This is a genomic window from Reichenbachiella agariperforans, from assembly GCF_900142205.1.
GTDB lineage: Bacteria > Bacteroidota > Bacteroidia > Cytophagales > Cyclobacteriaceae > Reichenbachiella > Reichenbachiella agariperforans.
This window is the reverse complement of the sequence record NZ_FRAA01000001.1, coordinates 1-50,233: the sequence shown is the minus strand read 5'-3', so window position 1 is coordinate 50,233 and position 50,233 is coordinate 1. Positions and strand designations below refer to the sequence as shown.

Sequence of the window (50,233 nt, the reverse complement as noted above, 5' to 3'; positions counted from 1 at the left end):
TATGTGGTGACGAGTGCTGTGTCGACAGTAGCAGTAGACGAAGTGGTCACCTTTACCGTGTCTTTGACTGGAGCGGCGGCTGGGACTTATGAAGAGACGGTGACCATTAGCAGTGATGATGCAGACGAAGGGACTTTTTCTTTCACGATCATAGCAGTAGTAGAAGAACTAGAATTGCCGAATTTAACTTTGGCTTTGACAGACAAAGTATACGGAGACCCTGTTTTCGAACTGGGAGCGAACAGTGATAGTGAGGGAGTCATCAACTATACTTCTTCTAATAGTGATATCCTATCGGTCATTGGAACTACTGCTACGATCAAAGCTTCAGGCTCTGTGACGATAACAGCAACGCAGGAGGCATTTCCTCCTTATACTGGAGCACAGGTTACAGCGGATTTGGTGATTGACAAAGCACCCTTGACGATCAGAGCAAATATTGTTGTAGTCAAAGTCAATTCAGAGATTCCTGAACTGACTATGTCATTGGAGGGATTGGTATATGATGACACAGCCTCGGACATAGAGTTGCCAACTATTAGTTCCACAGCGGTGGTCAGTGCCTCATCTGCAGTGTACCCGATTGTTTTGTCGGGAGGATCAGCGGACAATTATGAAATCACTCTGGTCAATAGTAGTGTGGTGATCAAATCAAATCTAGATGGTACAAATGTGTTGGGAGCAGAAGATTCGTTAAACGAGGAATTGGTGTTTTATCCTAATCCCACACATGATCAAATCAGTTTGCAGACAGAAAAGCCATTTACAGGTACAATACAGGTTATAGATATGTCAGGTAGATTATATGCCACCCATAGATGGGTTGAGACTACTGACGTCAACATATCCTTGCCCCACTCATCTAATTTCTATCTGCTTAAGGTAGAAGAGGATAACAATAGTGTGCGATTTTATAAGGTATTAAAGCAATAGTTTAAATGGTATCGATAAGGGCATGTTCTCTAGTTGTAAACACAACTAGAGAACATGCCCTTTTTGTTTAGATTAACGTGATTTATTGCTTTTCCCATCTAAGTTTCTACCCCAATCCAACGATTACTGCTATCAGTGAATCCATGACTTGTTTCTTATCTAGTGTCAGACTGTTGCCCATGATCGAATAACCTTCTACATAGGGCAGTAGCAATGCCGCTACTACTGCTGGTTGAGCGGAGTAGTTTGCTAAGGTACTGACCACCTGTTTGCAATACGCATTATAGTATTGATTGACAGCCGTATCTATTGCAGTACTGCGAGAGGAAAGAGCCCATATTTCTCTAAACATAATGCAACGGTCTGTCTTTCCGCCTACCACCAAATGATCCGTTAGGATGTTGCGAAGGAAAGTTTCAAAACGAGCATCTTGGCTGTTGGAGATGTTGTCTTGCACTTCCTGCGCGCACCATTCAAAGTAGTTAGCCACTACCGCAATCAGCAAGGCTTCTATGTCCTTGAAGTAGTACTGAAGGTTGCTCAAACTCACTGAAGATTCGTTGGCCACACGGCGCATAGATAGCTTTCCCAGTCCTTCGCTGGCCAATAATTTCATGGTCGTTTGTAGTATCGTATCGATGGTTTGTTCTCGCTTTCCCATTTATTTCTTATCGCTTTGTTGCTAAAATAGGTCGAATGACCTACAATTGCTATAGGTCATTCGACCTAAAACGTAAAAACGAATAGATAACATATAGATTATGATTAATAAAGTTTTGATTATCAATGGGAATACTGATGTGAATGGATTGAGCACTGCACTAGTAAATGCTTATGAAAACGGAGTGCAAAACGCAGAAGTAAGAACCATCCATCTACATGAGTTGGCTTTTGATGTGCAGCTAAGACAGGGATATAAAAAGGTGCAGGAGCTAGAGCCTGATCTCGAGGACGCAATAACGCAAATCAAATGGTGCGATCACATGGTTTGGATCCACCCGATATGGTGGTATGGATTCCCTGCGTTGATGAAGGGCTTCATTGATAGAACTTTCTTACCTGGTGTAACTTTTAAGTTTGAAGAAGGGAAAGTGTTTCCCAATCAATTGCTAAAAGGAAAAACAGCTCGAATTATCACAACAGGAGACTCTCCGGAATGGTACTATCGTTGGGTTATGAAACAGCCTGCTACACACCAACTCAAAAAAGGGACTTTAGAGTTCTGTGGGGTTAAACCTGTCAAGACTACTTTTTTCGGCTCAGTCAATAAATCGACTCCTGAGATAAGAGCCAAATGGCTAGACAAAGTAACGGCACTGGCTGCACGTGAAACCAAAGGTTAACAACAGATGAAAACATAAATAGAGCAACGGCTTCTTTTTGAATCGTCTCAACACTAAGTTTGTTTTTTAGCGAATAGCAAAAACGAACAATAATGTCAGAAGGAAAAGAGCAAAAAGTCATCAAGTGGGGAATCATAGGATGTGGAGATGTCACAGAGGTCAAAAGTGGTCCTGCCTATCAGCAGACTGATGGGTTCGAAATCGTAGCAGTCATGCGACGAGACCTAGACAAAGCCCGTGACTATGCCGAGCGTCATGGCGTGGCACGCTACTATGGTGATGCGGATGCGCTCATCGCCGACCCTGAAGTAGACGCGGTGTATATCGCGACTCCACCAGATGTGCATCTACACTACGCTAAAAAAGTAGCTGCTGCTGGCAAACCTTGTTGTATCGAAAAACCACTAGCACCTAGTTATGCTGAAAGCAAAGCCATCGTCGAAGCGTTCAAGGAGAAGGGCTTGCCCTTATTCGTGGCATACTACAGACGGTCACTACCGAGATTTACACAAGTGAAATCTTGGATAGATGCGGGGAAAGTAGGGACGGTTCGACACATCAGTTGGCACTACAGCAAAGGGCCAAGTGACCAAGACCAAAGCAAGGAGTACAACTGGCGTACTGATCCTGTCGTAGCACCTGGAGGGTACTTCGACGACTTGGCGAGTCATGGATTAGATTTGTTTGCCTATTTGCTAGGGGAGATGAAGGACGTTTCTGGCATTAGTCTCAACCAACAGGGACTGTATGGAGCCAAGGATGCGTTTGCCGCCTCGTGGCTACATACGAGTACAGTGACGGGTACAGGGAGCTGGAACTTTGGGACTTTCGGTTACGAGGATAGTGTGAAAATCTATGGTAGTCTAGGGACTATTTCCTTTTCGGTCTTTGATGAGCAGCCTGTGGTGTTAGAAACTGCTGAAGGCCGACAGGCTTTGGAGATTGCTCACCCTGGAGCAGTACAGCTACATCATGTCCAGGATATGAGAGATCATCTCGCAGGCCAAGGCACGCATCCTTCGTTAGGAGAGTCAGGTGCGCATACGAGTTGGGTGATGGATCGCATACTTGGCGTGCACTAAGTCCCGTTGGTTAGCCCATGTTGATTGTCACGTCTATGGCTCACCCTATAGATTATATGCCTAGCTTTGCCGAAACGCTAAAAAGCACATCTTATGAATAACTTTTCGTCCGAGAATATCCCTTCACCGATCATTAAAGCCTTACAAGAAAAGGGTATAGAAGTCCCTAGCGAGATACAGGCGCAGACGATACCTGTGTTGATGGCGCATGAGGGGGATTTTATTGGGCGATCAGCGACGGGGACAGGCAAGACTTTTGCCTATGGCATTCCTTTGCTTTCGCGTATCGATACGAGTATTGGCAAGGTTCAGGCAGTCGTATTGGTGCCTACTCGAGAGTTGTGTGAGCAGGTAGGCAAGGAGCTGACAGGACTAGCCAAGCATATAGAGGGACTCAAAATAGAATCCATATATGGAGGAGTATCCCTCAAAGCACAAATCCATGACCTCAGCAACGGTTCGCATGTGATCGTAGCTACCCCAGGGCGACTCATGGATCTGGTGCAGCGACAGGTGGTTCATCTGGAGACGATCAATCAGGTCGTGTTTGACGAAGCGGACGAAATGCTGTTGAAGGGATTCAAAACCGATATCGATAAGATCTTGGCGACTGCCAATCGACAGTATGCGACTTGGTTGTTCTCTGCGACCATGCCAGATGATATTCAGCATATCGTTAAGAAATACCTTCACAAAGAGCTCAAGAAAGTACTCGTAGGAGAGGCGGAGCGTACCAATACAGATATCAAACACCAGGCGATCATCGTGCCTGCTGAGGAGAAGATGAATGTCCTACTGCATTTCCTCAAAAAATACACGGGCAAAAAGGTCATTATCTTTTGTCGTACCAAATCAGGTGTACAAAAGCTCTATAAACAACTGTCTGCGCATAAGATGAGCAGTGGGGCGATACATGGGGATTTGCCTCAGGGATTGAGAAACAAAGTCATGGATCAGTATCGTGCAGGGTATATTGATTTCCTAATCGCGACGGATGTGGCAGCACGAGGAGTAGATGTAGATGATGTAGCGGTAGTACTACAATACCATCTGCCTGATACGAGCGAGTCCTACACGCACCGTAGTGGCCGTACATCCCGTGCGGGCAAGAAAGGCGTGAGTTTGACTTTTGTCTTCCCAGAGGAGATAGACAAAATGAAAGAGATAGAACGCACGCTCCAACTCCAACTCCACCAGCTTCCTATCCCGAGCGCCAAGGATCAATTGGTAGATAAGGCGATTATTTGGGGAGGGAAAATTGCTAAATCTAAACCCGTCGGAGACAAACTCGACGAAGCGACCAAACGAGAATTCAAAGATCAGTTGATGCACTTGTCTAAGGATGAACTACTTGAAAAGCTACTTGCTACCTACCTGCGCGAGCAACAAAATTAGTCATTGGAGACCCTTTGAATTTGCAAAGAGACGAGCGATCCCTTAGCTTTAAGTGATTCGCGTATCAAACGTACAATCGATGCGCTTTATATGCGAATCATTTTTGCTTTTGTAGGCATTCTTGTATGAGATAAACTAAATCTAACTTGGTTACTAAAGACTTTAATTCCCTTCTTGTCAAGCGACTATTGGACAAAGATCCCACGGCGCTAGACTATCTATACGATCACTATTCTAGTGCATTGTATGGAATCATATTCAAAACACTGAATCATCATGAAATGGCCGAAGAGACGTTGCATGATGTGTTTTTGAAGATTTGGAATCAAATCGAGAAATTCGATCGATCAAAAGGAACGTTATTTACCTGGATGTATCGAATAGCACGTAACCGTGCCATCGATGTGAGACGTTCTACTGATTTTAAAGTGCAGGATAAATCCGATGACATCACGGGGTTCGTAGATATGTTCGAAAGCGAAGGTAATCAAGAGGATTACATCGGCTTGTCGGGAGTTCTCAACGAGATAGGGGCGATGTGTAAAAAACTAATTCAACTCAATTTCTTTATGGGATACTCTCATGCGGAGATCAGCGAAAAGGAAGAAATGCCTTTGGGAACTGTTAAAACTCGATTGAGGAACTGTCTATTAAGTATCAAGGATAAACTGAAAAAGGACTTTGAATAAGCAAGAAATATTAAAAGAGGGCTATCTGGTGGCCTACATCACAGGTGAGTTGACATCAGAGCAGACGCGAGAGATAGAGAAGTTTATCTCCAGTGACGAGGAAGTAAAGCACGAGTACGAGGATTTAGAGAGAATCTTGGAGATGCTTTCATTTGATCGTGCAGTTACGCCTGCAGCTACTGTCAAGAAACTCATCATGGAACATAGAGATGTACAGAAGAAATCTACCGATCACAGTATGCTCCGATACATGGTCGCTGCGAGTGTGTTCATCGCAATTGTCTCTGCAGTGGCGAGTTTGTACTATCGTGGAGAGTGGCAGTCTGCCGAAAGAGAGCTGTCTGATCTCAACCTACAGCACCAAGAACTGGCAGAGGGCTTTCAGTTCGTCAAGAACGAGCTAGCCAGCAACCAAGTGCAGTTTGATGTGGTGAACAGCCCAGATTTTAGACGAATTATTCTGGATGGGACACCTAATGCAGCGTCAGCTAAGACAGTCCTGTTCTGGAATCCAGAGCAGGAGGAGATCTACTTGAACTCATCTACACTCGCCGCACTGCCAGAGGGAAAACAATATCAACTCTGGGCACTTAAAGATGGTCAACCCATCGACGCAGGGGTATTCGACGCAGATGCCGCTTCGTTTCAGGTTATGAAAAATATCGCACAGGCAGATGCCTTTGCCGTCACTGTAGAGCAAGTAGGAGGGGCTGCCAGCCCGACACTATCGACCATGCAGGTCTACGGAGAGGCTTAGCCAGTAGGCAATCGTAAAGCGAAAAGGCCTGATAGATAAACTGTCAGGCCTTTTTCATGTCCGTTTATAAGTCATTTTATAGATCAGACTCGACTACCTGCTCACAATCCTACTCGCCCGGTAGATCCACCGACCCGAAGAACTCGAGGAGAACAGCACGGAAGAGACAGGAGCCAGACTACTTGCCAGTGGACGCACCGACCAGCTTGTAGATGAGGCACTTCGCATCACAGGCAATCTCGAAGAGGCACAAGAAGAATACAACAACGGCATCCTTGTTTTGTAAGCTTCCCTATGAGGAGAATAAGGCCTAGTCACATGCCCCTCAAAACCTGCACAGACTTTGTCTCAAATCCGTGCAGACTTTGTCTCAAACCTGCGCAGACTTTGCTTCAGATCTGCGCAGACTTTGTCCCAAACCCGTGCAGACTTTCTCTCGAATCGCGCGGGTTTTCTCCTGAACCTAGGCAGACTTTGTCTCTAACCTAGGCAGACTTTCACACAAACAACAGCAGGTTTTCTCACAAACTACACTACGCTTTGGCGTAAACCTGTGCGGGTTTTTGGCGGTAAGTCAAATGGTCTTTGAAAGGGGGGTGGGGTGGTTTCATAGGATTTACTCTCTACTATCAAAATGAACCCCATGACAACTGTCACGGGGCTCTAATTAGGGGACTCTACTTTGTATATTGTTATTGTTGAGACTGTAAACTAAACTTATGCTAAGTTCTACAGTGGTTTAGCCTTGCCTATTATTGTTTATCAAATTCGATCTCGATGGTAGCAGAACCATCATCTCCTTCGTCCGTGTATGAGGCTCTCATGTAGTCAGCATTGATATCTTCTACTTTCCATGAAGTAGGAGATCCATTTTCTGGGTCAAGGGTAATCTTGTCTCCATCTACCGTGTAACTACCATTTCCTTCAATGATGGCATCACCATCTACCGTGTAGGAGTCATCATTAAAGGTGATAGACCAGTCTGGATCTTCGTCCGTCCCAGATACGCCATCTCCATCATCATCACTGACCCCACCTGTCACAGAGGTAGCATTCCAAGTGCCTTCTATAAATAGTTTGACTTCTAGCTCAGTTTCGTCATCACACGAAGACATAGACACTGCTACTAAAATTGCAATAAGACCTAGTACTGTATATTTAACTTTTGAATTCAATTTTTTCATCTTTATAGATTTTAGGTGTTCGAATTATTTATGATTTAGTAGGTGATAAAAGTGTGCCAACGGAAGCTGTATGACTCAAATAGCCGCATAGCGGCTTAATAAGGCCTGTTGATAGGGGAAGCTACAATCATGGCTACTGTGGGGTGGGTTCTACAAAATGTGGATTAGTGTAGTGTCAGTGCGATAGGTGTGAGGCAATGTTTGATATCAATGTTTAATAACATTGTTTGCGCAGTTCATGTGTATTAGTGCGTTTTAATTATTTTATATAACTAAAGCTGATATTTATAGTTATAAAAACGCATAAACATGCAAAAACACCTATATGTAAGCCATTTATTATTGATAATGATGCTGGTACTTGTAAAAAAGTGCAAAAGCGCATTGCATATTGGCAATTACTTCATAGTTTAGAATTACACTAGTTTAAACAATAAGCGTATGAAACACTTGTACTACCCTCAGCTTAATATTTACTACTTTCAGATACTTAGGGTATTATGATTATTTAAGATTGACTCATTTATTCTCTTAGGGAGATTCGGAAGTTAGTTTGAGTTTTGATTGACGTCTTTGTGGTTAGTAAACGTTGTATGTAATGAATAGATCGTACTAAACACCTAAGATACGTTCGATACTTACATGTTAGAACTACCAGTATCCCAAAAGAGCCATATGTACTCTATCCTCACACGATCTATAGGTCGTATGGTGTAGCGTCTATGGATGCTTTCTGAGCAGTTTAACTGTTGTTTACAACCTGGCTTTATTTAAGCGAGCCGGGATAGCTATGTACTAGCGATTACCATAACGTTATTCGCAAACAATAAATCCAACCCATCGAAAGAATCAAACTATCTCTCTATTTCAGTGAGATGCATTTTTTACATTTTTAACAAAAATCATTATGAACAAACAAATTAATCTAGGCATGATCGCAATCGTCATGTTACTATTGAGTCATGCCAAATTGTATGGGCAACACTTGAAAAACGTGAGGTCAGTTACCTCTAATGGAGAGTACCAAGCGCCGCTTTGGTCTCCTGATGGGCAGAAACTCTTATTTACAGGTCATCACAATGACGAGCTCTTTGTTCTTGACTTTAAGTCTAATCAAAAAGTCGAGCAAATTCGCTCTGGTGCAGGCATTGGATACATGGCAGATTGGTCTATGGATAGCAAACAAGTAATCTTCAGAGAGCAAATCAACCACAGCAATACTCAGCTTAGAGTCAAAAGTTTTGATCTCAAAACTAGAGAAGAAGTAGAACTAAAGAATGTAAATCCACTTAGTCTCAGACAGCGAAAAGTTAATCCTTATAAGTCAGAAGAATTGCTCGTCTACATCAATTTGAAAACACTTAAGCTAGAAGCTAAAAGAGGAGAAGACGGTGAGCCTTGGGTTATCACCAAAGAAGAGGGTGATTTTTATCAGCCAGTACTTTCTCCAGATCAAAAGTCGGTGATTGTCCACGAAGGAGCATACATGTATGAGTATGCAGTAGATGGACGCGGTGAAAGAAAGAATCTGGGTATGGGGCTAGCTACGAGCTGGATGCCTGACAATGCAGCTATCTTGACATTTGAAGACATCAGTCTAGACGGACACAGTATCTCAGCTTCGGATTTATATTTCATCAAGACAGATGATAAATCAAAGACACGGTTGACACAATCTGACGACCTAATAGAGACGTGGGGAGACATCTCTCCCGACGGAAAGAAAATCGCTTTTTCGGATGAAAAAACGGGTAAAATATTTATCGCTGACTTAGAACTATAAATCCATATCATGAAATCAATTTTTACTATAAAAACAACAGTACTAACACTAATCATCTTAGCGGTGATTCATATGGCGCAGGCACAAGTGGTAGTCATAGATCCGGGTCATGGATACAGTGCTACAGGAACCAACCCCGATGGTCGTAGTGCCACCGAACATGCTACAGCTCTAGCAGTAGGACTGAAATTAAAGGATCAAATCGAAAACAGCTGTTCCAACTGGACAGTGCACATGACAAGATCGACGGCCAATGGATGGATTAGTCTTTCGCAACGAAAAACCATGTCTAATAGCTGGGGAGCGGATCGTTTCATCAGTATTCATTGCAACGCCGGCGGTGGATCAGGTACCGAAACCTTCTGGTGCAATAGAAGTACTTCACTGGATGCAGACAACAGTGCCTTCTCTAGAGAAATACAAGACAGAATGGTAGACAAAGGATCATGGAGTGACCGTAGATCTGTAGAAGATGACTCTTACATTTTTCACCTTGCCGTACTCAATGGCAACAATGCGATCGGTGTACTCAACGAGATAGGCTTTGTGGATACCGCTGATGAAACTAAGTTGCTCAGTGATAGTTGGAGAGATTTGTTTGCTGAAGCGTACCTTCTGGGATTACAAAACAGCATAGGGGGGACTTGCACACCGTCTGGAGTGGATACGGTAGCACCTACGACCTCTATTTCGGCAACTGGAGGTACGACACAGTCTGGAGACTTTACCGCGAACTTCACGGATACGGACAATGTAGGCGTCACACGTCAATTTTACCAGACGCTAGAAAAATATGGTGCCATGTGGTATGCCAACCGAAACAATGGTTTCTTTAATGATCATTTTGAAGAAACCTATACTGGCTATACCTACGGGACGGGTACATGGACAGCTACTGGTGGTAAAATGATTCAATCAGATGTAGTAGCGGACAACACAAAGTTGAGTTCGTATCTGTCTCAGACGTCTGGGCTACCTTATCTATATGAGTTTTCGGCTAAAGTAGTATCGACTTCAGGACCGAGGAAGTTCGGTATTCACATCATGGCTGATGATGCTACTTTGAGTCAAAGAGGTAATTCATATCTCATTTGGTTCAGTGGCAATGACGACAAGGTTCGAATTTATGAAACAGTGAGCAATGCCCTCTACACGAGAGCTACGGTGGATCTTCCGCAGGACAACAATTGGGCTAACTATAAGATCACCTATAGTCCAGCCTATGGCGTGATCGAGGTATTCAAAGACAATGTATCTGTTGCGACTTGGACGGATTCTACACCGCTCAGTACGGGTAATAGCATATCCTTGAGGACAAACGCTACCGAAGTGGAGTTTGACGATCTAACGGTATATAAGTTCAGATCGGGTTCTAGTCAACTGATCACCGCTGGGACTGCATCGACCGATGATATCAGAACGGCATCTGCCAAGGTAAGGAGTCTGGTTCGTGATGATGCGGGCAACTGGTCCACGACGGGTAGTCTAGATATGACCTTGACTTTCCCTGGAGCAAGAACGATGTTGGAACCAGAAGTACCCTCACAGAATCCATCACTGAGTGCTATGATTTTGTATCCAAACCCTACAGATGGTCAGTCCCTGATGATGGAGTATCATGCATCATCAAAGGCTAAAACAAGTATTGAACTGGTTGACCAAGTGGGGAGAACACTAGGAACTATCTATGATTCTCCTACCGAGCTGGGAAATAGACGTGTAGATATATCTGAGGTAATGTCACAGAAAGTTTCAGGTATTTACTGGGTGCGCGTGACCCACGGATCGGAAAGTTACACCACCAAAATCATTATGAAATAATTACATTCAACGAATGCCAAGCTAAACGGTAGTCTTGGTGAACATAGCCTAGTTAATTAGCCCGAGCATCATCGCTCGGGCTTTTATTGAAAACAAGTCACTTGGGAATAACAAAACCGTTACCTTATATACCTAAATTTAGGGATTACATTTTATGGAGCGAAAGCTGAAATTACAGGTAGTATTAAACTAATACCATCTGAAAACTTCAACCAAACTATGTATGAACTTACCTAGAATTAATTTACCTCAACTGTCTAGGCGGCTACTGACCGTAGCTGCATGTGCAGGCGCTATGACGAGCTGCGTCAATAGCAGTACAACAACATCTCCACTCGAACAAGAGGTCGAGATTCCCTCAGGGATCACAGTCTCCTCAGCGTTGCCCGCTGACTTACCGAGTGGGGCAGCTAACGCCAGCTTGTCAGAAGCCGCTGAGTTCGCGTGGAACGAATTCATAGCGCTCAACTGGCCCGCAGTACCTCAGTCAGGACTCGCCAATACCCGAGATACACCTGATACGACTAAATTGTTCGGAGACCAAAGTGAGCCGCTTGTCTGGCATACTTACCGCTCCAAAGTAGAAATCTACCCATGGAACAGTCATTACCCCAACGGAAGCTTTATACAAGGAGACTCATTGGTGTTTGACTATGACGCATTACCAGCGTATTTCTACAAAGACTCTATACCTCCATGTGCGGAAGCGTCTAACCAGACAGCATTGGTCAATCTGGATGAGACCTCACAGATTTCACTCAACTTCATGTTTGCGGGTATCAACCCGGCAGAAGCTACAGCAACTAATTCCTCTCCTCAACTGATTCGTTTTTTAGCCAAAGGCAATCGGTCACACTTTGATTATGTGACGAGCAAAGGCTATTTCAATCACGGAGGGAGTTATTATGATGATGTACAACGATACTCCAATGCCATTGCCAATGACAAAGTAGTCCCAGAGGACAGCATCGTGAGTTTCCCTTCTGGAACCATCATGGTCAAGGCAGCATGGAGACTCTTGACTGCCAAGGATACCCTCAGTCAGTACCATACGACTAAGGTGCGCTACTATGAAAAAAAGGGAGAGGATGCATGCTACTATGAAGATACACAGTGGGGACTGGTAGCGTTACACATTATTCACAAAACACCTACAGCGCCGTATTTTACATTTGCTACATTCGAGCAAAAAGACAACCTACTGACTACAGATGGCAAACCCATCGAAGATGCAGAAGGAAAGGTAATCAATCCTTCTGGCTTTGATACACCTACCACGCCAGAGGTGAAACATACTGACTCGCCTAGTACGGGCACCACCACTACTGTTAACGGGCCTTTCTGTGATGACAATGATGATAGACTGTTCTATCTCAATACAGCCAATGGGCTGCCTTCGTCTGGCAACAGCCAACAAGGTATATGTGTCAACAGCCGCTATCATGATATCCCAGAGACAATCATAGCCGCCAACACAAGTGCCCATCAGGCCATCGCGTCGTATGATGCTGCCAATGGCATCTCTAATTCACCTTGGCGTCATTACAAGTTGGTCAATATTCAGTATCAGCCTTTTGATACGACTGCCATCGATACCGCAAATAAACCAGCAGCTACTTACTATCAGGCCAATATCGTCGTAGAGACCAACTATACCTTGCAGAAGTTTGGTGGACGCCAAATTGCCAATGGCAATGAGGCAGGGCAAACTTCCAACTATGGACCAGATGGGCAGCCGTTTTACAATGTACACTTGCCAGCGGGTACGCAGTACACGCAGTTCAATATGGGCGGATGTATGGGATGTCATGGCAATGCCCAAGTGGCAGGTGCTGACTTTAGTTTTATCCTCAGAGGCGGGCCTGTACTAGAACCAGATGTCCCAGAGATAGATGCAGAGAACCTAGCCGCTCTCAAAGCGAAATACCGTTTTTAATCAACCTAAACATCATCATTCATGTCTACAAAATATAAAATACACCCTGCGATTGGTATTGCCAGAGTAGGGGATAGCGAATCTTATTATATAGCACCATCTACTGCTGGAGCACTACCTACTGAATACTCTACACCGCCTCCAGCAGGCGTACACTTTAGAGATGCCAGTGACAAGCTACTCAGACAGGCCGCTAAATTTCAAGTCTATGCTTACGAGTCTGGAAACGCTGAAGGTACTGTGGTCACAGCGGGAACCAATGGCATCAAAGCCATCAAATGGACTGCTTGGATTGCCAATAAGAAATCAAGTTGGTTTCAGTTCATGCAGCAGACTGGGTCTGGTATGGGACCTTATGTCCCGGGTACAGAAGTTCCATCACCCGCTAGTGCGCCTTATGTCTACAAAAATGATTTGGGCTATCAGGCCAACAATGCCAACAACCCCTACGTGCCCAATGAACCAATAGCTATTACCAACCCCGGTCAACCACCGGCCATTCCTACAGATAACACGAAACCTACCAATCCTTTGCGGTTCAACCTGAGCTTGAACACCTCTAATGATCCTAATACCATGGCAGACGCTAGTCGTCAACCCTTGATTTTAGATCCTGGACCTATTACGCTGACTGGTCCGAGCCAGTCAGGCAACTTTGATTTGAGTCCCTTCACTTACCCGTTCTTATCACAGTTGCAGCCATTTCCTATCAGTACTTTAGGATCTGCACAGACCAACGCTACAGGAGACCTCATCGTGCTAGGAGGATTTGGCAACTCAGGCACGACCAATCCAGGAGGTCCCGTGATCTCAGCTTATGCCAACAACGAAGGATGGTTCGATGACATAGCAGATGGCCCTGTGACAGCAGTATTGGTTATGGACGATGGGAGTGAAGTCCCCGTTGATGCTTCGGCATGGGTCAGTGTAGGCCCACCAGCTTATGCACCCGAAATCCTCAATCAGGTCAACCTATACGATGATATGTATGACATCTTCGTCAGAGAGCTCAACTATGACCCAAGCCTGTTTGCCAATGGTGAATTCCAGACCTCTTATGTGCCGAACTACTTTTCGGAGATTCTGCCGATACTAGAGCGTCCAGAGTTCTATCAATACGTAGCGGCGATCCCTAGTCTCGGGACGACCAATCATAGAGCATTGTTAGAAGATGACCCACAGAAATTTGCCTCACTAGCGGTCAAATACCTCAGAGGGCGTGGCACACAAGGTAACCCAGAAGAGGGTCCTGCGGAGAACCAACCGCGACTCATGCCTTTGCTCGCTGGTGACAATCCGATCAGCAACTTCACGGCATCCAAGTTCCTAGGCTTGACTGCCACTCAGTTTTTCTTCCTAACTCAGTTTGCAGATGGCAAAGTGGACAAGACACCACCTACACCTTTGCCAGCAGGGGCTGCATTAGATCGTGCCAACCTAGACAACTGTGTAGGTGGTGCATTCTGTCCCGGAATAGAAATCACTTGGATTACAAGGAATACATCTATGTACAAGCCACTTCCTTTCGGCTATGATGCCTCTGATCTTTTTAGGATACAAACAAAAGATCTAGGACTGCTAGAGCAAGGCAAGCTATCGCTTACCAATGGAGCTGACAACAATTATTCTGCTGGACTAGAACCAGGAGACCTCAGCAAATACATGGCGCAACCTTGGCAGGCAGATTTTAACGAATGTTCTATCCAAAACATCAACCCTTCAGGGCCTAACAAACCTGTGATTAAAAATGCAGCGCTCTACTACTGGTGGTGGCCTGCACAGCGTCCCTATTCCGTCACACCGAAAGGCGCCAAAGAACAAGTGCAGTGGACGAGGGATTTTGTGGACGACTCCAACCAGACCGATGTACAAATGGTGACTTGCTGGAAGTACCTCGGCTTTGTGATGAAGGAAGGTTCATTTCCCGGGGCATTCGAAGTGGAACGTCTGACGAGTAAAATCAAGGCGTACGAGGTGCCGTCACTGTCTGTGGAGAAAGATGAAGTACTAAAGAAAAACCCAGACGAGTAGATGAAATTCCAGGTTATAATAATTGGTGGTGGCTGTGCAGGAGCAGCCACCGCTATTTCATTGCTACAGCAAGGTGTGGAGCATGTAGCGATATTGGAGCGAAGCAATTTTAGCCAAACTAGGGTAGGAGAAACAATCCAGCCACCTACTGCTCAGTTGATCATGGCACTAGAGGCTTGGGAGGATTTTACAGCAGTAGGGCATTTGGATGCGTTAGGTTCTGCATCAGTATGGGGTACGGATACGGTCTCTTACAAGGATTTTATGAACAGTACACACGGGCGCGGTTGGCATCTCGAAAGAAATGCCTTTGATAAAATGCTATTGGGTATCGCTGAACGCAAAGGAGTTACTGTATTTAGAACGACTGCCTTTCTTTCCTCTCAGAGAGAAAATAGCCAATGGCAGCTCTCCTGTCTGCGACATACTGGAGAGACGTTGACATTAGAGTCAGACTTTGTGGTAGATGCCACAGGTAGGGCGATCTCATTTGCCAAGCGGCAGGGGGCAGAGAAAGTCCTATTTGATGACCTGCACAGTGTGTACAGTTATTGGCAGCAGCCTGAGAATGACCGTGAGCGTTTTGATAGTACTTATACTTTGGTAGAAGCTGTCCCCGATGGTTGGTGGTATTCGGCACTATTACCCAATCATCAAATAGTAGTAGCCTTCATGACTGATAAAACGATCTTGAAGGACGAACAACTCAAAGACCGTGACAGTTTTATGACACAGTTACAGTTAGCAACACATACGGCCAAGCGCATGCAGCACTGTCAAATGTCCCATGCTCCCAAGGTGGCAGTGGCCAACTCCTATGTGCTGGATGAGATAACGGGAGACGGGTGGTTGGCAGTAGGTGACAGTGCCTCGGCCTATGACCCTTTGTCATCCTATGGGATACACAAGGCCTTGGACGCTGGGTTGAAAGCAGGTACAACGATTGCCAGTCATTTGAAAGGAGATACCGATAGTCTGACAGCGTATAGTCAGGAAGTGGTTAGCGAATTTGAAGACTTCATCCCGATGCGGTCGTCCTATTATCAGATGGAAAAACGGTGGGAAAATCTTCCATTCTGGAAGAGTAGACAGACCTGGGCAGGGATACATCCCATGGCCAAACTAAAAGCTACCGACGAGCCTACCGGTATGAGACGGATCAACAGAATCTTACCCGACCGCAAGTTGAAAGAATTGTGTGAACTCTGTACGACCACCCAAAAAGCGCATGAATTGGTACAGGCATTTCAAACACAAACCCAAGCACAATACCCTGACTGGCGCGTGATCAAAGCAGTGTCCTACCTCCAGCAGCACAATATGCTTCAGCAGATCTCTTAGATGTGATGAAGGGCAGTAAAGATTAATGTTCCACGGCTATAATATACTTTACGCAACAGAATATATAGTACTAAACAACAGTGAGTTATACAGCACCTTAAACCATCACTAGATGTTGGAAGTAGTGATGGCTCATAGAAGAAACCTATGAGAGTTAGTTTCGATTCTAAAAAGGCTCAATAGCAGTTTTTGTCCCTTTAGAATTTCATTCTCCACCAAACCCATGGTGCTTTCAGTTCATAGTGGTTTAGTTTTGAGGCAAGACAATTCCGCGTAGATGACAGAGCATATCCAGCAACAAATCCTAGAACATACCCAAAGCCAGTCCTTGGTTCACAGCGAACAGATCCAATCGCTATGGAGTGGTTATGGTCAGATCATTCGCTGTAGATTAGCAGGAGGGAAGTGCCCCAGTGTAGTGGTCAAGCACGTCCAACTGCCCGACCAAAACCATCATCCCAGAGGATGGAATACAGATATTTCGCATCAGCGAAAACTTAAATCCTACGAAGTAGAAATGAACTGGTACGCATCACGTGCGCAGCACTGCGACGCACACAGTCGAATCCCAGCGCATATCTACAGCTGGCAACAAGAAGGAGAGATGCTCATAATCCTAGAAGATCTAAACACTGCTGGATATCCTAGTCGTAGGTCAAATCTTGCCTTACCTGAAATCAAAACATGCCTCAGTTGGCTGGCACATTTTCATGCGCGACACATGGGAGAGCAGGCGCCCGAACTATGGCCTATAGGTACGTATTGGCATCTGGATACCAGACCTGACGAATGGTACGTCATGCAAAACCAAGCACTCAAATCTGCAGCGAAAGCCATCGATACACGACTCAACCAAGCGACGTACCAGACACTAGTACATGGAGATGCCAAGCTGGCCAATTTCTGTTTTTCTGAAGATGGGACGCAAGTCGCAGCGGTGGATTTTCAATACATCGGTCGGGGGTGTGGCATGAAAGACGTAGCATATTTCCTCAGCAGTTGCCTGACCGAATCAGCGTGCGAAGCGCTAGAGTCAGAACTATTGTCATACTACTTTGAGATCTTGAGTACTGCTTGTAACGAGTATAAGTTAAAGCTTAACACACAGCTGCTTATCAAGGAATGGACAGATCTCTATAGATATGCATGGGCAGATTTCTACAGGTTCTTAGACGGATGGAGTCCTGGCCATTACAAGATGAACCACTACAGTCAGCGCATCACCGAACAAGTCCTCAGTGAGTTGAAAGAACAAGCCTAAAATCTAACATCTAAACCCTAGTCTACATCTATGAAAGCCGCTGACCTTAAAACGCTCGCACAACTCGCTGAACAAGCTGCCGCTATCGCAGCAGACTTTATCCGCCAGTATAGCCACGGTGACATCACTGTAGAACTTAAATCGGGCATGAGTAGCAAAGCTTCAGAAGTCGTCACATGGGTCGATCTACAGTGCCAGACACTGATCTTAAACCATCTACAGGAGAGCATCGCACACTATGATTTAGGGTTGCTCACCGAGGAGTTGCCAGACGATGGATCACGCTTGACCAAGGATTATTTCTGGTGTATCGACCCCTTAGATGGTACACTAGCGTTTACCGAACGCAGACCTGGCTATGCGGTCAGTATCGCACTTGTGAGTCGTACAGGTGTACCCATGATCGGTGTAGTACACGAGCCAATCACCGACCAGCGTATCGTCGCAGTTCGGGGACAGGGCGTACAGTCATCTTTAGAACGTACCCTCGATAACCAAGCAACCCCTGATCAACTCATATGCTGTCTGGATCATGTCATGGCAGAGCATCCGCGCTACGCTGCACTGCGTACGATGCTAGACGAGCTCACACACTCTCAGGCACTGACTAGTACCAGATACATCTCCGGAGCTGGTGCAGTACTACAGGCATGCCAAGCGTCACTGCATGAGCATGCGGTATTCTTTAAGATTCCCAAAGTGACACAAGGCGGTGGCTGTATCTGGGACTATGCCGCTACAGCTTGTATTTTTGAAGAGCTAGGCTATCACGTGACAGATCTATATGGAGCACCACTACAACTCAATAATCCTAAGTCACTGTATATGAATCACTGTGGCGTACTGTACAGCAGCCGAAAAGAACTCGCACAGGACATCATAGATTGGTTTCAATCCATCGAGAGGTGAGTCCTTGGAATACTCTATTTAACATAATATTAATTATGTAACATGATTAGCATTTTACGACCAGACCGCCAGGCATGGTTAATATAAGATCAGTTATCGAATCTTTAGTTCGATAACTGATCTTATATTAAAGTAAAATGCGACCTCTATAACTGAATCTATCATGTTGGATATAATTCTATATTATGTTAACCAGCAAAGCTGGACTTTGACGTGCACGTTTATGATTTCAAATACGCCATTCTCAGGCGTTAAGAATTTTGCCTGCGATACACTTGCTTGTCAACGCTCTGTTTGGCTCACAGCACAGCCCTTGAATAAACCTCGTCATTGCGAGGAACCTTTGTGAAGCATTGGTGACGTGGCAATCTCCTTGCTACTGGCAGAATAGCTCACAGGTCTTCTGTCTTTCATCTGTGTTCGCGGTGACGCTTAAGCCGCTGAGCTTTTACTTTTTCATCAATGGAAAAAGTAAACAAAAAATCTAGACAGAAAAATGCTAAAATGCTTCCACCCACAGGGCTCACGCGCACCCCGCTATTCTGCCTTTCCTCCCCACCTGGTCGTAAGATCGGATTCTACTTAACATAATGTATATTGATTGCTATCCATGATTCCTTTTTCTTTTTTTTGTCAAAAGACTTCTTTAGATCAAATCGAACCAGTGTACCATTACTAACGGATTGGGGTAACTCACTTTTGAAACAGAAAAATGATTCCTTATCTCTTGTTGCTATAAAGCAAAATGGTTTATTTGGATCTCCTAAATTCACCTTGCCTCTCAGATTTTTTCTCTTCGCATGTACTAATTCTGTGTCAGGAGTATTATTCTTCCAAACTTCCTTACACATATTATGTAATTCCTTTTCATTAAGATTTTCATCTATTTTTTCTCCAGATGCTGAAAGATCATTGATTATCATATCAATATCATTTGAAACTCCCCACCCCTCTCTTTCGCGCACTTTGTTTATCAATATTAAATGCGCAAGTGCATTTTGAACTTGGTTTTTGTCGATTAGAATATCTGCTAATTTTTTGAATAATTTGACTTTATGACCAAGGGGCCCTATGCTGTGTGCTGCCTTACAAAAGGCGGCAAATGCCTCATCTGATTTGCCATTTTTCATCAAAATTTCTCCATACTCATTTAATAACCACCAATCTGAATTTGGTTTTCTTATCAGTTCACTATAAATCTTCTCACCTTCTTTAAATTCATCTTGCGAAATCTTAGAAATTGCAATTTCTCGCTTAAAGAACTTCTTTTTACGAGGAAACTTATCTACAACTGATAGTGCCAACTCATATGCAGCCTCATGACTACCAGATTTATTGAGAGTTGCTACTTTATAGTAGTACCACAGCTCTTGGTCTGTCCAATCTTTTTTTATTTCATTTTGATCTTCTAATTCGACAGGATCAATTCTGTCAATCCATTCTAGAATTGTATTCCAATCCTTGTTCTTTTTGGCACTTTTAAGAACTTTAAATACAACAGTCTTTAACGCTATGAATTCAGGCTCCAATTCTAGAATTTGATTCCCTATAGTTATAACTGTATTTGTATCCTCATCTTCGGGCAGCCTATACAGTTTACCTTGAATTATTGTCCATATGCACTCAATTTTAACCCAATTAAAATCTGAGTATTTTTCAATTATTTCATCAAGTATTTCAAGTGATTGTTCAAATTCACCTAACTTTCGATAACAATGAAGTAGGCCAGCAGCTGAGAATTTATCGTTCCCCTCCTTCCAAACTTCCAGGTATAGCTCCTTGGCTTCTTTGAAATCTCCATTCTTCCTCAGATCATTTGCTTTTTGACTTTTTTCAATCTGGTTCATATGACCTGTTCAGTTGTTTTGAAGTGTAGTTTTGCAACGTTAGTCAACTGTTCTTGACCATATTTACCAACAAATTCACGTGCTTGATCAACAACTAAACTTGAAGCGCCCTTGGAGAAATCAATTGAATATTCGATACTGATTTTCTTTAATTTTTCTAAGAATCTCTCTCTAGCCAAAATTGATGCTGCGGCTACTGATGTATATCTTTCTGCTTTATGTTCCTGTATTAATTGAATATTTTTTCCTTTGTCTTGAAGCTTATTAATAATAAATTTTTCATCTGCAAACTGGTCTGATATTGCAATTTTGGAATCTACCTTTTCTAGTAGTTCTTCAATTGCTTTAGCATGACTCCATGCCAGTAATACATTTAAGTTTTTGCCTTCATTTTTAAATTGCGTATATAGATTGTTGTAAGTAACTGGAGGTATTTCAATTACAACAAATTTTCCGTTACAACTTTTCTTGATGATTTGGGCTAGCTCAATTATTCTAGAATCGCTTATCTTCTTACTATCTCGTATCCCACTTCTGTCCAGAACATTTTTTATTTCTTTATTAACCCAGACACTTGCAGTTACAAGGGGTCCAAAATAGTCTCCCTTACCAGATTCATCTGTCCCAATATTTGGGTACTCTATATTTGAACCTTGTTCACTTGATATGCTATCATTAATAGATACAGTTGATGTCTCCCCCTCAAGAATCCATTTTATTTGCTGTTTTTTTGATTCATCATTTATTTGTGAATAATCATATTTAACGATTCCCTTATTGTTTCTAAAAATTCTGACAATACCAATAGCACCACCTTTTTTGAGAACTGAAAACTGTATGCCATAGCTTATTTCCTTGAAGTTTTGGGTTACATATTCTTCTTTTTCCAGTCGCAATCTAGATTCCTGATATATTTCTAAGAGAATTTCTTGGCTATCCATCATTATTTTAAGGGGTTAATCCACCAAATTCTGACTTACCGAAGTATTCAAAAAGCTCTTTGATATTTGCTAATATTTCATCTAGCTTTTTCGAGGCTTCTTCAAAGGAATTTATTTTTGTCGCGGTACTATCATCGCTATGCATCATGAAGTTCCTAGTCATGTCTAGCGAAAGACTAAACTTCTTGAGGTAGCTATCAGCTACTCTTTCTTTTGCCTCGATTGACTTCCGATTGGGATGGTTTTTGTCGTTTAGAAATCCAAAAGTTGCGGTTTTTATGTCAAAATGATTCGCAGGAAACAGCCCAATTTTGACCAAGGTTTTTTTTGCAAAACCCTCAAATGCCTTGGACGCTGGCATTACTATAGGAGAAAATTCGGGCAAGGGAATATTTGCAAGTCTGAGACATTCAGCCGCAACTAGCCACTTTTGATCATGGCTTTCTAAAAAGTCAAAGCATTCTGAAGTAATTGATTCTTTAATATTTTCAGTTGCTTTAGTCAGTATATCAAGCGTTAATGTATCTGATAAGGCTTTAATATTCTGTTCACTATCAGAAACAAAACGAGCAGCAACCTCATTCGCCGTAGGATTAGCGAGCTTTTCTATCTCGTCACAAACATCATTGAACAGTGAATCATCTTTACCTTGCAGAAAAAGAGTATCATTTGTGAATTGGGTAATTGTCAAAGATTGACTGCCCATTATCAATTTACCACGATATTGCTGACTAGAAGTAGGTGATTCCGTAATAGTAGTTACCACTCCATCAATTTCGCCCAATCTTTGTTTTACCGAATTCTGTAAATCACCTCCTAAGATGACATATTTTTGCGCACAGCTTTTGATTTTTAGTTTTTCTATATTCTCTAAAACTTGAGGGTCTTCTGAAATTCGGTTTTTTAATTCATTAAATTCCTGCCTCAACTTTAGCTTAGGGCTACCTCCCACTACTAAAGAACCCTTTTTATGATATAAATCAAGAGTGATTTTCTCGGTTAAATTGGTAACTATGAAATGTATACCGTGTGCTATTTCCTTTTTATTTGTTTTATAACCTTTCTCTTCACAATACTTATCTATGAAATCTTCTACAGGCTTTGATAAGGTGGTGCTCATAAATATTACATTTTAACATAAAAGTAATTGAAAACCACGTTTATATCCACTTATTACCGCACACATTTACCATTCCCACCAGCTTCCCTCCTGCCAAAAATGTCAAAAGAGTGCTCGTGCGTACCAAGAAGTGATGTGACTGTTTCAAAAAAGGGAAAAGCCAAACCCACACTATTAATACCCAACCCAAAACCCAAAGCTGATTGAACATAACACAGACCATTATATAACACAGCTGTTTAAACTTCCGGGCTGATTACCTATTATCGCTCAGCTACGCTATTCTCAGCCATTAGGGTTTTGTCCGTGATACACTTGCAGACCAACGCTCTGTTTGGCTCACAGAACAAGCCCTCGAGTAGCACGTCATTGCGAGGAAACTTTGCGAAGCATTGTTGACGTGGCAATCTCCTTGCTACTGGCAGTACAGCTCACAGGTCATCCGTCTTTCATCTGTGTTCGCAGTATGCCCTCATGCCGGGCAGACAAATACTTTTGGCATTGGCCCAAAAGTATTCAAAAACCCTAGGCAAAATAATCACCTGCCCAACGCACAAGCCAACCCACGCCCGGGATTTTGCCATGCCAACGCGCCTAGGTTGAGATAATTATATTTAACCTAATACTACCAGAATGATCCATTTTTCTTGTAGAACTCAACTTGTTCATAATGCCAAACCATACCCAAAAGCTGATTTAACAGAGACGTCTAGTCATAACACGATTACATTATAACACATCTATTGATAGTTCTACACAAGCAAACTATCTATCGTTATATTATCTTGCGAAAGTTTTCAAAACAAGATCATTGAATATGAGGCGAAAAATCCCAGAATCAACGCTACCAAAACTCAATCGCTCACAAATGATTACTTCCGAAGGCTTACAAAAACTGAGGGAAGAGCACGATCACTTGTGGCGAGTGGAACGTCCAGACGTCACTGCTAAGGTGACATGGGCCGCAAGTTTGGGAGATCGTTCAGAAAATGCCGATTACCATTACAACAAAAAGCGTCTTAGAGAAATTGATAGTCGCCTCCTTTATTTGCGTAAGTGCATTGATGACTTTAAAATCATCAACTACCACCCCAACCAAGAAGGGAAAGTGAACTTTGGTGCTTGGGTAGAAATTAAAAACGAAGCAAAAGGTCTCCAAAAACGTTTTCGTCTTGTTGGTTATGAAGAGTTAAAAAGTAACAAAGATTATATCTCTATGGACTCCCCAATGGCCAAAGCGCTTCTTGATAAAACTGTTGGAGATAAAGCGATAGTTAAAACCAAAATGGGTGATTTTGTATGGGAGATTCTTAAGATTGAGTATGACAAGTAGTGTACTTGGTCCGTTTTGAGCGTGGTTTTCAGAAGTTGAAAATGTATTTCTTCAAAGCGTTAAAATGCTGTACTAGGATCGGATAAGTATCGTTGCTGAAGTGTCACAGTAAATGAATTTCACTGATCCAAGGGTCGTCGAGGAATCCAACCCTATAGGCTATCGCCCTGCGATTAAACTTTACTTAGCGCTATTTCAAGCTTTCTCTGAATCAAAGTGGTTTCACTTTCCTTCTTGACTAGCTTGAGTGCCTTGTTCAAATGATTGATTTCTAGGTCTATATTTTCGTCCATTCGGTACAGCTCAGCCAATAGACAGAAGTAATGTACATTGTCTTGAAGCCCTAGTTTAAGCGCCTCTTCAATAGCTTTATGTGGAGATTGCGCTTTGGCTAAGGCATACGATCTATTCATGGCAATAATGGATGAATACTCTAAAGTCAGTAGTTTGTTATAAAGCATGAGTATTTGCTCCCACTTCCCTTCTTGGTCCTGTGTATGCCAAAAGGCGATGGTAGCTTCCAGATGATATTTAGACACCCGCTCTCCTTTTGAGGCCATTTTTAGATATTGTAACCCTTTTTGTATGAGCTCCTGATCCCATTGAGATTGATCCTGTTCGTCATAGCGTAAATCACCGCCACCACCTGATTGACGGGCCTTCAGTCGGGAGGCTTGAAAACACATGAGAGCAATCAAAGCCTGAACATGGTCAACCTCAAAGTGTCGTTGATTAGATAGGAATATGCCTAGTCTCATAGCTTCCCAGCACAGCTCATTTCGAATATTCTCTTCAGTCGTACTGCTGTAATAGCCTTCATTGAACACTAGGTAAATGACTCTCAATACATTATCAAGTCGGTCTTGATAATCTGAAGCAGTTAATTCTTCTTCTATTGAGATTCTCCCTTGTAGCGTTTTTTTAGCTCGATATAGTTTCTTATTGACTGACTCCTTATTGGATAGCAGAGCTTTGGCAATCTCTTCCGTGCTAAACCCACATAGAATGCGAAGAGCAATGCACAACTGTGCTTCACGATTGAGTTCTGGGTGGCACAGCAAAAAGATCATTCTCAATTGACTATCCTCAATCAGTTTTTCGGTAATCTCAATGGATTCAAATTCTTCCGATCGATTAGCAACTTCTTTGCTGATTTTATCCTTGAAGTTCTTCAGACGACGATAGTCTTCATAATAAAGGTTTTGCGCCACCTTTCTTAACCACGCCCGAGGGTATTGAGGGATGCCCTTGTGAGACCAAGCCTTCATAGCCTTCAAAAAAGTCTCTGAAACTATGTCCTCAGCTAATTGAAGATCTTTAAGACCATAATAATTGCTGAGTACAGCAATCAGGTTGCTGTACTCAGTTTTAAAGATCTCAGTTAGTTTCTGTTGATCAATCACTAGGGATATCTCCAGTTGGCATCACTTCCCTGACCTCTACTTTTCCACCATTGTCTAATGCTGGGCATCCTTTGGTCAGCGCGACAGCTTCTTCTAGATCTTTAGCAGTTACCAGAGTAAACCCTCCCACAATTTCTTTAGTTTCTGCGAAAGGCCCATCTGTAATAGATCCATCGGCATGCACCGTCTTGCCTTCAAAGCCTAGTGCTTCACCAGCATTCTTCAGTTTTCCTTGCGCTCCGATCCCTCCGATCCAATCCATCCATAATTTGATTTCAGCCTCTATTTCGTCAGGTGTTGGCTCAAAATTTGGATTGGGTTCACTGCGGAAAAGCATCATAAAATCTTTCATGTCTTTTTGTTTTTAAGTTATTAATATGATTTCAATTCTTTAATGATTGAATTCAATTAAATAGGACAAGCATTAAATATTTTATTTAAAATTAATCTGATACGGTTATATGTATCTTCTTTGACTACTTTCTTGGTACTATTTAGTCGTGCCATGAGCTAAAAGCCATAGCAGAGTTCGCCCTAGAGGAGCGACCCCAGCTTTTAGAAAAACTCGGCGTGGTAGTTTCCTCCTAATCAGTCCATCTACCATTATTCCCCGACTAGTTCGGAAAATCCTTCCCCTTACCGTTGTACTTCCTGTTTTCAAGACAAAAAGTAAGATCTTGTCTGGCTTGAAGACACGCTGCGTACTTGACGACTTTTTCATTGCTATGCCATCAACAAATATTAAATCAACGTTTCTTTTAGAGGTGTTGAACGTTTATCTTGCCTCGGTTCGTCTAATATTGCAGTCACTGAATCGGTCACCATTAAAGCTTGCTATATGGATAAAAAGGAAATGTTCGGCCCACTAATACGATATTTTCTACCCACGGGACTTGATATCGCTTCGGATTGGACAGTCTTTAGTCGGATCCGGTACCTTATTTTTGGACATTTAATTACAGTCCTCATTGCCGTACTGGGAATAGTGGTAAATGTGGTACCATCGTTTGATAAATATCCTTTTGTAATTGATTTGGGATTGAGCCTGATCATGCTCGCAAATCTCTTTTTACTCAAGAGAAACTTCGTTCTCTGTCGATTCAACTTCTACGTCATTGTTTGGGCGATGGTGTTTGTTCTATCCACTTTTGTGCGACCATTGTGGGGGTACCAATATTACTTTATGGTCTGGTCTGCCTCCGCTGTAATGCTCTTTCACAAGGAGTTTTATATCTATCTGATATTTCTCTTAGGCGCATCCTCATTTTTTCTATCACTACTATTGTCAGGAAGTCTAGGGACAGAGATCAATTTCAATCCGCTATTTATTTTCTTGTTATGGTTTCTTATTTTCAGGTTCTTCCACTCAACTAATCGCTACTACATCAAAACCATCAATCAGAAAAATCAACAGCTTGAAAACGATAAAAAGTTAATCACCCAGCAAGCGGAAAAAATCGAACAAATCAGTCTTCAAAAAAATCAATTCTTCACAAATATCTCCCATGAGATCCGAACACCCCTCACCCTAATTACCGCACCCATTCGTCAACTGGTGGAAGAAGCGCTATATCTGGAGCCTGAGCATATGCAAAAGCTGCTATTGGCAGACTCAAATGGAAAGAGGCTGACCAACCTGGTAGAAGAAATCCTCAATATATCTAAGCTGGAAAGTGGTCATTTACCACTGAAAGTCAAAGAGTCTGACCTCCCTTCCTTTCTCAAAGGAGTACTGAGTTCGTTCTCTTCGTTAGCAGAAACAAGAGATATTCAATTGAAACTTGAGTCACCTTTTGAGAAGTTTTCCTGCTGGTTTGATCAGGGCAGCTTGGAAAAAATTACGATCAACCTGCTGTCTAATGCTTTCAAATTCTCAGAGATGGGTGCGACTATAGTTGTTTCCTTATCAGAAGAGCAAAGAGAAATCGTTAATCTCACCGTGAAAGACACAGGCAGCGGTATTTCGCAGGAGGATTTACCTAATATATTCGAGCGGTTTTATCATACCGAAAGTGACATCCAACCGAGTTCAGGTCTTGGGCTGAGCATCGTGAAAGTCATCGTCGAGCGCTTAGGAGGAACCATCGAGGTGAAAAGCGAAATTGGCCAGGGGTCAGAGTTCAGCATTTCTTTTAATGTTAGTAAGGACCATTGGGACTCGAGGGACCTGATGGATAAACAAACGGAAAAACCTGACGCAAAGAAACAGAAGCAGGAAGTCGATATATTTTCTAGGGAATTGAACAGAAATTTCATAGAAAATGAGACCAATGCAGAAAGCATACTAATCATTGAAGACAATCATGAAATGAGGTCATTTCTCGCTAATACCCTATCGGATAGGTTTCAAATTCACATAGCACCGGACGGGCAAATCGGAGTTGAAATGGCCATAGACATTGTCCCAGATCTGATTATCTGTGACGTGATGATGCCCAAAAAAGATGGAACTCAGGTATGTTCAGAACTGAAACAAAATGAAATCACCAATCACATCCCCATTATTCTGCTCACGGCAAAAGCAGATCAGAAAAGCAAACTAACAGGACTGAAAAATGCCGCGGATGATTATGTAACCAAGCCATTTGACAGCTCGGAACTTAAAGCTCGAATCGGCACTTTATTAGGCAATAGGAAACTGATAATCGAGAAATTCAGAAACCAGCCACTATTCAAATCTCCGGATCCTTCCATACTCTCAGCTGATAAAGTATTCTTGGAGAAAATTAAAAAGAGTATTGAGGAGAATTATAGCCAGGAAAGTTTTACGGTCGAAAGCTTGGCCGAAAATCTGAATATGAGCAGAAGTCAGCTCAATCGTAAACTCCAGAGCCTGATAAGCACCCCCCCCAAATCTCTAATCCGTGAATTTAGACTACAAAAGGCGTATACCCTTTTAGTAAGTGAAGCAGCAACGATCTCAGAAATAGCCTACCGGACTGGGTTTTCCAGCCCAAATTACTTCAACACGGTATTTAAAGAAACCTTTGGGCAATCACCAGGCGAAGTAAAAATCACCCCAACCAAAAGGAGAAAAATTGACGGCTGATTATGCTTCAAAAGCAGAGGTTCTCAAGCATGGTTAACATAAGATCAGTTATGACATCTTTAGTGGTATAACGTTACCGACCTTATGCTAAAGTAAAATGCGACCTCTACAGCAGACTGCTAGTTTTATAATTTGAATCTAATACACATGCTTGCCAACACTTTGTTTCGCTCACAACACAGGCCATAATAAACAGCGTCTGAACCTGCTTCATTTGATGTCATTCTGAGAAATCGACAACTGCCAAGCCATAGGTGAGGTAAGAATCCCCCAATTCTAGCAGACAATGCATGAGGCTTTCGCTGACTATCCTTTCAGAGAAGGCTACATTACATTTCAAGTCTGTGCAGACTTGAAGCTAAACCCGCCCAGACTTTGATCCAAGTCTGCGCAGGCTTGGTAATAAGTCCGCGCAGATCTGGGGTCAGGTCCGCGCAGACTTGTGATGAGCAAAGACATGATCTTTAAGATGGTTAGAAGGGGGATTTTCATGAGTAAAGTCATTGTTGCAGAGCATGTGCTGTAGCATCAACAATTCAAGGGCGACTTTTCGCTAAAAGAGACATATCTTTTTGCCTAGCCTATTGACCTACCCAGACCGTAGTTTCCCATCCTATGGTAGGCTTGAGTGGTTCGAGACCATACTTCTAAGCAAGCCATAGACCAGCTCCTATGGCTTGCTCTTCTATCTATTTGTGTCAAATGGGGCATTTGTCAAGGTGCTGGCAGTCCTTTGGCATCATTTTTACTTATCATCGCTTAGGAAAAAATCTATGCACTATGAAAATCTCAAACACACTGATATTGTTGTCTATCCTATCTTTTTCGTTGTTGTGGGCCTGTGAGGGGCCTGCCGGTATACCTGGTCAAGATGGAGCAAACGGAGAAAATGGCGAAGAAGGCTATGCATTCGAGTACACGCTGACCTTTTCTGCGCCTGATTATGGCGCGGTGTTAGAGTTGCCCAGCGATTTTACGATGCTGGATTCGGATGTGATGATGGTCTACCTCCTATGGGAAATCACCGATGATGGTACCGAGATATGGAGAGCACTGCCTCAGAGCCTGTATTTTACGGACGGTATCTTGAGCTACAACTTTGACTTTACCAAGTACGATGCGCGTGTCTTTCTAGATGGTACAGTAGACCTAGATGGATTAGGGGCTGACCTGACCGACAACTGGATCGCACGAATAGTCGTCCTGCCTGCCCAGTTTGTCAATGCACGTACGAAACTAGACTACACCGATTACAATCAAGTCAAAGCATATCTAAACCTCCCTGATACTGACCATACTACTGGCTCGTACCCTACCCGCCCAGCGGTATCAGAATAAACCCCACGAATCGAATAAGCTACCGCATAGCTGACCCATTTTTTACACACGCTACAAAACAAAGAAGGCTACCGTCACTGGTAGCCTTCTTTGTTTTGGTCTGGTCGGGATGTTTATCCCTTGTTGATTCTTGTAGTCACTTCATTTTCTAGCTCTGTACTCCTCTCGATTAGCTTCGTGGACTGCTCGTTCAACTTCTCTAGTAGTCTGATCATCTCGTCCATTTGGTTCAACTGCTGTACTCTTTTCATAGCTGTAAGTGTTTTTGTTTTTTGATTACAGGACAAACATAAAACAAAAACTTTATAAATAAGCACTTATATATAAAGTTTATTCATTTTTATATGAAAATAACTTAATGGATTAGTTCCAAAACATATAGTATGTTTGTCCATTCACTATAGTTTTGAGGTCAAATACCGCGATCAGAATCAGTATAGCGTGATAATGCAGCACAATCAAAGAGCACTAACGATACCCCGAGACGGACTATAAATAGTATGAGAAAAATGAAAATAACTAGAAAGCTATGAGTGCACCCAAGCACATATTTACCGTGATCAAGGAGGGAGATATCAAAACAGCCTCGACGCTCAAGGGCGCTGCGGAGTATGCTGGAGTGTCCTATCAGCACCTGCTCCAGACCAAAGCGAAAGGCTTCAAAGTAGGAGATTCTTTCGAGATAAAGGGCTGGACCTTCTACAAAACGGAGTTGATGCGCGCCGAACGTTCAAAAACGTAACGCACTATATCACTGGTATTTACCCCCTCTCCTTGCCTCCCCTAGCGGGGATTTAGCAGGCTATACTGGTAGCCATTTGTATTTCTAGGAAAAGGTCCAAGATTCTTTGTTCGAAATCTATCTGCCGAACCAAATAAGAATTGTTTTTTGCTACGCCCACTATACAGACTACTCTCCATACTGTACTGCTGAATGTCGCTGGTGTCTTAGCTTATTGTCTCCTCAGAGATTGCCTAAAGACCATTACACACGAATAGAACAGTCACCTGTTCGATGACAATACCATTACAAATAGAATGTGGAGATTGTAAATCCAGCTTATACAATAGGGTTCGTTAGGAGAGTCAAAAGAACAAAGAACCAATGTATCGCTAAGGTTAAAGGACATCATTCAAGCAAAGCGACTGATTCACAGTTGTTTTGAATCAGAATAGATTTCGGATTACATATCTGGGGTAAACCTGACATAATAGTCTATGGGGTATATTTTTTATCAAAAAAGTACAATAGCACATATAGAAGGCTACAGTGTGTAAACACCTTTGTTCTGGCTATTTTAATTGTACTAATCCATGTTTATTGAGGAGTATTCGTAAATATTATTTCAATAATTGCATCATTCTAATATATAGTTTGATTATTTGAATTTTATTTCTATCTTTGAACCATAAGTTAGACCAAAACACTAAAGTCATGTTTAAAGCACTTTTTTCGAGAAACACAGATCCAACTGATAAGAAATTGAAATTGAAGTTCAGTAAAGAGGATAATTCATGGCTCGTCCTGAAAGGTCATAGCATCATGTTCATAGGCCAACAGGATCAGTGCAAAACATATATTAGCAACTTTAGCTAAAAAAAAAGGAGAACCTTTCGATTCTCCTTTCCCTTCCTATTTGGATTGACCTCTAGATCAACCTGTATTTCTCATGGCGCTTGCTATTGCATTGATAGTAAGCATTAACTCTAATTGCGTCGCTGTAGCGGCCTCTGTCTTTTCTTCACCTTTCTGCTTTCTCCAAAGTTTCAACAACTGAATCTGCTTTTCGTGTAGGTGTTTCATCAAAGGAGCTCTTAAGAAATTAGAATAGTAGTGATTCTTTCTTCTGTCGTGCATCTCTTCGCCTAACAGGTCAAACAGTACATCTCTCGTCAACTTCAGTTCTGACAGGAATAGGTTTAAGAATTTATCTCTTAGAGACTTATCCTCTACCAGTTCACTGTATTCTTTCATAATTTCCTCATCAGTAGCAGCCAATGAAGTATCGACGTTGGTCAATACGTATCTGATAAAGGTGTCGTCCTTGATGGCTTCCTTAAATGCCTTGTAATCTTCGGGAGCATTCTTCTTCAGATTCGTAAACGATGTGCCTACACCATACCAACTGGTCATATGATATCTAGACTGACTCCATGAAAACACCCATGGAATCGCTCTCAGATCATCCAAAGTATTAGCACCAGTACGTTTAGCAGGTCTCGAACCGATTTTACTTGTTTCGATCGCATCGATAGGTGTTGCCTGACGAAAATACTGCACAAAGCCCTCTTCGTGTGTCAGTTCTTCATAATGCGCTTTGCTACCAGCAGCCAATTGATCCAGTACAGTAGCCAATGGGTGGTATGCACGATCTTGCTGATTATCATTGATACTCTTAGAGAGTGAGTTCGCTACGAGTAACTCTAGGTTGTACTCTGCATTGACTTTGTTCTCATATTTCTGAGCGATCGTTTCTCCCTGCTCTGTCAAACGGATGTTGTTTTTGATAGAACCGTATGGAAGCGCCTTGATGAAATAATGCGTCGGTCCAGATCCTCTACTAATAGAGCCTCCTTTGCCATGGAAGAACAGCAGGTCAACTGAGTGCTTCTCGGCGAGTTCTACCAACATAAATTGCGCCTTGTAGAGGTTCCACTGACTAGCAATGATACCGCCGTCTTTGTTACTGTCACTATAGCCGACCATTATTTGCTGGCTGGCGGTTTCTAGTCCTTTTTCTATTCTGAGATGCTCTAAGCTTCGTTTGGTGAATGGGTGATCTAGGAATCCTTCAAGGATTTCAGGTCCATTCTGCAAATCTTCTATGGTTTCTAGTAGCGGTACGACTGGCAACTTAGACACTAGTCCTTTGTCCGTGTTCAGCAACAAACCCGCTTCACGAGCCAGTAAATACACTGCTAGTAGATCCGACAGAGATCGAGTCATACTGACAATCAGCGACCCCATACCTTCTGTCCCATATTTGCTCACATGGTTTTCTACCACACGATAGCACGAGATCACTGCACTAGCATTTGGTCCCAAATCAGCATTTTGATGCGTGAAAGGACGACTTGATTCTAACTCTTTGGTCAAGAAAGCCACTCGTTTCTCTTCGGTCCATTCAGAGAATTTGTTATCTGAAATCTGTGCGGCCTCTAACAACTGCTCGATGGCTTTGTCATGGAAATCACTGTTTTGTCTAATGTCCAGTTTGGCCAAGTGAAAACCAAAGGTCTCTAAGCTACGAATGGCCAAATTGACATCATCGTAAGCGATAGACTCAGCACCAAAAGCCAACAATTCCTTTTTGAGAAGATTTAAATCCTCAAGCATATCCTTGGCCAGACTATAACGTCCCTCTTCTTCGATCAGCTCAGTAGCATGTCCACGCTCTAGCGCAATCGGCATCTTGGTCATGATCAAGTTGAGAAACTGACGAAAACACTCGCCGTGGTTGCGCTCATACGACTCTAGGCCATGCCCCCCCAACTCCGTTTTCATTTGCTCCATTCGATCTTGAAACGCCTGACTGCACGCCTTGGTGTGATGTGAAAAGCTAAGGTGCTTGACCAGTGTCGTGAGTTTTCTATTGATCACGACGAAAGCATTAAGACGCAATGACTGCAGGGTCTCAGCAGTCACCGAATCAGTGACGAGCGGATGTCCATCTCTATCACCGCCTACCCAGTTGCCAAAGCTGATCTTTGGAAAGCTGTGGTTTTCTAATAGCGATTTTTTGTCCAGCCCACATGAAGACCATGCCTGAATTAGTCTTCTGTCCAAAACAGGAATAACCTCTGGGAAGACATTGACCATGTAGTGTAGGATATTGCGTAGCTCGGATGTCACATCTGGCTTCTCTAGATAGATCTCACCAGTTTTCCAGATGCGATAGAGAGCCAGTTTAATATTGTGACGGATATTGAGCAGCTCATTATTCGAGAACATTCTATTTTCACGATTGACCAACAATAGGTACAAGTCTCTATGGTGATCTAGTACAGTAGCTCTTTTGGCCTCCGTAGGGTGTGCCGTCAATACTGGTTCCACCACAGTCTCGGGCAACTGCTTGAGTATATCCGCTTCGCTCACCTTGTTTTCCAATAGCTCATGGATATTATTGGCAAACAAACCGTGCACAGCATGGTACTCTCTTTCGTTTTCGATTCTGCGTCGATTCTGCACCGCACCGTTTACTTCTACCATATTCACCAGCTGGAACACCAACGAATACAACTGAACATGCTTTGAGGTCATTTCTTCGCCAGACTTAAAAGGAAAATCGTTGATAAACGGAATATCCTTGGCTATGGTAGCTTCTCCGTTTTGCTCTAATATATCCTTCAAACATTCGAGTAAAAACTCAAAATCATGATATGGTTTGCCTAATCGTTCCTTTACTTCTGCTAGAATTTTGTTCATTTGACCTCTTTTAGAAATTTTTTATTAAAAATGGTGTTTTATTATGAAATACAGTTGCAATTTAATGATTTATTAAGACCTACCACACAACAGGAGGCATATATTGAGGAGTGAGAGTACAAGTAGTCTATATTTTTCCCATTAGTTTTTTGATAGTTTTTGAATGCCCCGTTTCATTACTAGTGTTTTTTTGGTTAGACTTGGTACTACTTTAGAACTATTACAGAGATCAATTAATTATAATGGAGAAATACAAGTGTATTGCGATAGATGACGACTTGGTATATTTAGAAATATTCAAGAAACTCGCCGAGCGAGTAGATTGCATGGATCTAGTGGGTACCTATAGTAGTGCAATCGACGGTGCTGTAGGTGTATCAAAGCTCAAACCAGATATTCTGTTTTTGGATATTGAGATGCCTTATTTAGATGGATATGAGACGATTTCTACTTTAGAGAGTAAGCCAAAAATCATCATTGTTTCTTCCCACCTTGAGTATGAAACAGATGAATTGAAAATTGATGTAAAGAAATATGTAAGAAAACCTCTGGAAGGACCAGAACAATTGGCACAGATTGTCAAAGAAGTTATGGCTTCATAATACACTTACACAAAACGATATGATTAGCCTCATGCTTTGCGTGAGGCTTTTTTTGTGCAAAATCATGAAGAAATGCCACGCTTATTTCCAATTGGACCTCTCCTATTTTTTAGCGTAGAGAGCAATTCTGGATTAGTCGGTATTTCTGGGGATAAAAATCAATATTCGACATTGAGCATTCGATATTCATTATTCCTATCATTTAAATATTACCTCAAAGACTCATAATAGGTGATTATTTTATAAAAAACAATAACGAATTTCGAACAATGAATCTTGAATAACGAAATGATCTACTCCCTCTCCCCCAGAAATACGGAGTGATCCGTAACCCTCCTATAACATCACATTTGGCTGGGGGACGTTAAAATGCTTTTGCCTGAGTTTAACTCATTGGGTTAAACTCAGGCAATTCTAACTTACTTTTGCTGTAACTTTTGTGCATCACTAACGATATGGGTTCATCTCCTTTTACTAAACTGAAAAAACGAATTATTACGTGGGTATCTATATTCATTGTATTGATTTTAGCTTTTTTGGGCGTCCTAAAATTAGGAATGCATTACTCCAGCGATATTCTTTATGAATTGGTAAAAAGGGAGTCGAATGGTTATTATCAACTCTCTTTTGAAGAGATCAATATCGATGTATGGAACAGGGCAATCAAACTTGAAAAAGTATTCTTAAAGCCTGATTTAAACAAAGACTTTTATGCCAAAGGGCTGACCAACCTTTATGATCTAGAATTGGCCGGCCTGCATATTGACCTTGAGTCCATCAGTAGTATATATATCGATCGCAAGTTGATGATTGAGAATATTCGAATCATCGATCCTAGGATACATATCATCAGAGAAAAGAATGCACCAGTCGAAAGCTTCAGTTTACAAACAGGCAACTTATACAAAGAGGTCTCTGATTACCTCAAAGTACTTCGAGTTGATCTTTTCAGTATTGAAAATGCAGAATTAGCACACTCTTCTAGCCAGTTAGGCATGGGCAATATTGACTTGTCAGTTAGAAATTTCCTGCTAGATTCAACATCTAATTTTAATAAGCAATTTTACTCTGAAAGTTTAGAACTAGAAATTCGCAATCAGCATTTCCTACTAAGTGACGGCATTCACCAATTAAGCTTTGATCGGTTTCTGTTGTCAACTTCTGATTCTGTACTGACTTTTGAAAACCTCGTATTGAAGCCTATTCATGAAGAGGGAGTCTACTTGGATAAACTAGATGACAAAATCATCTATAATATTATGATTCCTAGACTACAGTTGAGGGGAGTTGATTATTTCTCCGCTTACCGCCAAAACCATCTGGAAATGGAGGAGCTTTCACTCACGGATTCTCATATATACATTAAGGATCAAACAGACACTAAAAGTGATGATACGGCGAAAAAAGACAACTCTCTGCTCAAAGAGCTGATCAACATTTTTGATGAAGTGAAGGTTGGAAAAATGAGACTGATCAATACGGGATTGAATGTTAAAACCAACGATGATTACAACCACAACTTTCAACATGTGAAGTCCGAAAGGGTAGATATTGTGCTCTATGATATCCAAATAGATAGCAGTAATTATCATTTTGACTATGGTAAAAAGTACTTTGAAGACGTTGATATTAACATTAAAGACTACAGTGCATACCTGCCTGATAGTATCCATACAATGCACTTTGACCAGTTCAGATTGAGTTCATTCGATTCTTCATTGGTTTTTAAAAATTTCAAGATTTCGAACAATGGGAAAGAAAGCCCGTCAGACATGTTCCTTTCCATTGACCTCCCCTTGCTTAGTCTCAAAGGGTTGAACTTTTTGGATATTTTGACTCATCAGAAGTTGCTCATCACCGAAATGCAACTCCAACAGCCAAATGTGGTTTTTGAAAAGAAGCTTAGACAGTCCGAAAAGATGTCTCTGTCCCCAGACAGCATTTATGCGATGATAGATAGTTATCTCAAAGTGGTGGGTATACAAAAACTAACCCTCAGCCAAGGCGTGTTTTCTATCAACAATCAGTTCAATTTTAAAAAAGCCAATTTATGGGTGTCAAACTTCAATATGCATAGCAATTCTCACTCTTGGTATGATGTATTGGAAGACATAGAATTAGAAATGCAGCAAATACAGATAGGTAATAAATCTATCGGAATCAATGCTGGACAGGTGAAGCTAGACCGGAGGGCTAGTCGTTTGATCCTAGACGGGTTGCAGGTTAATTACGCTGATCAGAATACATCGCTATCAGGAGACCTTTCTAAGCTAACGATCGCAGGCATCAACCTAGATAGCCTATCTAGAGGGTATTATCTAGGTTTTGATTCCATTCGTTTGAATAATCCACAGTTTAAAGTCGATATACTGAAACCCAAAAGGGACAGCGTGAAAAAGAAAGCTTTTGGTAATAAATATATAGAGATCGTCGATGGTCAGGTTAATGGATTCAGGTACGATTCTACAACCTTTAGCCTAAAGCATCTCTATACAGAGCTAACACTGGGATCGCACAACCGCGTCCATTTCGGTCAAGCTGAACATATCAGTTTTGCCTCACCCAAATCAGCACATCAATTGAAAATCAGTAAATTAAAGCTGACACGAGTACAAGATTTAATCATCGAGAATCTCGAACTACACAGTATGGAGACTAAAACGCCCAATAAGGTTGAAGCAAATGGTCACACTCCTGCTATCACCCTCTATCGTTTGAACCAAAAGATGATTTGGGAAGAAAATAAGTTGGTGGGAGATAGTTTATTGATCCAGCATCCAGATTTTAATGTAAATCTAAACGCTATCAATACAGGCCTAGCGTCCACAGATACAGAGGTAGCGTTTCAAAAAATCATTGTAAAAAAAGCTAACATGGCGTTTTCTGACCATGGTCAGAAGGCCATTGAAAAGATAAAGACACCAGAGTTGTCTCTAACACTAACTAACTTCCAATATCCTCAAAAATCAGTGTTGGATGCTCAGCATTTGCTTTATGCAGATGATGTGACATTGAATGTTAAAAATCTACAGCCTATCATGACCAATGGCGATGAACTCGTGATCGGACAGCTGAATTTCAACAAAAAGAATGCACTAATACGCGTAGACTCCTTACACTTTGATCAAGAAAATAGTGCTAGCTCCGCCTTTTTGCCACAGATTAAAATAGTCGGGCTTGATCTCGATGCGTACGTGAATAAGCAGCAGCTCGTACTAGACAGTGTACAAATGACTCAGTCACACATCTCTATAGATCATCAAAAGCCCAATAAAACTCAGCGTGATTGGGCCAGCAGCATTCCTGAGCTAGTGGATATTAAGTACTTTTCTTCGACAGCTACGGAAATAGAACTCAGAGACAGTTCGAAACTATATGAAGTTCATAAGGGAGAATTTAAAGTCCAAAAATTCTATGCTCAAGGAGAGATTACTTGGGATCGTTTTTTTGATTATAGCCAATATGCCTCTGCTAGTGGCGAAAACCTATCGCTCTCGCTGGGTGATGGATATCATCTGACTATCAATCAATACGGCATGGAGCACCCAGAAAACACACTCACATTGAATCAGATCAACCTCAGCTCGGATTTTACTGCCTCGGAGTACAGTGCCAACTTGACGATACAAAAAAATTGGTATGACGTCAGTGTGAATGCTATTACTGCTAGTGGTTTGGATTGGGACAGGTCTCTGCGCCTACGTCAGTATTATGCGGAGAAAGTACTGATCGATGGAGTCAATGCCTTGGTCTACCGCGACAAAACTGCTCCGCTGCAAACAACTAAAACCAAAGCACTCCCACAAAGCATACTCCGTAATATTGACACCTGGTTCTATTTGGATACTCTGCAGGTCAAAGGCGATATTACCTATCAACAGCGGCCTGCTGAAAAAGAAAAATTGGGAGAAATCAGTTTCAATAGTTTGGACGCCTCATTGCTTCATGTCACTACTGTAGATAGCATGTCCAATGCCTCCATGCAACTGATCGCTACAGGACAACTGATGAATACGGCACCTTTTGAGGTTAATGTCATGTTTGACATGCAGGACCCTAACGACAAATTTATTTTCGCCGGGCAGATCGATCAAATGCAATTGGGCGCATTGAACAAGATGCTCCGACCTGTAGCCAATATCAACATCAAAGACGGATATGCTAAGCAAATACTGTTCAATATTACCGCTGACAATGAACTGGCTAGAGGTCAAATGTTCCTGCGCTATGACAACTTGAAAATTCAAATTCTGAACCCTGAGACCAATGATCTACAAGGTATCAACCATGGCATCAAGACCTTCTTCGCCAACACCTTTGTCATCAAACATAAAAACCCAACATTCATCCTCGTGAGACCTGGGGCTATATTCCAGCAAAGAGATCCTTATCGCGCGATCTTTCATTACTGGGGACAGGCACTTCTCAGTGGAGCTGTGAGCAGTATCGGGATCAATAAAAGTGAAAAAGAGGAAAAAAAATACAGCAAAGAATCGATAGAATCTAGTATTGAATAAAACGGTAATACCAGATTCATGGCATGCGTGTTTTTTATATGACAAAACCATCACAAGCAACGTTACGCTTTCTCTACAAGGCCTCTCCTACTTTTTAGCATAGAAGAATAGGCCGACGGAACAGACTACAATCCCTACGATTTCAGAAAGGCTCAAATGTTCATGTAGAATTGGCCAAGCCAAGATAGCCGTCACAAACGGCACAAATGAAAAGTAGATAGACAAATTCATGGCGCCAATGTGCTTCAGCGCATAAAATGTAATGAGCAACGTCACGATACTAACCAGTATTCCCTGATAGCCAGCTTGCAAAACAATAGTACTTATAGGCGTGCTAGATATACCACTATCGGACATCCACCAGATGGGCAGGAATAATACGGCATTGATAATCGGCAAAAATGCTAACGCGTCTTTGGAGGTAAAACCATATCGCTTTCCAAGAAACATATAACTTGAGAACACGAGAGACGCACCGATCAGCATCAACCAACCAAACCAATTGTCCCGAACAGCCTGAGGGTGCCCCATCATAATGAGGTTAGCAATTAGTATCAAGCCAATAGCAAACAACCTACGCTTAGTCGTACGTTCACCCAAAACTAAAAAGGCCAGAATAACGCCAAACACAGGGAGCAAACCATTGACAATCACACCAGCATTGGCTGCTTTGATGCTCATCAAGCCGTAAAAAGAGAACATTGTATAAGGAAATCCACATCCTAACGAGACGACTACTGCTTTCCACAGTGTAACTTTCTTCCAATCATAGCGCAGCGAAAACGGCAAAGCAAACAAAGTAGCCGTACCATAGCGAATCATCGTGATGTCTGAGGGGGTTAGACTCGACTGAACCCCTGCTCGGGACAAAATAATCCATCCCGACCAAGCAAATACCATAAATACTGCCCCCAAAGATGCCCATAATACAGGGTTCGCTTGGGTCTTATCTAACATAGAGAGGTGTTTCATTGCGGGCGCAATATTATAGAAAACTCATGGGCTAGGACTAAAATCAAACAAAGTAAAAACAGATTTAGGATATTAACTAGATCACTATTGGCTGAAAGCACCATAGGTTTAGAGGAGAATGAAATTCTCTTACATTCCGAATCAAGACCTTAGATCGCTAGACACTAGATTATAGACAAAAAAGTATCAAATTTCTATCTAGAGACTAAAATCTAAATACGAGTATCCTATTGAGGTTGATAGAAGCTAAAGCGAGATGCACTAAAGTCCATAGTTTTAACTCCAACTCTGACCAATAAATCGCTTTCAGAACTAGCTCACAAGCTATTATCTTTCTAATCGCTCAATCCACTTCGATCCAAAATTCAAAAAGCTCGTCCGCCGTAGCGGAACACGAAGGCAGACTAAACCCCAAAAGCTATCGGGCAGCAATTAAAAAACATAGCGCACGCCATTGCTGATCCCGTATACGGTTTTATTGATATCTATGACTGGTTTATCTTCGTAGTGAACCATCCCTTCAGCTACAAACGAAAAATGCTCCGTTATCTCAAATTCCAATTGTATATCGGCACTGATTCTGTTTCTGAAGGCATTTATATCCCCATCATACCCTACCTGATAGAAAGTGATAAAACTCAGCGTAGCACTTTCTGACACATCCAAATTAGACTTTAAGTAAGTAGATGATTTCCAAAGATTTATGTTTACCACTTCACTCACTGCATCAAAGGTCTCCCATCTCTCATACTCATTCAATATCCCCGTACCCATATCTAGTTCAAACCCATCAAAATCAAAGAAGCGATATTTAATCCCGACTCCAGCTAAATGCCTAGAATCCAATCTACGACTGGCATCAAAGGAAGATTGTAAGAACAACTCGTAGGAAAGCCTTCTCTTTCGAAGAAAATTAGCTCTAAAGTGTAGATACCCCGTACTGATAATGGGGTCTCCAGTAGCGCGATAATAGTTCAGTTCTCCACTCTGGAAGTAGGCATGTTTCTTAGACACATAGGCTACATCGAGTGCTGACTCTATCGTCAATAGTTTTGCCGATTCGTCAGGAGTCGGACTCCTGTTATCTGCCTCAAAGAAAAAATCAAACCCACCGTAAAAGTAATTCGACGAATCAGAGGTTACATCCATTTTATTGACATTTAGGATTTGACCATATGTAGAAAAGCATAGTATTGACTGGAGGGCAAAAAGAAAGAGTAAAGACCGAAGCATAATAAATTGTCAGTGTTAGTTTGGAGAGGTAAAATATAAATTTGTATAGAACTATGAAAGGCAAGACTCGACGAAAAGGATATATACCCTAACTTCGAACCGTGAACGAAACAGAGACAGCTCCGAAACTTGAAATCCTATATCAGGACGAAGATTATGTGATCATAAACAAACCTCACGGATTGCTAGTGCATCGCAGCAAAATGGCGGCCAACACCAACCGTTTTGCGCTTCAAGAGCTACGTAACCAGCTCAATAGACACGTTCATCCCGCACACCGGTTGGATAGAAAAACCAGCGGAGCTTTGGTATTCGCTTTAACTCAAGAAGCCTTAAAAGCTGTGAGACAGGAGTTTGAAAAACTAGCAATAACCAAAACCTACTGGGCAATCGTCAGAGGATACACAGAGGATGAAGGCTGTATCGATTACGCACTAACGAACGACAAAGGAAAACTTCAAGAAGCAATCACACGCTACCGAACGCTAGACCGTAGTGAGATTGATGTACCCTTCGGCAAACATCAGACGTCTCGCTATTCACTGGTCGAAGTGTACCCCGAAACAGGCCGCATGCATCAGATCCGAAAGCATTTGGCACACATCTTCCATCCCATCATCGGAGACAGGCCCATTGGCTGCAACAAGCAGAACAAGCTGTTCTTAGAAAAATGGAACATGAACACCATGCTACTGCATGCCAAAAACATCTCCTTTCATCACTATGCACTAGACAAACGTATCTCTGTCAGTGCGTGTCTACAGCCAGAGTTTATTCGGATGATTGAGACCTTGGGGTTTAGTAAAGAGCTACTCTCCTAATTTTCCCGCCACGAAACCTGTACTCCATGCTGCCTGAAAATTGAACCCACCAGTGATCCCATCGACATTCAGCACTTCTCCTGCAAAATACAGCCCCGGTACTTTTCGGCTTTTCATGGTGTTAAAGTCTACATCTGCATTGTCCACACCACCACAGGTCACGAACTCTTCTTTGAAGGTCGTTTTGCCTTGAACTGAATAGGTATCGTTGCAAAGTACATTGATCAGACGGTTTCTTTCCTTTTTACCAAGCTCGTTCCATCGTTTGGTCTCCTCTATCTCTACGCGATCCAATAGATAAATCCAAAGACGCTTCGGTAGTTCAAACGGGTTGACATTCACCACGAGTTTCTTCTCAAAACTGGCGAGAGACGACTGGAGTTGCTCCCTGACCTGCTCCTCGTTATCCCAACTAGTCCAGTTGACCTGTATGCTAAAATCATACTGGCGATCGTACAACGCTCGAGCACCCCATGCCGACAGTTTTAGCACGGCTGGCCCGCTCATCCCCCAGTGAGTTATCAACAGCGGCCCAGAGACTACCAGTTTAGTTCCTTGGATCTTAACAGTTGCTTTGGATAGCCCCGTCCCTGGGAGCTGTATCAGTTTTCGTTCATTGGGGATGTTAAAGGTGAATAGCGACGGCACAGGGTCTATGATATGATGGCCTAGTTGTTCGAGCCAAACATAAGATTCCTTTTTGGGACTCCCGCCAGACGCGACGATGACATGGCTGTAGGTTGTCTCACCGTCTTTTGTAACGAGTCTAAAGTCATCCTCACCAGAGATCAGTTGTGTAATTCGATGGTTCTGTCTTACTACTATTCCCAGTTGACTACACTGCGTTCTCAGACAATCAATAATCGTTTGAGAATCATCTGTAATCGGAAACATACGTCCATCAGACTCTGTTTTGAGAGACACTCCTCGTGACTCGAACCAGTCGATAGTACTTTGCCTATCAAAGTGTGAAAAAGTCTTCTTGAGAGGCTTGGTCCCTCTGGGGTAGTGCTTGAGAAACTCCGCATTGGATTCACAGCCGTTGGTGACATTGCACCGTCCGCCTCCAGACACTTTTACTTTGGATAGCGTCTTACCTGACGCCTCCAGTATCTCTACGGTCGCACCTGGGTGATGCGCTTTGCATGACAATGCAGCAAAGAACCCTGCTGCTCCCCCCCCTATTACGGCTACTTTCATAGCCCAAAGAAAACAAGATAAACCCAAACCAAGTACATAAGTAATGGTTCTATTGTTTCGATAGACTAATGATTCTTCTATCTTTGCGCCTTCAAATAATTAGGTCTATGATTTCAGCAAACAACATCTCTCTCCAATACGGTAAAAGAATTCTTTTTGACGAAGTAAACATCAAGTTCACGGGCAACAACTGCTACGGTGTGATTGGTGCCAATGGCGCGGGCAAGTCTACCTTTCTAAAGATTCTTTCTGGCGAGATACAGCCTAATACAGGTAGCGTCGTATTGGATCCGGGCAAACGCATGGCGGTATTGAAACAAAATCACTTTGAGTTTGATGAAGAGACTGTTATCAATACGGTAATGAGAGGTCATACGGAACTATGGGCGATCATGCAGGAAAAAGATGCGCTGTATGCTAAACCTGATTTTAGCGAAGCAGATGGTATTCGTACTTCAGAGCTAGAAGAGAAGTTTGCAGAGATGGATGGTTGGAATGCTGAACCCGATGCAGCCAGTTTGCTAAGTGGTCTGGGGATCAAAGAAGATGACCACTATCAACAACTCAAGGAACTCAATGGTAGCCAAAAAGTAAGAGTGCTACTCGCTCAAGCACTATTCGGCAACCCAGATCTTTTGATTCTGGATGAGCCAACCAACGACCTGGATCTTCATACGATCTCTTGGCTAGAAGACTTTCTTTTGGATTTCAAAAACACTGTAATCGTTGTCTCGCATGATAGACACTTCTTGGATACAGTATGTACTCATGTAGCAGATATCGACTTCAGTGCAATCAAAATATTCACTGGTAACTATAGTTTCTGGTACCAATCTAGTCAGTTGGCACTGACTCAGCGTAGCTCTGTCAACAAGAAGGCCGAGGAGCGCAAAAAGGAATTGCAGGACTTCATTGCTCGATTTAGTGCCAATGCTGCCAAATCCAAACAAGCCACTTCGAGAAAGAAACTCTTAGACAAAATCAACATTGATGAGATTCAACCTTCATCGAGACGATACCCAGCCATCATATTCAACCAAAATAGAGAAGCTGGTGATCAAATCTTAGAAGTAAAAGGATTGAGCAAATCGGTATCTGGAAAGCCGCTGTTTACTGACTTTGATCTCTTTGTGAATAAGGGAGACAAAATTGCTTTCCTAGCAGACGATAGTTTGGCCATCACCAACTTATTCAAAGTCTTCATGGAAGAAGCTAAAGCTGATAGCGGCACCTTCAAATTCGGCCAGACGATCACCACCACCTACCTCCCGAATGAAAACGAAGAGTTTTTTAAGACGGATGAAAATCTCATCGATTGGTTGAGAGAGTATTCTACAGGGGAGAAAGACGAAGTATTCATCAGAGGGTTCTTGGGCAAGATGCTTTTTTCTGGAGAGGAAACCTTCAAAAAAGCAAGTGTACTCTCTGGAGGTGAAAAAGTGAGATGTATGCTCTCCAAAATGATGCTAAACGAGGGCAACGTTTTGATCCTTGACGAACCTACCAACCATTTGGACTTAGAGTCGATTCAGTCACTCAACAACGCGCTAAAAGACTTTCCTGGTACGATTCTATTTACCTCTCATGACCATGAGTTTGTTCAAACTGTTGCGAACCGTATCATAGACCTGAAAGATGGTAAATCTTACGCAGATAAATTGAGTACTTTTGATGATTATCTTGCGACTATTGAAAAGTCATAAACCGCTATAGTATAGGTTGTTAAACTAAATAGTTGTAATTATTTATTTAATCAAGGAATGCTTTCCTTATTTATGTGTATTTTCACTTAGATAGGAGTTAAGATTTTCTCTTAATTCCATTAAGCAATACGCTTAAATACTAGTGTTTGATAGAATTCATACAGATGATTATAAATTGTCTTCACTAGTTTTGACTTTCAACCATTTGAGAAGATATTAGATGAAGCATATATTTTGGATATTATTACTGGCTAGTCAAGTAACTTTTGCGCAAAGTATATCTGAGAAAAAACTGAGCAAAAAGAAACTAATAGAGCAAGCTGATTATTATTTCTTTCAGGAAGACTTTGTCAAAGCATTAGAGTTGTACAGTGACATACTAGACAACTACCCTCGCAATCACTATGTGCAGTATCACAAGTATGTAGCTTACCAACTCACAGCAGGCACGAGCGAAAACTTGGACTCTCTCAAAGAATATGAAGCCAATGAAGGAAAAACAGACAAGTTCTATAACTACTGGCTAGGCCGTATACATTACAACCGCTATGAGTTTGATATTGCTGAGAAGCATTTTCAAGCCTTTCTAGATTTAGATATCTATAAAACCAAAGAAATCACCGTAGAGACGAAACAACGACTAAAAGAGACTGTCAAAGCGCAAGAATTTTACCTTTCTCCTAACGAGTTTGAGGTCGTGAACCTAGGTTCTCCTATTAACTCAGCATACGATGATTTATCCCCTGCATTCTTCTCTGGGCATAGTGAGTTAATGTTTATCTCTTCGAGAGATTATGCTCATGAAGGCACAGACTATAAAAAACCGACGACTCATTCTGTCTTTCATTGCGTCAAAACGGGTGAGTCTTGGGACACCCCCACCTCGATTGATGCGCTAGGAACTTTTACCGAGAAGAATGCAAAAATTGAAGTAGTCAACAATGACGGCAGACTGTTCCTATACAAAACAGAAGCAGGTAAGAGTCAACTATATTTCAGCCAACCAATCAAGAACAGCTGGTCAAAACCTATCATATTTGATTCGCGACTAGGTTCGGCCAACATCCAATCTCACTTTTTCATCAATGATGCGGAGACGGTTATCTACTTCTCTTCAAAAACAGACAATGGCGACTTGGATCTATACCAAAGTATCTATGATCCTGCCAGACAAAGCTGGTCATCTCCTGTGGCAGTGCCTGGTTTAGTCAATTCACAATATGATGAAGACAGTCCCTTTTTATCACATGATGGCAAAACGCTCTATTTCAGCTCTAACAATCCAGAATCTATCGGGGGGCACGACATTTTCATGTCGACATGGAATGAAGGCAGCTACGGCTGGGGCACGCCTGTCAATCTGGGCTTCCCTATCAATACAATCAATGATGAAATCAACTTCCAGATGAATGAAGATGACATATCAGGATTTATGAGTTCTGATAGGTTGCATGGCAAAGGAGGCTTTGACATCTATTACTTCCACAAACAAGGCAAAGTGTTGGTAGAGGGAACGGTTTTTAACAATGCAGATGGTAGTCCCGTGGCGAATGCACGAATTGACCTTAAGCCAATCAACAATGATGACGAGACTTTTAGAACACATACCGATCAAAATGGGCACTACGAAACGGAAATCTTCACCAATGAGAATTTCAAAGGGCTCATCTATGTAGGCAACCAGCTGGCTCATACAGAGACTTTTAAATCTGAGCATCCAGAGCATAGTAAATCATTCGAACAAAACTTTAGAATTGATATCCCAGAGCACGTAGAAGAAACTGATTTTAAAACGCTCTATGACAAGAAATCTGAGCAAAAATATGAGCGAATGGAGATGCTTGGTAGCAAATTTAGAGCGGGAGAAAAAGCCATGCTTCGAAACATCTATTTCGATGTTCATTCGGCGCAGTTGACACAAGAGTCCTACCCTGTCCTCAAAGAACTCTATCTCATGCTCAACAAAAACAAAAGTCTCAATGTTGAAATAGGAGGTCACACTGACAATACAGGTACGCTACAGAGTAACATGGACTTATCCCTAGCCAGAGCGGAATCGGTAAAGGCATACTTAGTAAAGCAAGGGATCGCAACCAATAGACTAATCACAAAAGGCTATGGCCCTACAGAACCTCTGGCCTCTAATGACGATGAAGTCAATGGACGAGAACTCAATAGAAGAATAGAGGTACGTGTACTAAACTAATCCTGTCGCAATCAGCTTAATTTATAATATATTTGCCCTCAAACTACAGAAAACAAACATCTGAAGCATTGAGGAGCCTTTTAGTTGTACTATTTTTATTTATATCCTTTGGTATCCAGGCTCACAATAGAGATACGGTGACCATGAGCAACAATCAAGTGTTGATTGGTGAAATTAAAGGCATGGAACTAGGGGTGCTCAGCATCGAGACTGATTACAGTGATAGCGACTTCAAGGTTGAGTGGAGCAATGTAAAAGGACTCAACACCTCTGCGGATTTTATCATCATGTTGAGCTCTCGCTACCGCATCAAGGGAACCATCAACATGGATGAATACAACCCCCAGTATCTCATAATATCACCTGTGGAGGGATCCAGATTATTTGCCAAAATAGAAGATATCGTATATTTAAAGTTAACCGAAGATGGTTTTTGGGATAAAGTTAAAGCGAGTATTGATGGTGGGTACTCGATCACCAAAGCTAGCAGCACAAAGCAACTTACGATCAATGGAGATTTTAGCTATACCAACACCGCACTGAATGCACAGGGCTATATCAAGCTACTGGACAACAGAGTAGAAGAAGATACAACGATCATCAAAACAGTACGAAACAATACTGGTAGCAACATCAGAGTATTCCTGAACAAGAGCTGGTTTATATCTAGTGCTGCAGATCTACTGCAGAGTGATGAGCAAAACCTAGCCTTACGATCCACTAATCAAGTAGGTATCGGTAAAATACTCGTAAGAAATCACCTCGTGTTTTTATACTCTTCAGTAGGGGTTGCTTCCAACACCGAAAAATTCAAAGATGGTGATGATTATTCTCAATCTTTAGAAGGCTTTGCCGAACTAGAGCTCAATGCATATGGTTATGATGACTTCACATTTTACACGAAGCTTCAACTTTATCCTAGTTTATCTAAGGAAAATCGTTTTAGAACAGTATACAATTTTAATGTGAAATACGACCTTCCCCTGGATTTCTACGTAGGTGCTAGTGCGACCCTCAACTACGACAACAAACCTGGAGAGGATGTTTCTAAATTCGACTATGTATTTCAGTCGGTATTTGGCTGGAGTTTCTAGCCCTACCAACCCACCTCCAACCACTCAATCCTTACTCTTATTGTTTACATTTTAATAAAAATCAATTTTTACATGCAGCGTTTTATTCTATTAGGAATACTCTTATTTACATTTTTCAATAATCATGCACAAGACATACTCACACTGAACAACGACGACACCATAGTAGGTGATGTTAAATCATTCGACAAAGGAGTGTTAATCTATGGCACATCATATAGCAAGTCAAATTTTAAGATTGATTGGAAATCGATCAAAAGACTTCAGACCAATGACACCTACATTATTCAAGTCCGAAATGGGAAGAGCATTTCCGGTACCATATCTATAGAAGACAGTCTAGCTACTATCACTGGAAATGATAGTATCACTGTAGTAGTGCCTACTATAGAAGTCGTTTATTTGAACTCCATTAGCAAGGTTTTTTGGGATAGAATGAGCTTGTCTATTGATGGTGGATACACACACTCAAAGGCAGCAAATAATGACCAGCTCACCCTAAGAGGAACCGCTTCTTACTTATCAACTAAAATAAACCCCGACCTATACTTCAACTTTGTAGACAATGCCATCGATGCAAATGACTCTGTCAGAGTTAGAAAAAGACGGCATAACTATGGCGGAAATGTAAGAGTCTTCTTGACCAACTCTTGGTTTGGCATTACGGGTGCTGACTTTCTAAAATCTGACGAAATGCTCATGGACCTAAGAAGCACGTACACTTTGGGACTGGGCTACTATCCCATCCGAAACCACAAAATGTATCTCAATATATCTACAGGTGCGGCGATCAACGACGAACGCTACCAAGCAGAAGCCATGACAGATAACACAGCAACTACAGAGGGCTTTGTCAATGCTGAGCTCAATGCCTTTGGACTCAAAGATGTCAGTATCGTTAGTTCTCTCAACTACTTCCCTAGCATTACCGATTGGGGACGAAACAGACTGAATTTCAATGTGAATGTGAAATTTGACTTACCGAAAGACTTCTACATTGGTATGGGGTACACGCTCAACTACGACAGTGATCCCAATATTGAATCTATAAGCACAAGTGACTATGTAGTACAGACTACTGTTGGATGGAGTCTTTGATCGCTGCTAGCCTTACAATCTATCTTAAGTATTTACTTAGAGGGAACCACCTATTGTATAGGTAATTCTCTTAATAGGTAGGTAATCACATTATTTTATATGCTTTTTTACAGTTAATTTTTGCTTTTATTAACATCTAATAACATATTGTTAATAGAAACTAAATATTATCCCAAAATATTTAGGCTTAAACAGTTAGCAGCATGAAAAGCATAATTACTAATGGTGTATATACACTACTCTTAATCGCATGCGCAAGCATGAGTCACGCACAGAGTGCCGACTTCACCAATGGAGAAATAGCATTTAATGAAGGCAGACACAGAGAGGCACTTTCACTCCTCAATCAAGCCGTTCATAATGATATGTACTTGATGAAAGGCAAAGAGATACCAAAGGCCTATGCTTATCTCGCAATCATCAGAAATGAATATCTAGAAAAAAAACTAGAAGGGGGAACTATTCAAACACTACAGGAAAATCCAGGATTACTCAACAGTACGATTGGTGATGTTCAAAATGCACTGAAATTTCAGGACAACGGGTCTAAGATTCTAGTAAATCGTGCCCAGAGTCAGCTGATTAACAATGCCATGAAAGTAGGAAAAATAGTAGCCGACTCACTTTTAGAGCTTGACCTGGAGGTAGATGTAAAACAAGCGAATCAACTAGCTGTGATCTTGAATTTTGAATTAAAGGATCTATCAGAGATTAGTGAAGACAACTGGGAGCTGCATGATATGATTGGACTATCTCACTATATATTAGGAGAAGAGGATTTGGCTATGTTGGAGTTCAAAAGAAGCAGAGATGTGTATAATGCTACGGGCGAGACGACACTTTCTGAACTACACCTTTACAATTG

At 42.0% G+C, this 50,233-nt stretch carries 38 protein-coding genes; 25 read left to right on the top strand and 13 right to left on the bottom strand.

Going from position 1 to position 50,233, the window contains the following annotated elements; all coding sequences use genetic code 11:
* Nucleotides 1–933, top strand: a 933-nt coding sequence (locus tag BUB99_RS20325; RefSeq protein WP_170863692.1) for an MBG domain-containing protein, incomplete at its 5' end; no start/stop codon positions are given.
* Nucleotides 934–1,039: 106 nt separating this feature from the next.
* On the opposite strand, the gene BUB99_RS00175 is transcribed toward BUB99_RS20325, so the two are convergent.
* A complete protein-coding gene (locus tag BUB99_RS00175; RefSeq protein ID WP_073118336.1) occupies nt 1,040–1,594 on the bottom strand; it encodes a TetR/AcrR family transcriptional regulator in 555 nt (184 codons plus the stop codon).
* Between the two features lie 100 nt (nt 1,595–1,694).
* Between BUB99_RS00175 and BUB99_RS00170 the strand changes: the two genes are divergently transcribed.
* The 5 genes from BUB99_RS00170 to BUB99_RS00150 all read left to right on the top strand — a co-directional run bounded on the left by BUB99_RS00170 (nt 1,695) and on the right by BUB99_RS00150 (nt 6,199).
* Nucleotides 1,695–2,276 (top strand): NAD(P)H-dependent oxidoreductase, encoded by a 582-nt coding sequence (locus BUB99_RS00170; protein WP_245816763.1) that lies wholly within the window; start codon nt 1,695–1,697, stop codon nt 2,274–2,276.
* A 92-nt stretch (nt 2,277–2,368) separates the two neighbouring features.
* Nucleotides 2,369–3,358 (top strand): Gfo/Idh/MocA family protein, encoded by a 990-nt coding sequence (locus BUB99_RS00165; RefSeq protein WP_073118334.1) that lies wholly within the window; start codon nt 2,369–2,371, stop codon nt 3,356–3,358.
* A 93-nt stretch (nt 3,359–3,451) separates the two neighbouring features.
* Nucleotides 3,452–4,753 (top strand): DEAD/DEAH box helicase, encoded by a 1,302-nt coding sequence (locus BUB99_RS00160; RefSeq protein WP_073118332.1) that lies wholly within the window; start codon nt 3,452–3,454, stop codon nt 4,751–4,753.
* A gap of 146 nt (nt 4,754–4,899) precedes the next feature.
* A complete protein-coding gene (locus BUB99_RS00155; protein WP_084190249.1) occupies nt 4,900–5,442 on the top strand; it encodes an RNA polymerase sigma factor in 543 nt (180 codons plus the stop codon).
* Complete coding sequence (locus tag BUB99_RS00150; RefSeq protein ID WP_073118328.1) at nt 5,435–6,199, top strand: anti-sigma factor; 765 nt, start codon at nt 5,435–5,437, stop codon at nt 6,197–6,199. The genes BUB99_RS00155 and BUB99_RS00150 overlap by 8 nt, the downstream gene beginning before the upstream one ends.
* A 752-nt stretch (nt 6,200–6,951) precedes the next feature.
* Here the strand turns inward: BUB99_RS00150 and BUB99_RS00145 are convergent.
* A complete protein-coding gene (locus tag BUB99_RS00145) occupies nt 6,952–7,383 on the bottom strand; it encodes a lipocalin family protein (RefSeq protein ID WP_084190248.1) in 432 nt (143 codons plus the stop codon).
* A 907-nt stretch (nt 7,384–8,290) separates the two neighbouring features.
* Between BUB99_RS00145 and BUB99_RS00140 the strand changes: the two genes are divergently transcribed.
* From BUB99_RS00140 to BUB99_RS00110, 7 genes are all read left to right on the top strand, one after another.
* Entirely contained in the window at nt 8,291–9,166 is an 876-nt protein-coding gene (locus BUB99_RS00140; RefSeq protein WP_073118325.1) for a TolB family protein, read from the top strand.
* A 9-nt stretch (nt 9,167–9,175) separates the two neighbouring features.
* Nucleotides 9,176–10,987, top strand: coding sequence for an N-acetylmuramoyl-L-alanine amidase (locus BUB99_RS00135; RefSeq protein ID WP_073118323.1), 1,812 nt, complete (start codon nt 9,176–9,178; stop codon nt 10,985–10,987).
* 223 nt (nt 10,988–11,210) lie between these two features.
* Nucleotides 11,211–12,923, top strand: a complete 1,713-nt coding sequence (locus BUB99_RS00130; RefSeq protein ID WP_073118322.1) for a hypothetical protein — start codon at nt 11,211–11,213, stop codon at nt 12,921–12,923.
* Nucleotides 12,924–12,944: 21 nt separating this feature from the next.
* Nucleotides 12,945–14,954, top strand: coding sequence for a LodA/GoxA family CTQ-dependent oxidase (locus BUB99_RS00125; RefSeq protein WP_073118320.1), 2,010 nt, complete (start codon nt 12,945–12,947; stop codon nt 14,952–14,954).
* Nucleotides 14,955–16,295: an FAD-dependent monooxygenase gene (locus BUB99_RS00120; protein ID WP_073118318.1), complete on the top strand. Its 1,341-nt coding sequence runs from the start codon at nt 14,955–14,957 to the stop codon at nt 16,293–16,295. It abuts the gene before it with no gap.
* A gap of 277 nt (nt 16,296–16,572) precedes the next feature.
* Nucleotides 16,573–17,556: a phosphotransferase gene (locus tag BUB99_RS00115; protein WP_073118316.1), complete on the top strand. Its 984-nt coding sequence runs from the start codon at nt 16,573–16,575 to the stop codon at nt 17,554–17,556.
* A gap of 30 nt (nt 17,557–17,586) precedes the next feature.
* The gene (locus BUB99_RS00110) at nt 17,587–18,465 is read left to right on the top strand and encodes a 3'(2'),5'-bisphosphate nucleotidase CysQ family protein (RefSeq protein ID WP_073118314.1); all 879 of its coding nucleotides are present in this window, start codon (nt 17,587–17,589) and stop codon (nt 18,463–18,465) included.
* 578 nt (nt 18,466–19,043) lie between these two features.
* Here the strand turns inward: BUB99_RS00110 and BUB99_RS00105 are convergent.
* Genes BUB99_RS00105 through BUB99_RS00095 form a run of 3 tightly spaced genes read right to left on the bottom strand, consistent with a single transcriptional unit; the run spans nt 19,044 to nt 22,373 of the window.
* Nucleotides 19,044–20,312 (bottom strand): tetratricopeptide repeat protein, encoded by a 1,269-nt coding sequence (locus tag BUB99_RS00105; protein WP_073118312.1) that lies wholly within the window; start codon nt 20,310–20,312, stop codon nt 19,044–19,046.
* On the bottom strand, nt 20,309–21,256 hold the full coding sequence (rnhC, locus tag BUB99_RS00100) for a ribonuclease HIII (RefSeq protein WP_221407470.1): 948 nt from the start codon (nt 21,254–21,256) through the stop codon (nt 20,309–20,311). Before rnhC ends, BUB99_RS00105 begins: the two co-directional genes overlap by 4 nt.
* A gap of 4 nt (nt 21,257–21,260) precedes the next feature.
* Nucleotides 21,261–22,373, bottom strand: coding sequence for a type II toxin-antitoxin system RnlA family toxin (locus tag BUB99_RS00095; protein WP_073118310.1), 1,113 nt, complete (start codon nt 22,371–22,373; stop codon nt 21,261–21,263).
* An 817-nt stretch (nt 22,374–23,190) separates the two neighbouring features.
* Here BUB99_RS00095 and greB point away from each other — a divergent pair.
* The gene (gene greB, locus BUB99_RS00090; protein WP_073118308.1) at nt 23,191–23,706 is read left to right on the top strand and encodes a transcription elongation factor GreB; all 516 of its coding nucleotides are present in this window, start codon (nt 23,191–23,193) and stop codon (nt 23,704–23,706) included.
* Nucleotides 23,707–23,879: 173 nt separating this feature from the next.
* Here the strand turns inward: greB and BUB99_RS00085 are convergent, their stop codons facing one another.
* Nucleotides 23,880–25,109 (bottom strand): RNA polymerase sigma factor, encoded by a 1,230-nt coding sequence (locus tag BUB99_RS00085; protein ID WP_073118306.1) that lies wholly within the window; start codon nt 25,107–25,109, stop codon nt 23,880–23,882.
* Complete coding sequence (locus BUB99_RS00080) at nt 25,102–25,461, bottom strand: YciI family protein (RefSeq protein ID WP_073118304.1); 360 nt, start codon at nt 25,459–25,461, stop codon at nt 25,102–25,104. Before BUB99_RS00080 ends, BUB99_RS00085 begins: the two co-directional genes overlap by 8 nt.
* Nucleotides 25,462–25,947: 486 nt before the next feature.
* Here BUB99_RS00080 and BUB99_RS00075 point away from each other — a divergent pair, with 486 nt between their 5' ends.
* Nucleotides 25,948–28,158: a hybrid sensor histidine kinase/response regulator transcription factor gene (locus tag BUB99_RS00075; RefSeq protein WP_073118302.1), complete on the top strand. Its 2,211-nt coding sequence runs from the start codon at nt 25,948–25,950 to the stop codon at nt 28,156–28,158.
* A gap of 336 nt (nt 28,159–28,494) precedes the next feature.
* On the opposite strand, the gene BUB99_RS20320 is transcribed toward BUB99_RS00075, so the two are convergent.
* Nucleotides 28,495–28,650, bottom strand: coding sequence for a hypothetical protein (locus tag BUB99_RS20320; RefSeq protein ID WP_170863691.1), 156 nt, complete (start codon nt 28,648–28,650; stop codon nt 28,495–28,497).
* A gap of 288 nt (nt 28,651–28,938) precedes the next feature.
* On the opposite strand from BUB99_RS20320, the gene BUB99_RS00070 reads away from it, so the two are divergent.
* Nucleotides 28,939–29,496 carry a hypothetical protein gene (locus tag BUB99_RS00070; protein ID WP_073118301.1) on the top strand — a complete coding sequence of 186 codons (558 nt, stop codon included), beginning with the start codon at nt 28,939–28,941 and terminating at the stop codon, nt 29,494–29,496.
* A gap of 113 nt (nt 29,497–29,609) precedes the next feature.
* On the opposite strand, the gene BUB99_RS20315 is transcribed toward BUB99_RS00070, so the two are convergent.
* On the bottom strand, nt 29,610–29,747 hold the full coding sequence (locus tag BUB99_RS20315) for a hypothetical protein (protein ID WP_158584100.1): 138 nt from the start codon (nt 29,745–29,747) through the stop codon (nt 29,610–29,612).
* A 278-nt stretch (nt 29,748–30,025) separates the two neighbouring features.
* On the opposite strand from BUB99_RS20315, the gene BUB99_RS00065 reads away from it, so the two are divergent.
* Nucleotides 30,026–30,238, top strand: a complete 213-nt coding sequence (locus tag BUB99_RS00065; RefSeq protein WP_073118299.1) for a hypothetical protein — start codon at nt 30,026–30,028, stop codon at nt 30,236–30,238.
* Between the two features lie 912 nt (nt 30,239–31,150).
* Here the strand turns inward: BUB99_RS00065 and BUB99_RS00060 are convergent.
* Complete coding sequence (locus BUB99_RS00060; protein WP_073118297.1) at nt 31,151–33,922, bottom strand: phosphoenolpyruvate carboxylase; 2,772 nt, start codon at nt 33,920–33,922, stop codon at nt 31,151–31,153.
* A 242-nt stretch (nt 33,923–34,164) separates the two neighbouring features.
* Here BUB99_RS00060 and BUB99_RS00055 point away from each other — a divergent pair, with 242 nt between their 5' ends.
* Both BUB99_RS00055 and BUB99_RS00050 read left to right on the top strand, forming a co-directional pair.
* Nucleotides 34,165–34,524 carry a LytR/AlgR family response regulator transcription factor gene (locus BUB99_RS00055; protein WP_073118295.1) on the top strand — a complete coding sequence of 120 codons (360 nt, stop codon included), beginning with the start codon at nt 34,165–34,167 and terminating at the stop codon, nt 34,522–34,524.
* Nucleotides 34,525–35,081: 557 nt separating this feature from the next.
* Nucleotides 35,082–39,041, top strand: a complete 3,960-nt coding sequence (locus BUB99_RS00050) for a hypothetical protein (protein WP_139280830.1) — start codon at nt 35,082–35,084, stop codon at nt 39,039–39,041.
* 87 nt (nt 39,042–39,128) lie between these two features.
* Here BUB99_RS00050 and BUB99_RS00045 read toward each other — a convergent pair whose 3' ends face one another.
* Nucleotides 39,129–39,998: a DMT family transporter gene (locus BUB99_RS00045; protein ID WP_073118291.1), complete on the bottom strand. Its 870-nt coding sequence runs from the start codon at nt 39,996–39,998 to the stop codon at nt 39,129–39,131.
* A gap of 447 nt (nt 39,999–40,445) precedes the next feature.
* Entirely contained in the window at nt 40,446–41,162 is a 717-nt protein-coding gene (locus BUB99_RS00040) for a DUF481 domain-containing protein (RefSeq protein WP_073118289.1), read from the bottom strand.
* A 185-nt stretch (nt 41,163–41,347) separates the two neighbouring features.
* Here BUB99_RS00040 and BUB99_RS00035 point away from each other — a divergent pair, with 185 nt between their 5' ends.
* On the top strand, nt 41,348–42,067 hold the full coding sequence (locus BUB99_RS00035) for a pseudouridine synthase (RefSeq protein ID WP_073118287.1): 720 nt from the start codon (nt 41,348–41,350) through the stop codon (nt 42,065–42,067).
* Here BUB99_RS00035 and BUB99_RS00030 read toward each other — a convergent pair.
* Nucleotides 42,056–43,267 carry a BaiN/RdsA family NAD(P)/FAD-dependent oxidoreductase gene (locus BUB99_RS00030; RefSeq protein WP_073118285.1) on the bottom strand — a complete coding sequence of 404 codons (1,212 nt, stop codon included), beginning with the start codon at nt 43,265–43,267 and terminating at the stop codon, nt 42,056–42,058. The genes BUB99_RS00035 and BUB99_RS00030 overlap by 12 nt on opposite strands.
* Nucleotides 43,268–43,374: 107 nt before the next feature.
* On the opposite strand from BUB99_RS00030, the gene BUB99_RS00025 reads away from it, so the two are divergent.
* The 5 genes from BUB99_RS00025 to BUB99_RS00005 form a co-directional block, all read left to right on the top strand.
* A complete protein-coding gene (locus BUB99_RS00025) occupies nt 43,375–44,970 on the top strand; it encodes an ABC-F family ATP-binding cassette domain-containing protein (RefSeq protein ID WP_073118283.1) in 1,596 nt (531 codons plus the stop codon).
* Nucleotides 44,971–45,190: 220 nt separating this feature from the next.
* Entirely contained in the window at nt 45,191–47,176 is a 1,986-nt protein-coding gene (locus tag BUB99_RS00020) for an OmpA family protein (RefSeq protein ID WP_073118281.1), read from the top strand.
* Between the two features lie 143 nt (nt 47,177–47,319).
* Nucleotides 47,320–48,270 carry a DUF481 domain-containing protein gene (locus BUB99_RS00015; protein ID WP_073118279.1) on the top strand — a complete coding sequence of 317 codons (951 nt, stop codon included), beginning with the start codon at nt 47,320–47,322 and terminating at the stop codon, nt 48,268–48,270.
* A 72-nt stretch (nt 48,271–48,342) separates the two neighbouring features.
* On the top strand, nt 48,343–49,368 hold the full coding sequence (locus BUB99_RS00010; RefSeq protein ID WP_073118277.1) for a DUF481 domain-containing protein: 1,026 nt from the start codon (nt 48,343–48,345) through the stop codon (nt 49,366–49,368).
* A 203-nt stretch (nt 49,369–49,571) separates the two neighbouring features.
* Nucleotides 49,572–50,233 (top strand): hypothetical protein (locus BUB99_RS00005; RefSeq protein WP_139280829.1); only part of this gene is annotated, 662 nt, incomplete at its 3' end.

Excerpts from the sequence above, each read along its gene's own strand:
- BUB99_RS00175 (WP_073118336.1), bottom strand. The coding sequence starts at position 1,594 with ATGGGAAAGCGAGAACAAACCATCGATACGATACTACAAACGACCATG.
- BUB99_RS00170 (WP_245816763.1), top strand. The coding sequence starts at position 1,695 with ATGATTAATAAAGTTTTGATTATCAATGGGAATACTGATGTGAATGGA.
- BUB99_RS00165 (WP_073118334.1), top strand. The coding sequence starts at position 2,369 with ATGTCAGAAGGAAAAGAGCAAAAAGTCATCAAGTGGGGAATCATAGGA.
- BUB99_RS00160 (WP_073118332.1), top strand. The coding sequence starts at position 3,452 with ATGAATAACTTTTCGTCCGAGAATATCCCTTCACCGATCATTAAAGCC.
- BUB99_RS00145 (WP_084190248.1), bottom strand. The coding sequence starts at position 7,383 with ATGAAAAAATTGAATTCAAAAGTTAAATATACAGTACTAGGTCTTATT.
- BUB99_RS00140 (WP_073118325.1), top strand. The coding sequence starts at position 8,291 with ATGAACAAACAAATTAATCTAGGCATGATCGCAATCGTCATGTTACTA.
- BUB99_RS00135 (WP_073118323.1), top strand. The coding sequence starts at position 9,176 with ATGAAATCAATTTTTACTATAAAAACAACAGTACTAACACTAATCATC.
- BUB99_RS00130 (WP_073118322.1), top strand. The coding sequence starts at position 11,211 with ATGAACTTACCTAGAATTAATTTACCTCAACTGTCTAGGCGGCTACTG.
- BUB99_RS00125 (WP_073118320.1), top strand. The coding sequence starts at position 12,945 with ATGTCTACAAAATATAAAATACACCCTGCGATTGGTATTGCCAGAGTA.
- BUB99_RS00120 (WP_073118318.1), top strand. The coding sequence starts at position 14,955 with ATGAAATTCCAGGTTATAATAATTGGTGGTGGCTGTGCAGGAGCAGCC.
- BUB99_RS00115 (WP_073118316.1), top strand. The coding sequence starts at position 16,573 with ATGACAGAGCATATCCAGCAACAAATCCTAGAACATACCCAAAGCCAG.
- BUB99_RS00110 (WP_073118314.1), top strand. The coding sequence starts at position 17,587 with ATGAAAGCCGCTGACCTTAAAACGCTCGCACAACTCGCTGAACAAGCT.
- BUB99_RS00105 (WP_073118312.1), bottom strand. The coding sequence starts at position 20,312 with ATGAACCAGATTGAAAAAAGTCAAAAAGCAAATGATCTGAGGAAGAAT.
- rnhC (WP_221407470.1), bottom strand. The coding sequence starts at position 21,256 with ATGATGGATAGCCAAGAAATTCTCTTAGAAATATATCAGGAATCTAGA.
- BUB99_RS00095 (WP_073118310.1), bottom strand. The coding sequence starts at position 22,373 with ATGAGCACCACCTTATCAAAGCCTGTAGAAGATTTCATAGATAAGTAT.
- greB (WP_073118308.1), top strand. The coding sequence starts at position 23,191 with ATGAGGCGAAAAATCCCAGAATCAACGCTACCAAAACTCAATCGCTCA.
- BUB99_RS00080 (WP_073118304.1), bottom strand. The coding sequence starts at position 25,461 with ATGAAAGATTTTATGATGCTTTTCCGCAGTGAACCCAATCCAAATTTT.
- BUB99_RS00075 (WP_073118302.1), top strand. The coding sequence starts at position 25,948 with ATGGATAAAAAGGAAATGTTCGGCCCACTAATACGATATTTTCTACCC.
- BUB99_RS20320 (WP_170863691.1), bottom strand. The coding sequence starts at position 28,650 with ATGAAAATCCCCCTTCTAACCATCTTAAAGATCATGTCTTTGCTCATC.
- BUB99_RS00070 (WP_073118301.1), top strand. The coding sequence starts at position 28,939 with ATGAAAATCTCAAACACACTGATATTGTTGTCTATCCTATCTTTTTCG.
- BUB99_RS20315 (WP_158584100.1), bottom strand. The coding sequence starts at position 29,747 with ATGAAAAGAGTACAGCAGTTGAACCAAATGGACGAGATGATCAGACTA.
- BUB99_RS00065 (WP_073118299.1), top strand. The coding sequence starts at position 30,026 with ATGAGTGCACCCAAGCACATATTTACCGTGATCAAGGAGGGAGATATC.
- BUB99_RS00060 (WP_073118297.1), bottom strand. The coding sequence starts at position 33,922 with ATGAACAAAATTCTAGCAGAAGTAAAGGAACGATTAGGCAAACCATAT.
- BUB99_RS00055 (WP_073118295.1), top strand. The coding sequence starts at position 34,165 with ATGGAGAAATACAAGTGTATTGCGATAGATGACGACTTGGTATATTTA.
- BUB99_RS00050 (WP_139280830.1), top strand. The coding sequence starts at position 35,082 with ATGCATTACTCCAGCGATATTCTTTATGAATTGGTAAAAAGGGAGTCG.
- BUB99_RS00045 (WP_073118291.1), bottom strand. The coding sequence starts at position 39,998 with ATGTTAGATAAGACCCAAGCGAACCCTGTATTATGGGCATCTTTGGGG.
- BUB99_RS00040 (WP_073118289.1), bottom strand. The coding sequence starts at position 41,162 with ATGGATGTAACCTCTGATTCGTCGAATTACTTTTACGGTGGGTTTGAT.
- BUB99_RS00030 (WP_073118285.1), bottom strand. The coding sequence starts at position 43,267 with ATGAAAGTAGCCGTAATAGGGGGGGGAGCAGCAGGGTTCTTTGCTGCA.
- BUB99_RS00025 (WP_073118283.1), top strand. The coding sequence starts at position 43,375 with ATGATTTCAGCAAACAACATCTCTCTCCAATACGGTAAAAGAATTCTT.
- BUB99_RS00020 (WP_073118281.1), top strand. The coding sequence starts at position 45,191 with ATGAAGCATATATTTTGGATATTATTACTGGCTAGTCAAGTAACTTTT.
- BUB99_RS00015 (WP_073118279.1), top strand. The coding sequence starts at position 47,320 with ATGAGCAACAATCAAGTGTTGATTGGTGAAATTAAAGGCATGGAACTA.
- BUB99_RS00010 (WP_073118277.1), top strand. The coding sequence starts at position 48,343 with ATGCAGCGTTTTATTCTATTAGGAATACTCTTATTTACATTTTTCAAT.